Below are 57,671 nucleotides of genomic sequence, written 5' to 3' on the forward strand. Positions count from 1 at the left end.
GCGATCAGGCGGTCGAATGAGGCCGCCTATGGGAGCGCTCCCAAACCGTGCTGCCCGCGCCGCGCTGGAGGAGACATGGAACTCCGCACCGCCGTCCGAGGAGCCGTGGCCGCGCTGGCCGCCGTGCTCGCCGTCACCCTGGCCCTGCTCGGGGCGCCGCCCCCGGCCGCCGCCGGGCAGCCCGGGACCGCCCAGGACGGGAGCGGGCAGGCCGCCGGGCAGGGGGACGCCGAGCGGTACGAGGCGGAGGACGGCGAACTGCACGGCGTCTCCGTGGCCGCCACCGCGCCGGGGCACTCGGGCACCGGGTACGTCGAGGGCTTCGACCAGGCCGACGACCGGGTGACCATCACCGTCCCCGACAGCCCCGGCGGGCTCCACGAGCTGACGGTGCACCACCGCGCGCCCTACGGCCAGAAGAACGCCGTCCTGCGGCTCAACGGCGACGGGCTGGGCGAGGTCACCTTCCCCGAGGGCACCGAGTTCGCCGCCGCACCGGCGGGCAAGGTGCTGCTGGCGCCGGGGACCAACACCATCACGGTGGTCAACGGCTGGGGCTGGTACGAGATCGACGCCATCACGCTCGCCCCCGTCCCGCCGCGCCCGCCGCACCAGGTGACCGGCGAGCCGGTGAACCCGCGGGCCACCCCGGAGGCCCGGTCCCTGCTGCGCTACCTCGCCGACCACTACGGGACGCACATCCTCAGCGGCCAGCAGGACATGGCCGGGATCAGGTGGCTGGAGGAGAACATCGGCCGCGCCCCGGCCGTCGCCGGGCTGGACATGATGGACTACTCGCCCAGCCGCGTGGAACGCGGCACCACCTCCCAGGAGATCGAGAACGCCCTCGCCTGGGACGAGCGCGGCGGCGTCACCACCTTCGTCTGGCACTGGAACGCGCCCACCGGGCTGATCGACGAGCCGGGCGGCCGGGAGTGGTGGCGCGGCTTCTACACCGACGCCACCACCTTCGACCTCGCCGCCGCACTGGCCGACCCGCAGTCCGAGGAGTACGCGCTGCTGCTGCGCGACATCGACGCCATCGCCGGGGAGCTGGCCCGCCTGCGCGACGCCGGTGTGCCGGTGCTGTGGCGGCCGCTGCACGAGGCGGAGGGCGGCTGGTTCTGGTGGGGCGCCAAGGGGCCGGGCCCGGCCAAGGAGCTGTACCGGCTGATGTACGAGCGGATGACCGGCCACCACGGGCTGCACAACCTCGTCTGGGTCTGGAACTCCGTCGACCCCGCCTGGTACCCCGGGGACGACGTCGTGGACATCGTCAGCGCCGACTCCTACGCCCCGGCGGGCGACCACGGCCCGGTCAGCGGCCCCTACGAGAAGCTGGTCGAACTGGGCGAGGACCGCAAGCTGGTGGCCCTCACCGAGGTCGGCCCGATCCCGGACCCGGACCTGCTGGCCGCCTACGAGGCGGACTGGAGCTGGTTCGTCACCTGGTCCGGCGACTTCCTCACCGACGGCCGCACCAACTCCCGCGCGCACCTGGAGCACGTCTACGGCCACCCCCGGGTCGTCACCCTGGACGAGCTGGGCGACTTCAAGCAGCACGGCGGCTGCACGGCCACCCACGAGGTCACCGACCGCTGGGGCACCGGCTACCTGGGGTCCGTCACCGTCACCGGCACCGGCGAAGGGACCGCCGACACCTGGCGGGTGGCCTGGCGGCTCCCGGCGGGGCAGGGCGTGTCCGGCTCCTGGGGCGCCGACGTCACGGCGCGGGCTTCCGGTGACGCCGCCACCACGGCCGTGCGCGCCGTGCCCGCCGCGTGGAACGCCCGCCTGGGGCCGGGCGGGCAAGCCGTCTTCGGGCTCGTCGGGGGCACCGCCCTGCCGGACGACGTCGTGCCCGCGCCGAGCTGCACGACCGGCTGACCGCGGGCGCCCGGTGCTCGGGGCGTGACAAGCGGCGGACGGGGCTTCATCGCCCTGGGCAAGACCGGCCTTCGGCCGGTGCGGGACGGGCGCGGCGGCGGTAGCGTCGCCGCGCCAGCCCACCCGTTCCGCCCATGTCGTCCCCCGGAGGCCGGGCATGCGTCTGCGCGCCACCACCGTCCTCGCCGTCGTCCTCGGCCTGCTTGCCGCCGCCGCGCCGCCCGGTGCCGCCGTGCCACCGCCCTTTGCCGCCGTGCCGCGCGCGGACGCGGCGGCGGAGGTGCGCACGACGCACCGCCGGCCGCGCATCCCCGTGGGCGACGGCGTCTCGCTGGAGTCGTGGATCACCGAACCGGCCGCCCCGGGCCCGCACCCCCTCGTGCTGTTCCCGACCTCCTGGGACACCAACGCCTGGGCGAACGTCTTCCCGGCGGCCCGGATCGCGCAGCGGGGCTACGTCGTGGTGTCGTACACGCCGCGCGGGTTCGGCGCCTCGGACGGACGGTTCGACGCCGGGGGGCCGCTGGACGTGGGGGACGTCTCGGCGGTGCTGGACTGGGCGCTCGCGCACACCGACGCCGACCCGGGACGCGTCGGCATCACCGGGCTGTCGCTCGGCGCCGCCCTCAGCCTGCTCGGGGCGGCGCACGAGCCGCGTCTGAAGGCGGCGGCGGCCCTGAGCGCCTGGGCCGACCTGGAGGCCGGGTTCCGTCCCAACGACACCCGCAAGGCCACCGTCATGGACCTCGTCTACCGTTCGGCCACCCAGGGCACCGGACGGGTGCCGAGTGCCGAGGCGGCCGAGCTGTTCGACACGGCCAGGGACGATCCGGAGCGGTTCGCCGAGCTGGCGGGTGCCCGCTCGCCCGTACGCCGCGTGGCACAGATCAACCGCAATGGCACGGCCGTCTTCCTGGCGCACGACTGGAACGACGTCGCCTACCCCAGCGACCAGATGATCGACTTCTACGGCCGGCTCACCGTGCCCAAGCGGCTGGAGCTGCGGCCGGGTGACCACGCCAGTGCCCTGATCCCCGGCATGTTCGGCGCCGACAGCCCGGTGTGGAACGCCGCGCTGCGCTGGCTGGACGCCCACGTGGCCGGCACGGACACCTCCCTCACCCGCGAGCCGCCGCTCATGGCCGTCATCCGCGGACCGCAGGGCCCGCCCGTCACCGAGCACCACGCGGACTGGGCCAGCTTCACCGGCCGCGCGCGCCGCTGCCCGCTCGGCGGACGCGAGGGGCTGCTCCTGCCCACCGGTGACCTGTGCGGCAGCCCGGACGCCACGTGGTCCGACGGCGTCACCGTGGGGCTGAACCGGGTGGCGACGCCGGGGCTGCCCATGGTGGGCGGCTACTTCCTGGAGCACTTCATCGGGACGCCGCCGAACGCGCCGCTGGCCCTGGTCGACCGGCACCACGCGGGCGTGTGGCACAGCGGACGGCTCGACCGCACCTGGCGGCTGCGCGGCCGCGTCTCGCTCAGCATGGAGATCACACCCGGCGCGCCCGGGGGGTCGGTCTTCGCCTACCTGTACGACATGGAGTCCGGCGGCCGGGCGTCCCTCATCGACGAGGCCCCCTTCTCCTGGCGCGACGCCACCCCCGGGCGGCCGTTCACCCTGGACCTCGACATCGCTCAGGTCGGCTACGACGTGCCCGCCGGGCACCGCCTGGCGCTGGTCGTGACCACGGACGACTACCTCTACGCGTCGCGCAACGAGATGTCCGCCCCGATGTCCTTCGGTTCCACCGGGGCCGCCCCGGCCGCGCTCACGGTCACGGTGCGCTGAGTCCGGCCCAGGGCGCGGAATAGCGCGGTGGCGGGGGCGGTTGGGGGCGGCATGGACGAACGTGACGTTGAGGGGCCCCGGGTCCTGCGGTATGCCGCTTTCTCGGCCGTGCCGGAAGGGGGCAACCCGGCCGGGGTCGTGCTGGACGCGGCCGGGATGGACGACGCCGCGATGCTGGCCGTCGCGGCCCGCGTCGGGTACTCGGAGACGGCGTTCGTGACGCCGCCGCCCGAGGGGCTCGCGGCGCCGGAGGGGCGCGGGTTCACCCTGCGGTTCTTCAGCCCCGTCGCGGAGGTGCCGTTCTGCGGGCACGCCACCGTGGCCACGGCCGCGGCCCTGGCGGCGCGCACGGGGCCGGGCGAGCTGGTGTTCGCCACCCCGGCGGGCACGGTGCCGGTCAGCGTCGCCGGGACGGAGGCCGGGGGGCCGCGGGTCACGCTCGGCAGCGTCGCCCCGCACACCGAGGACATCGCCGGGGCGGACGTCGCGCCGTTCCTCGACGCGCTGGGGTGGCGCCCGCAGGAGCTGGACGCCTCCCTGCCGCCGCGGATCGCCTACGCGGGGGCGCGCCACCTGGTGCTGGCCGCCGCCACACGGGAGCGGCTGGCGCGGCTCTCCTACGACTTCGACCGGCTCCGGGCGCTGATGCTCGCCCGCGATCTGACGACGCTCCAGCTCGTGTGGCGGGACACGCGGGACGCGACCGTCTTCCACGTGCGCGATCCGTTCCCGGTGGGCGGTGTCGTGGAGGACCCGGCCACGGGCGCGGCCGCCGCCGCGCTCGGCGGCTACCTGCGCGAGCTCGGGCTCGTCCCGGACGACGCCCGGCTCACGCTGCACCAGGGCGTCGAGCTGGGGCGGCCCAGCGAGCTGACGGTGGAGCTGCGGCAGGGCGACACCCGCGTCTACGTCTCCGGCGCGGCCGTGCCCATCGGCTGAGCGGCGCCTCCCGGGCGCGGCCGGGGGTCAGGCGCCGTCGTCCGGGTGCCAGGCGGCGGGCCAGGACTCGTCCCGGTCGACCCAGTGGACCTGCTCCGGATCGGCGAGGTCGATGTCGGGGAAGACCTCCCGCACCCGGGGCTCCAGCTCCTCCTCGCTCAGCGGCTCCCAGCCGACGCCGCGCAGCCAGACGAGCCGGTAGCCGTGGGGGTCGTCGCCGAAGGACCCCACGACGACCCGGTACTGCGGATCGGCCGGGCGGTGCGTGTCCATGGTTCCACCCTGGGCCGACCGCCCGGCCTCCGCATGCCGGAGGCCGCCATTCGTCGTAGGGGCCCGCGTCACGGGCGCGGGGGAGCGGAGGCGGCCAGTCGGGTGCCCGCCCGGAGACCGGAGTGACATACCGGGCGAAATGCGGCTCAGCCGCGTCCGATGTACGGCATGGTGGTCGCCACGACCGTGGCGAACTGGACGTTCGCCTCCAGGGGGAGTCCGGCCATGTGGAGCACCGTGCGGGCGACGTCGGCGGCGTCCATCACCGGTTCGGCGGCCGTCGTGCCGTCGGCCTGGAGGACGCCCGCGCGCATACCCGCCGTCATCGGCGTGGCCGCGTTGCCCACATCGATCTGTCCGCAGGCGATCCGGTGCGGACGGCCGTCCAGCGACAGCGACTTCGTCAGGCCCGTCACCGCGTGCTTGGTGGCCGTGTAGGCCAGGGAGTGCGGGCGCGGGACGTGGGCCGAGACCGAGCCGTTGTTGATGATGCGCCCGCCCTGCGGTGACTGCTCCCGCATGGTGCGGAAGGCGGCCTGGGCGCACAGGAAGGCGCCGGTGAGGTTCACGTCCACGACGGACCGCCAGTCGGCGTAGGCGATCTCGTCGGGCGGGACGGCCGGGCCGAACGTCCCGGCGTTGTTGAACAGCAGGTCCAGGCGGCCAAAACGGTCGCGGACGGAGGTGAACAGGCCGGTGACCGACGAGGGATCGGTGACGTCCGCCGGCACCACGGCCACGCGCTCCCCGGCGCCGCCGGCCAGCGCCGCCGTCTCCTCCAGCGCGGCGGCGCGCCGCCCGGCCAGCGTCACCGACCAGCCCGCCGCGGCCAGCGCCAGCGCGACGGCCCGCCCGATGCCGGAGCCGGCCCCGGTCACCACCGCGACCCCGGCCCCGCCCCCGCCGCCCGTGCCCGCGGCGCCGGTGCTCCCGGGCGCCCGCCCCGGGGCCCCGGCCGCACCGGTGGGCCCTCCCGCCCCGTGCGCACCGGCCGTCCCGCCGGGGGCGGACGCGCCACCGCCTCCCGTCAACGATTTGTTGATGTCCGTCATGCCCGCAGCGTACGGGACGCGCCGGACGGGGACGGCCGTCATCCGATGGCCATGCGGCCGTCGCGTCCGTGCCCACCGGGTGCCGCCCGGGCCCGGTGCACTCGCAGCCATGACGACCCCCGGGAGCGCAGCCAGCGAACTCCGCGCCGCCGCCCGCCACCTGGGCCGCCGCCGGTTCCTGACCGTCACCGGCGCTGCCGCGGCGCTCGCCTTCGGCACGAACCTGCCCCAGACCGCGCAGGCATCCCCGACACTGAGCCCCATGAAGCTCACCGAGGAGCCGTTCACTCTCGGCGTCGCGTCCGGCGACCCGCAGCCCGACTCCGTGGTCCTGTGGACCCGGCTCGCGCCCCGGCCGTTCGAACCCGACAGCGGACTGCCCGCGAAGGCGGTGACCGTGCACTGGGAGATCGCCCTCGACGAGCGGTTCCGCCGCGTCGCGCGGCGCGGCACCGCCACCGCCCACCCCGAGTACCACCACGCGGTACACGTCGAGGCGGCGGGCCTGCGCCCCGGCGCCGACTACTTCTACCGGTTCCGCGCCGGCGCCTGGATCAGTCCCGTCGGACGCACCCGCACCGCGCCCGCCGCCGGCGCCGCCCCGGCCGCGCTGCGGTTCGCCCTCGCCGCCTGCCAGCGCTACGACCACGGCTACTACACGGCGTTCGGGCACCTGGCGGCCGAGCAGGACGTGGACGCCGTCCTGCACCTGGGCGACTACCTGTACGAGTACGCCGTGGGCGCGGCGGCGGGCTCGCGCGGCTACACCGGCGACCGGGCGCTGCCCGCGCACTTCGGCAAGGAGACGCTGACGCTGGAGGACTACCGGCTGCGCTACTCCCTCTACAAGAGCGACCCCGACCTCCAGGCCGCGCACGCCGCGCACCCGTGGATCGTCACCTGGGACGACCACGAGACGGAGAACAACTACGCGGACGACGTCCCCGAGAACAGCGTGCCTCCCGAGGAGTTCCTGATCCGCCGGGCCGCCGCCTACCGCGCGTACTGGGAGAACATGCCGCTGCGCAGGCCCCAGCGGCCCGCCGGGGCGGACCTGCGCCTCTACCGGCGGCTGCACTACGGCACGCTCGCCCAGATCGACGTGCTCGACACCCGCCAGTACCGGGACGACCAGGCGAACGGCGACGGCTGGAAGCTGCCCACGCCCGAGTCGCGGGACCCCTCGCGCACGATGCTCGGCGCCGCCCAGGAACGCTGGCTGGCCGACGGCTGGCGCACCTCCCGGGCCACCTGGAACGTCCTGGCGCAGCAGGTCGTCCTCGCCCGGCGCCGGGACCGCGTGGAGGGCCCGTGGCCGCTGTCCATGGACGCCTGGGACGGCTACCCCGCGGCCCGCGAACGGCTGCTCGCCGCGGCCGACACCGCGGGCGTCCGCAACCTGGCCGTCCTCACCGGTGACGTCCACGTGCACTACGGCCTCGACCTCAAGCGCGACGCGGACGACCCGGCCTCCCGGACGGTGGGCGTGGAGCTGGTCACCAGCTCCGTCACCAGCGGGCGCGACGGCGCCGAGCGGCCCGCCAACTGGCAGGCCCTCATGGACGCCAACCCGCACCTGCGGTTCTACGACGGGCGCCGCGGCTACCTGCTCCTCGGCCTCACCGAGGAGCGGCTGCGCGCCGACTACCGCACGGTGCCCGCCGTGACCACCCCGGGCGCCCCCGTCACCACGGCCGCCTCGTTCGTCTCGGAAGCCGGCTCCCCGGGGCTGCGCCGGGTGTGACCGGACCGACCGGTCAAAGCGCTGGGACCGGGGCGGTCGTGCTGGGAGAATGTGTGAGTCGTTAACAAACTCCTGGAGAGGTGCATGTCCGACCCCGGTCCGTCCTCCTCGGCCGCCGCCACCGGTACCGCCGCCGCCCGCGAACCCGCCGCCCACACCACCGGCACCACCACCCCCGTCGTACCCGCCGCGCGATCCGCGGCCGACGGTGCCCGTGCCACCGGGACCCCGGCCTCCGAGACGGTGGTCGCCTCCTCGGCCACCGCCTCCGCCGCCCCGCCCGCCACCGCCCCGGGGCCGCAGCTGACCCGGCGGCAGAAGGCCGGGCTGCTGCTGACCCTCATCCTCGGCAGCCTCACCGCCCTGCCCGCGCTGTCCATGGACATGTACCTCCCGGCGCTGCCCGAGGTCGGCGGCGTCTTCGGCAGCTCCGCCGCGCAGGTACAGCTCACCCTCACCACCTGCCTGCTCGGGCTCGCGCTGGGCCAGGTGGTCGTCGGCCCGATGAGCGACCAGTTCGGCCGCCGCCGCCCGCTGCTGGCCGGGCTCGTCTGCTACGTGGTGGCGAGCGCGGCCTGCGCCTTCGCGCCGAGCGTCGAGGCGCTCACCGTCTTCCGGCTCCTCCAGGGGCTGGCCGGTGCGGCGGGCATCGTCATCGCCCGCGCGGTCGTCCGCGACCTGTTCGACGGGCTGGCCATGGCCCGCTTCTTCTCCACCCTCATGCTCATCTCCGGCGCCGCGCCGGTGCTGGCGCCCGTCCTCGGCGGGCAGGTGCTGCGGTTCACCGACTGGCGGGGCGTCTTCCTCATCCTCGCGGGGATGGGCGTGGTGCTCACCCTCGTCACGGTGCGGTGGCTGCCCGAGACGCTGGCCCCGGCCGAACGGCACAGCGGCGGCCTGCCGCAGGCGCTGCGCTCGATGCGCGGACTCCTCGCCGACCGCGTCTTCACCGGCTACCTGCTGGCCGGTTCGCTGGCGTTCGCCGCGCTGTTCGCGTACATCGCCGCGTCGCCCTTCGTCATGCAGGAGATCTACGGCGCCTCGCCGCAGACGTACAGCCTGCTGTTCATGGTCAACTCCATCGGCCTCGTGGCCACCGGGCAGCTCAACGGCAAGGTGCTCGTCGGGCGGGTCAACCTCGACCGGGTGCTGCTGGCCGGGCTCGGCGTCATCGCGACGGCCGCCCTCGCGCTGCTGCTCATGACGTCGGGGGTCTTCGGCGAGGTGGGCCTGGTGCCCGTCGCCACCGGTCTGTTCGTGCTGATGTCGGGCATGGCGCTGGTGCTGCCGAACTCCAACTCCCAGGGCCTGCTGCGCGCCCCGCACGCCGCCGGCTCCGCGTCCGCGCTGCTGGGCACCTCCCAGTTCCTCATCGGCGCCGTCGCCTCACCGCTGGTGGGCGTCGCCGGTGAGCACACGGCGGTGCCGATGGCCGTGGTGCAGCTCGTCACGGTCCTGCTCGCCGCGCTCTGCTTCCTCACCCTGTGCCGCCCGTGGCGCCGCGAGGGCTGACCCCCGGGCCGCCGCGGCGGGCGGGCCTGGACGCCGCCGAACTGGCCGCCCTCGCCGGGGACGTCGACGCCCTGCCGGGACGCGGCTGGTGCGGCGGCGCCGTGGTCGCCGCCGGGCGCGGTCCGTACCTGGCGCTCGAACACGCGGCGGGCTGGGCGCTGCGCTGGACGGCCGCCGGGACGGAGGCGGAGCACCCCGAGCCGGTGCGCACGGACACGCCCTTCGACCTGGCCTCGCTGACGAAGCTGTGCACGGCGATCGTGGCCGTGCGGCGGGCCGAGCGCGGCGCGGTCGCACTCGACCGCGAAGTGGCCGCCTACGTGCCGGAGTTCGCGGCGGCGGGCAAGGAGCGCGTCACCGTGCGGCAGCTCCTGACGCACACCTCCGGACTCCGCGCCGAACTGCCCTTCCACGACGGGCACGGGCTGGAGCTGCTGTGGCGCGAACCGCTCACCGAGAGCGGGCGCTGCTACTCCGACCTGAACTTCCTCGCGCTCCAGGCGGTGCTGGAACGCGCCACCGGGCAGCGGCTGGACGCGCTCGTGCGCGCCGACATCACCGGGCCGCTCGGCATGACGGCCACCGGCTTCGGACCCGTGCCCGGCGCCGCGGCCACCGAGGACCAGCGCCGCCCGCGGGCCAAGGCCGACCGGGGCATGCTGCGCGGCACCGTCCACGACGAGAACGCCCACGCCCTCGGCGGCGTGACCGGCCACGCCGGGCTGTTCGCCACGGCCCGCGATCTCGCGGTGCTGTGCCGGGCGCTGCTGGCAGGGGGAGAGGTGGACGGCGTCCGGGTGCTCAGCCCGGCCTCCGTCGCCCTGCTGCTGGACGCGCCGGGGCTGGGGTTCGCCGTCGACCAGCCGTGGTTCATGGGGGAGCTGGCCGGACGCGGCGCGGCCGGGCACACCGGCTTCACCGGCACGAGCCTCGTCCTGGACCGGGCCACGGACACCTTCCTCGTCCTGCTGGCCACCACCGTGCACCCGGTGCGCCCGCGCTCCGCCGACAGCCGTCCGCGCGCGGCGGCCGCCACCCGGCTCCACCGGGCCGTGCTCCGGGCGGGCCGCGCGCCGGACGCGTCCGCTTAAGCTGCTGGGGTGCACGACGAGAGACTGCGGGCCGCGCTGGACGGGCTGCTGGACGGGCTGCCGCCGAAGCAGGCCGCGGCGGCCGTCGAGCGGCTGATCGCCAGCTACCGGGGCGCCACCCCGACCCACACACCGGTCCTGCGCGACCGCGCCGACGCCGCCGCGTACGCGGCCTACCGCATGCCGGCGACCCACGGGGCCGTCAGCGCGGCGCTGGCGGCGCTGGCCGCGCGGCTCCCGGGCTGGAGCCCGGCCACCCACACCGACCTCGGCGGCGGCACGGGCGCGGCCACCTGGGCGGTGGCCGGCACGTGGCCCGGGGAGTGCGCCAGCACCGTCGTGGACTGGGCCGGACCGGCGCTCGCCCTCGGCCGCGAACTGGCCGGGGGCGTCCTGCCGGACGTCACCTGGCACCAGGCGCGCCTGGGCGGCCCCGGCGTGCCGGACGCCGACCTGGTCACCGTCTCCTACGTGCTGGGCGAGCTGACGGAGCCCGACCGGGACGCGGTCGTGGACGCCGCTGCCCGGGGCGGGCGGGCGGTGGTGGTCGTCGAGCCGGGCACCCCGGACGGGTACCTGCGCGTCCGGGCCGCCCGGGACCGGCTGCTGGCGGCGGGGCTGCGGGTGCTGGCGCCCTGCCCGCACGGCGCCACCTGCCCGATCACCCCCGGCACCGACTGGTGCCACTTCGCGGCGCGGGTCAGCCGCTCGTCGCTGCACCGGCGGGTCAAGGGCGGCACGCTGCCGTACGAGGACGAGAAGTACAGCTACGTCGCCGCCGTACGCGATCCGGACGCCGCCCCGGGCGGGCCGGCGGCCCGCGTCGTGCGCAGGCCGCAGATCCGCAAGGGGCAGGTGCTGCTCGACCTGTGCACCGCGTCCGGGGAGCTGGCCCGCACGACGGTCACGAAACGCGACCGCGACGCCTACCGGGCGGCCCGGGACACGCAGTGGGGCGACCCGTGGCCGCCCGTTCCGTGACGGCGGGCGCGGCCGGTGACGGCGGCGGGCCGGGCGGCTCACCGCAGCTCGGCCGTGCAGCACTTCACGCTGCCGCCCCCCTTGAGCAGTTCCGTCAGGTCGACCGGTACCGGTTCGTAGCCGCGCTCGCGCAGGGGCCGGAACAGACCGGCCGCCGCCTGTGGCAGCAGCACGTGGTGGCCGTCGCTGACGGCGTTGAGGCCGAGCGCGAGCGCGTCCGCCTCCCCGGCGAGCAGGGCGTGCGGGAACAGCCGGGCCAGGACGGCGCGGCTGCCGGGCGAGAACGCGGCCGGGTAGTACATGACCTCGCCGTCCGTGGCGTCGTCCAGCACGCACAGCGCGGTGTCCAGGTGGTAGTAGCGCGGGTCCACCAGGTCCAGGCCGATGACCGGGCGGCCGAAGAACTCCTGCGCCTCGGGGTGGGAGAGCGGGCTGCTGCGGAAACCGCGTCCGGCGAGCAGCCAGGAGGCGGTGACGGCGAAGTCGCCCTCGCCCTCGTTGACGTGGCCGGGTTCGCGGACGTCGGTGTAGCCCCGCTCCCGGTACCACGCGCGGTGCGCGGCCGCCTCCCCGGTCCGTTCGGGGTGGGCGAAGCGGGCGCCGAGCACCCGCCCGTCCACGACGGTCGCGCCGTTGGCGGCGTAGACCATGTCGGGCAGGGCCGGATCGGGCCGCAGTTCCTCGACGGTGTGGCCGAGCGCCCGGTAGCGGTCGCGCAGGCCCTCCCACTGCGCGACGGCGAGCGGGAGGTCGACGGGTTTGGCCGGGTCCATCCAGGGGTTGATGGAGTACGTGACGCGGAAGTGCGCCGGTGGGCACATCAGGTAGCGCCGGGGTGCGTACAAGGAAGGCTCCTCACGGGATCGCCGTGCATCGTGCGCACATCGTCCTCCGCGAGGAGCCTTCCGCGCAGTGATCCGTACGGGTGGTTCACATCCGTTCAGCCGCGGGACTCCCTTAGCCGGCGCAGGAGTTCGCGCTTCTGCGCCACCGGGTCCGGACCGCCGGCCGGGCGGCCGGTGCCGCCCCGCGCCCCGGACAGCCTCCCGCGGGACAGGTGGCTCCGGGTGCCGCCGACGCCCAGCATGTTCCCGCCGCGTCCCCTGCTCATGAGCGGACCTCCTCCGTGGTCGTGTGCCGTGTGCTGACGGACACCACTATGAGACGAGACGGCCCGTCTCGTCAAGACGGTTCGTCTCGTCTTCGGGTGCTTGCTAGATTCGGCCCATGGCCACCACACCCCGCCCCCGCGCCGCGGCCCCCTCCCGCCCCGAGCCTGGTTCCGGAGCCCGGTCCGACGCCCGCGCCGGGGCCCGCCCCACCCGCACCCCGGACGCGTCCCGCCGCAGCGAACGCTCCCGGCGCGCCATCCTGGACGCGAGCATCGAGGTCGTCGGCGAGGTCGGCTACCACAAGCTCACCATCGAGGCCATCGCCGCCCGCGCGGGCGTGGGCAAGCAGACCATCTACCGGTGGTGGCCCTCCAAGGCCGCCGTCCTCCTGGACGCCTTCACCGCGCGCGGCGAGGACCCGGAGTACGACGGCGGCCTCCCCGACACCGGCGACCTCGCCGCCGACCTCAAGACCGTGCTGCGCGCCACCGTGGACGAGTTCAACGACGCCGCCTTCGAGGCCCCCTACCGCGCGCTGGCCGTGGCCGGAGCCGCCGACGCCGACCTGTCCCGGCAGTTCGCCGAGCGCCTGAGCGAGCCCGGCCTCGCCGTCTACCTGACGCGGCTGCGCAGCGCCCAGGAGGCCGGGCAGATCGCCCCGGACGCGGACCTGCGGCTGGCCACGGACCTGCTCACCGGACCGTTCTTCCAGCGCTGGCTCATGCGCACCGGCGGGCTCACCCACGCCTTCGCCGACGCGCTCGTCGACACCGTGCTCGCCGGCCTGCGCCCCCGCCCCTGAGACCGGGCTCACGCCCGCCGGGAGCACTCCGGATTCCCGGACCGGCCCGTGTGTTCCGTATCCTCGGGAACCTCAGCCGTGGACGGCCGGGTGCCCAGGCAGCGAAGGGGAGCGTATGGAACGCGAGAGCAGGTTCTCCGGATGGCTGCGACGGCGGTCCAGGAACGCCGACAGCCGGGCGGCCCAGGCCGCACGCCTCCGGGAGGACCTGCTGCTGGGGGCCGCTGCGGCGGGATTCCCCCTCGCACCCGCCGCCCACCCCGAGGGCTACGGCTGCTCCTGCGAGCGCATCGGCTGCCCCACGCCCGCCCGGCACCCCCTCTCCTTCGCCTGGCGCACCCAGGCCGCCACCGGCCCCGAGCAGATCGAGCGGTGGGCCCGCGAGCGGCCGCAGGCCAACTTCGTCACCGCCACCGGACTGGCCCACGACGTGCTGGACGTCCCCTTCGAGGCGGGGCGCGCCGCGCTGGAGCGGCTGGAGGACGAGGGCGTCGAGGTCGGCCCTGTCGCCGTGCTCGGGGACGACCGCATGCTCTTCTTCACCACCACCCGCGGCACCCCCGACGACGAGGACGAGTGGTGGCCGTGCGAACTGGACTGCCATCCCGAGACGATGGACGAGCACCCCGGCCTGCGCTGGCACTGCCGGGGCAGCTACGTGCTGGTGCCGCCCTCGCGGCTGCCGGGCCTCCACGGCCCCGAGGTCGGCTGGGAGCGCGCCCCCGAGCGTCCGCTGCCCGACCCGCTCACCCTGCTGGAGGCGCTCACCGACGCGTGTGCCGCCTACGCCGACACCGCCCCGGGACAGGACTACCAGGACTTCCAGGACTCCGCCGCCTGGCCGGTGCGCTGACCGGGCCCCGCCGCTGCGTTCCCGGTGCCCTGGTGCTCCCCGGCGTCCGATGCCCGGTCGTGCGGCTCAGCGGAAGGTCCGCCAGTACTGACGCCGCTTCTCGTCCCTGACCACGACGCCGGGGCGGGCCAGTTCCGCGCGCAGTCCCCGGACGTCGTCCGCGGACGGGATTTTCTTCTCCAGCGACCCTGGCGGGCCTTGAGGAGGGCGTCCGCGCCCTCCGGGAGCCCGGGAGCACCCGGGGACCCAGCGGCGGAACGCGCCCTGCTGCGGATCGGCGTCCGCCCACGCGTAGCCGTGTCCGGTCGCCCCGCGCCGTCGGCCGCCCGGGCGGCTACCCGCCCTCGGCGGAGATCAGGCCGCTGCGCAGGTCGAGGAACTCGACGCGCCCGCCGTCCCCGCCCGCCCCGGCGGCCGGAGCCGCGGGCACGCTGACGAGCTGCTGGGCCAGGTGGTACTGGGTCAGGGACCGCTCGGCCTCGCCCTTCAGCAGCGGCTCCACCAGCGGCTCCACCGTGGGACGGTAGCCGTCGGCCACCGTCTGGCGCGTGTGGTGCTGGGTGGCGAAGAACACCAGCGCGCCGCCGTCCCGCGTGTACAGGCCCACCGGCGGGTACCGCTCCGCGTCCGCCGCCGCGTCCGACCACTCGTTCCGGGCGGCGGGGCGGTTGGCCCGCTCCGCGCGGTGCTCCCGGCGCCCGGTGGTGTGCTCGCCCGCCGCGAACACCTCCCCCTCGCCGTCCCGGAGGAAGGAGGCGTACGCCGCGCCGAGCGCCGCGGGCGCCACCAGCAGGTCGCCGCCCCCGTCCGGGACCTCCTCGGCGTGGCCGTCCGCGTCGGTGGCGAACGCGGGCACGCGCTCGGCCGCGACCACGGCGAGGTAGGCGGCCCGCCACTCCTCGTCGACCGCCTCCCGGGTGAACACCAGCAGGTGGCGGGCGCCTCCGGCGCCCTCGACGGCGGAGTCCGCCAGGAAGAACTTCGGCCATCCCGCCTGCCGCGGTATGTGGAAGTCGGTGTCGGACAGCCGCAGCGGCTCGTGGCCGGGGTCCCCGTCCGGCGCGACCGCCCGGTGCGCGGTCAGCGACGCCCGCTGAGTCTCCCCGAGCACACCGCGCTGGACGCTGCCCGCCAGGCGGGCGTCGTAGGCGGCCCGGGCCCTGTTGGTGACGGTGACGTACCGCTTCAGCGCCCGCTCCGCCTCGCTCTCGGTGGCGGCGACCACCACGGCCGTCTCCCCGTGCACCGTCATGCAGCCCGAAAGGCCCAGCAGCGTGGCGGCCAGTGCCGCCGCGACCGCCGCCGACCGCGCCCGCGCCCTCATCGCCCGTGCCCTCCCCGAGGCCCGCCCCGGCGTTCCGGCCGGTGCCCGCGCACCGCCGCGACCACCGGTATCCCGCATCGCAGGTTCGCACCCTACCGGCCCGCCCCGCCGCCCCGGCGGCCGGAGGCGGCGGAAGGGCCGGGGCCGCGCCGCACCGGGCCGCGCGGACGTTACGGCAGGGTCAGGACGTCCGCGCCCGTCGGCGTCACCACGAGGGTGTGCTCGAACTGCGCGGTGCGCAGGCGGTCCTTGGTGACGACCGTCCAGCCGTCCTCCCACATGTCCCACTCGTGGGTGCCGAGCGTCAGCATCGGCTCGATGGTGAACGTCATGCCCGGCTGCATCACGGTCGTCGCGCGCGGGTCGTCGTAGTGCGGGATGACGAGCCCGGAGTGGAACGAGGTGTTGATGCCGTGCCCGGTGAAGTCCCGCACGACGCCGTACCCGAAGCGCTGCGCGTAGGACTCGATGACGCGTCCGATGATGTTGACCTGCCGCCCCGGGCGCACCGCCTTGATGGCCCGGTTCAGCGCCTCGCGGGTGCGCTCGACCAGCAGCCGGGACGTCTCGTCCACCTCGCCGCACAGGTAGGTGGCGTTGTTGTCGCCGTGCACCCCGTCGAGGTACGCGGTGACGTCGAGGTTCACGATGTCGCCGTCGCGCAGGACGGTGGAGTCGGGGATGCCGTGGCAGATGACCTCGTTGACCGAGGTGCACAGGGACTTGGGGAAGCCGCGGTAGCCGAGGGTGGAGGGGTAGGCGCCGTGGTCGCACAGGTAGGTGTGCGCCACCTCGTCCAGGGTGTCGGTGGTCACCCCGGGGGCGATGTGCCGCGCCGCCTCCGCCATCGCCCGCGCGGCGATCCGCCCGGCGGCGCGCATCTTCTCGACCGTCTCGGCGTCCTGCACCTCGGGCCCGGTATAGGGCGTGGGGCCGTCCTTGCCCACGTACTCGGGGCGCGGGATGGCGGTGGGCACACCGCGCCGGGGGGACACGGTGCCGGGAACGAGAAGTGACTGGCCAGACATGGGTGACGAGTCTAGCCGTGGTAGCCGCCGCCCCGGTGGGGCAGCATGACGGACATGGCTCTCTTCAAGCGCAGGAAGCCGGGCGCGCCCGGCGAGTGGTACTACTGCCTCAAGCACGGCACCGTGGAGGAAGGCCCGCAGTGCCGCGCCCTGGACCGCTTCGGCCCCTACGCCAGCCGCGAGGAGGCCGCGGACGCGATGCGGACCGCCCGGGAGCGGAACCTGGAGTGGCAGCACGACGAGCGCTGGAACGACGACCCGCAGGCCACGGACGACGCCCCCCGCCCGGACGGCGGCGGCCCCGGCGGTCCGTCCGGCCCCGGCGGTCCGTCCGGCCCCGGCGGTCCGTCCGGCCCCGGCGGCCCGTCCGGCCCCGGCGGTCCGTCCGGGAGGTAGGCCCGGGGCAGACCGCGCTGGCCGCGCCCCCGGAGCCGTCACGCCACGGCGCGCTCCTCGCGCACCGCGCGGACGTGCTCGTCCGTACGGGCGTCGTACGCCAGCAGCCGCGGCAGGCACACCGCCAGCAGCCCGACGCCCGCCACGCACAGCACGCCGCCCGCCCACACCGAGGTGCGGGCCGAGGTCCAGGCGGCCATCGTCCCGGCGCGCACCTTCCCGAGCTGCGGTCCGCCCGCGTACGACAGCATCTCGATCCCGGCCAGCCGCCCGCGCAGGGCGTCGGGCACGGACTGGTTCCACAGCGTCTGCCGGAAGATGCCGCTGACCGCGTCGCAGCCGCCCGTCACCGCCAGGAGGGCCAGCACCAGCCAGACGACGCCCTCGGAGGCCGCCCAGCCGGCGGCGGCCACGGCCGCGCCTGTCGCCGCCGCCGCGAGGGCCACCGCCCGGCCGTGCCGGTGCACCCGGGCCGTCCAGCCGCTGGTGAGGCTGACGAGCGCGGCGCCCGCCGGGAGCGCCGCGTACATCAGCCCGAGCGCCCACGTCGCCCCCAGGTCGCGGGCCAGGAACGGAAACAGGGCGAGGGGGAAGGCGAGGAAGGTCGCCGTGAGGTCCACCGCGTAGGTGCCCAGCAGTTCCTTGCGCCGCCAGGCGTAGCGGGCCCCCTCGGCGATGCCGCGCAGCGACACCGGAACGGCTTCGCGCCGGGCCGGGGACGGGGGGAGCCGCCGGACCAGCAGGACGAACAGGACGCAGCTCAGCGCGTCCAGTCCGTAGGCGGCGCCGAGCCCGGCGTGCACCACGACGAGCCCGGCGACGGCTGGTCCCGCGATGGCGCCGGTCTGCCACTTGACCGCGTTGAGCGCCGCCGCGGCGGCCAGGTGCCCATGCGGCACGACGCGCGGGATCATGGCGTTCATCGCGGGCCGCTGGAGCCCGGCGAGCGCGCTGGTGAGGGCGGCTGCGGCGTACAGCGGCCACACCAGCGGCTCCGGCAGGAGCGCGTTGACGCACAGCAGGGCACCCACGGCGGCGAGACCGGCCTCGCACCACAGGATCAGCCGGCGCTGGTCGACGGCGTCGGCCAGCGCCCCGCCGTACAGTCCGAAGACGGCGAGTGGGACCAGCTCCACGAGTCCGATCAGCCCCACGGCCGCCGGTGAACCGGTGAGCCGCGCGAGGTGCAGTGGCAGCGCGACGAAGGTGAGGCCGCTGCCGAAGACGGTGACGAGCCCCGCCCACCACAGCAGCCGGAACTCACGGGAAGCGTGCCAGGGGGCGAGGTCGGGGAGGACCGCGCGGGTGAAGGAGCTCACGTGGCGCCATGCTGGACGGCCGCCCGTGCGCGGACAACCGCTTTTGCGGTGCGTGGCGTGAACCGGGTGGACACGCGACTACTGGCGGGTAACCGTTACCGGCGGAAGGCTGGCAGGATCAGCACCATGACTTCCGCAACCACACCCGAACCGAAGCCCGGGCAGCAGTCCCCGCAGCAGTCCGGCGCCAGGCCCGCGGCCCGGAAGGACCCCTGGGACCTCCCCGACGTCTCCTCCCTCGTCGTCGGCGTGCTCGGCGGCACCGGCGACCAGGGCCGCGGGCTCGCCTACCGGCTGGCCAAGGCGGGCCAGAAGGTGATCCTCGGTTCGCGCACCGCCGAACGGGCCCGGACGGCGGCCGGGGAGCTGGGCCACGGGGTCGAGGGCGCCGGCAACGCCGAATGCGCCGCCCGCAGCGACGTGGTCATCGTCGCCGTCCCCTGGGACGGGCACGCCGCCACGCTGGAGAGCCTGCGCGCGGAGCTGGCGGGCAAGCTCGTCGTCGACTGCGTCAACCCGCTCGGTTTCGACAAGAAGGGCGCCTACGCCCTCGACGTCGAGGAGGGCAGCGCCGCCGAGCAGGCCGCCGCCCTCCTGCCGGACTCCCGGGTGACGGCCGCCTTCCACCACCTGTCGGCCGTGCTCCTGAAGGACCCGGCGGTCGAGCGCATCGAGACGGACGTCATGGTGCTGGGCGAGGACCGCGCGGACTGCGAGACGGTGCAGGCGCTGGCCGGACGCGTCCCCGGCATGCGCGGCGTCTTCGCCGGGCGGCTGCGCAACGCCCGCCAGGTCGAGTCCCTGGTGGCCAACCTGATCTCCGTCAACCGCCGCTACAAGGCGCACGCGGGCATCCGCCTCACCGACATCTGAGCCCGCGCGGGGCATGGGGGACAATGGGCGGTAGCCAGTCGCCGCCGCATGTGAACCCGGAGCCCTCCCCATGCCCCGCATCGCCCTGTACGCCACCCTCGTCTGCGTGCTCGCCACGGCCGCCGCGGTGGTGTCCTTCGTCCACGGCAGCCTGCTGGGGGTGGTGTGGGTGCTGATGCTGGGCGTCGCGTCGAACATCGCCTGGTTCCACTGGCGCAAGGCCCGTGTGGAGAAGGCCGGGTCGGAGGCGTCCGCTCCCGCCTCCGCCTCGGACGCCTCCGCCCTCACGGAGCGCTGACGGCGGGGAGCACCGGCTCGCCCTCCCAGAAGCGGAACAGCGCGAGCCCCCGCGAGACGTCCGCCTCGGGGACGCCGAGCGCGCCGGTCAGCGTGTGGACGCCGTCCCAGAAGAACCCGTTCAGCTCCGGGACCCACAGGCAGCCGAACACGGCGAGCAGTCCGAACGGCGCGAACGGCGCCACCTGCCGCCGCACGCCCTCGGACAGCCACGGCTCCAGCACGCCGTAGCCGTCCAGCCCCGGCACGGGCAGCAGGTTCAGGACGGCCGCCGTCACCTGGAGCAGCACCAGGAAGGCCAGCGCGCACCGGAACGCCACCGGGACGCCGTCCACGGCGCCCAGCCAGAACGGTGCGCCGAGCGCCACCGCGAGTCCCGCGTTGACCAGCGGTCCGGCCACCGAGACGAGGCTGTGCCGCAGCCGTCCCCGGATGCGGTGCCGCTCGACGAACACCGCGCCGCCGGGCAGTCCGATGCCGCCCGCGATGACGAAGAGCACCGGCAGCACGACGCTCAGCAGCGCGTGCGAGTACCGCAGCGGGTTCAGCGTCAGGTAGCCCTTCTCCACCACCGACGCGTCTCCGCCGTGCAGGGCGCCGCGGGCGTGGGCGTACTCGTGCAGGCACAGCGAGACGACCCAGCAGGCGACGACGCACAGGAACACCCACAGCCCGGCCGCCGGGGGCGCGTCCGCCCACAGCGCCCAGCCGGCCGCCGCCGCGCACCCGGCGATGGCGAGGAAGACGGGGCTGATCCTCTGCGGGGCGCGGGTCGCGGTCGTCATGCGCCGACGGTACCGGCGCCGCCCGCACGGCAGGCCCGCCCGCCCGGAGCCGGGCGGGCGGGCCGGAAGGCCAAAGGGCCGGGCAGGGCGTCAGCCGCTCAGGCCGGGGCCCGTCCACTGCTGGCTGGTGTGGCTCGGCGTGCAGTCCCACAGGACGAGCCGGGTGCCGTTGCCCGTGCCGTGGCCCTGCGCGGCCAGGCACTTGCCGGAGAACGTGCTGCGCAGCAGGCCGTTGGACAGCTTCTCCCAGAGCTGGTTGCCCGCCCCGTGGCACCGGTTCAGGCCGATCCGCGTCCCGTTGGCCGTGTGCGCGAACTGCACGTCCATGCACATGCCCAGCGCCCGCACCGTGCCGTCGGAGTAGAGGCGCCAGCTCTGGGCGTTGGTCCCGTTGCAGTCGTACAGCTGGATCGGGGTGCCCTCCTTGGTGCCCGCTCCCTGCACGTCCACGCACTTGCCCGACTGGACGCCGACGATCCGGCCCGAGCCCGGTGCCGGGGGCGGGGTGCAGTAGATCTCCAGCAGCACCTGGTAGTAGCCGTTGCCGATCTCCATGGGGGCCGGCCCCGCGGACGGGCGGCAGTTGCCGGCCGGGTAGCCCTCCCGGGCGGCGGCCTGGTAGGCGGTGGCGTACGCGGCCTCCATGGCGATGCTGTAGGGCCCGTAGCCGGTGCCGAGGAAGTACTTCGGAGCGGCCGGGGCGACCGCGACGGCGTCGGACCGCTCCGTGACCCCGGCGGCTGTTCCGGACCGCCGCACCAGGGGTCTGGACCCCTGGCAGGGAGCCCGAAGACTTGCCGTGCTCATGCCACTTCGGCCCATACTGGCTCGTCCGCCGCCACCCCACGCGTCACACCGGCGGCGACGTCCCCTTTCCGCGCAGGCGTTCCGGAGGCCCGCATGCCCTTCCCCACCCCCCACAGACCCCGCGCGCGCACCGCGCTCCTCGGCGCCCTCACCGGGGCACTCGTGCTCGCCTCCGGGGCGTTCCCCGGCCCCGCCGCCGCCCGCCCGGCCCCCGCCCCGCCCCCGTCCGCCGAACGTTCCGCGCCCGGCGTGGCCGCCGCGTTCGACCGGGCCGCGCGGGCGCACGGGGTGCCCAGGGACCTGCTCGTCGCGGTCGCCTACGGGGAGACCCGGCTGGACGGGCACGCGGGCCGGCCCAGCCACGCCAACGGCTACGGCGTCATGCACCTCGTCAGCAACCCCCGGCACCGCACGCTGGCCGAGGCGGCGGCGCTCACCGGCGAGGACGAGGCCCGCCTGCGCCGCGACACCGCCGCCAACATCCGCGGCGGGGCCGCCGTACTGCGCTCCTACGCCGACGACCTCGGCCTCGACGCGGCCGGGCGCCGTGACGTGGACGCCTGGTACCCGGCCGTCGCCCGTTACGGCGGCGCCCGCAGCGACGCGGGCGCCCGGCTCTACGCCGACGCCGTCTACGGTTTCCTGACCGACGGCCTCAGCGCCCGCACCCCCGGCGGCGAACGCGTCACCGTGCCGCCCCGGCCCGTCACCCCCGAGCGGGACGGCCTGACGGCCGCGGGCGCGCAGAGCGCCGACTACCCGTCCGCCCGCTGGGTCCCGGCCCACCCCGGCAACTACAGCGCGGGCCGCGCCGCGGCGATCAGGCAGATCGTCGTGCACGTCACCCAGGGCTCGTACGCGGGGGCCATCAGCTGGTTCCAGGACCCGGCGTCGAACGTCAGCGCCCACTACGTGATCCGCTCCCACGACGGCGAGGTGACGCAGACGGTCCGCGACCGCGACACCGCCTACCACGCCCGCTCGGCCAACTCCTCCACGCTCGGCATCGAGCACGAGGGGTACGTGAGCAACCCGTCCTGGTTCACCGACGCCATGTACCGCTCGTCGGCGGCGCTGACCCGCCACCTGTGCGACCGGTACGGCATCCCCAAGGACCGGGCCCACATCGTCGGGCACCACGAGGTGCCCGGGAACGACCACACCGACCCGGGTCCGCACTGGGACTGGACGTACTACCTGCGGCTCGTCCGCGACGGGAGCGGTGACGGCGGCACGGTCCGGCTCAGCTTCCCCTCCTACTCCACCCTCCGCAGCGGCTCGGCCGGACCCCAGGTGTCGGCGGCCCAGTTCCTGCTCAACCAGCAGGGCTTCGGTGCCGGGACCGTGGACGGCCTCTTCGGCTCCGGCACCCGCACCGCCGTCACCGCCTTCCAGCGCTCCCGGGGCCTGGGTGCCGACGGCGTGGTGGGCGCCCGCACCTGGACGGCCCTGCTCGCGGCGGGCACCCGGCCGCTGCTGCGCGAGGGCGGCTCGGGCGCCGACGTCGCGCGGCTGCAACGCGCGCTGACGGCGGCCCTGGGCCGGACCGTGAACACCGACGGGCTGTTCGGCCCCGCCACCGCCGACGCCGTCCGCGACTACCAGCGCACCCGCGGTCTGACCGCCGACGGCGTCGTGGGCCCGGCCACGTGGAGCGCGCTCCAGTCCGGCCGCTGAGCCGTGCGGCCCGCCGGTACGGTCCCCGGGAGGGGCCGTACCGGCGGGCCGGGGCGGGGGAGTGCGGCCGCGGGGCGGGCGCGTCAGTGGAAGGTGTGCTCCTCCTGCGGGAAGGAGCCGCCCGCCACGTCCTCCGCGAACGCCTTGGCGGCGCCGCCGAGGGCCTCGCGGAGCTGGGCGTACTGCCGTACGAAGCGCGGCGTCCGGCCCGGCGTCATACCGGCCATGTCCGTCCAGACCAGGACCTGGGCGTCGCACTCGGGGCCCGCGCCGATGCCGACGGTCGGGATGTCCAGGGAGCGCGTCACCTCGGCGGACAGCTCGGCCGGGACCAGCTCCAGGACGACGGCGAAGGCGCCCGCGTCCTGCGCGGCCTTCGCGTCGCGCAGGAGGCGGTGCGCGTCCTCGTCGCCGCGGCCCTGCACCCGGTAGCCCATGGTGTTGACGGACTGCGGGGTCAGCCCCAGGTGCGACATGACCGGGATGCCCGCCGAGACCAGCAGCTCCGTCTGGGCCAGCGAGCGCTCGCCGCCCTCCAGCTTGACGGCGCCGACGCCGGCCTCCTTGACGAGCCGGGTGGCGCTGCGCAGCGCCTGCGTGGCGCCTTCCTGGTAGGTGCCGAAGGGCAGGTCGCCGACGACCAGGGCGCGCCGGGTGCCCCGCACCACGGCGGCGGAGAGCATCACCATCTGGTCCAGGGTGACCGGCACGGTGGTGTCGTAGCCGAGGTGGCAGTTCCCCGCCGAGTCCCCGACGAGCAGGACGGGGATGCCCGCCTCGTCGAAGACACCCGCGGTGACCGCGTCGTAGGCGGTCAGCATGGGCCACTTCTCGCCGCGCTCCCTGGCGGCGGTGATGTCGCGGACCGTGATGCGTCGGTTCTGGGCTCCGCCGTACAGCGCCTTGCTGCTGTCGGCAGCCCTGAGGGCATGCGTCATGGCACGGGCTCCTGAAGGTGTCGTCTCGAAGCGCCCTGACGGCGTCTCCGGATCACGTCCATGGTGGCACTCCGACACCCCGCGGGGAAAGGGGCGTACCGCGGTACGGCACGCTACGCGGCGTGCGGGGTGCGTCACACCGGCGACGCCGGGCGGCCCCCGTGGAACTGGACGGGCGGGCGCGCTCGTCCTCCCCGTGAGGGCGGAGCCGTTCGCGGCAGAGCGGCCCACGAACCCCGTACATCTGTTCATACCTTTTTCCACCACCCCCCGGGCGGGGCGGAGTCCGTGATTCCATGGCCGCCGGGGGCGCGAGCACGACGGGCAGTGAGGAACGGCGCATGGCACGGGCGTACACGACGGAGGCCGAGGCGAGCGCGGTCGGTGCGGAGCCGCCCGTGCGGCCCGGCCCTTCCGGAGGCCGACGCCCACCGCGCCGCTGGTGCGAGACGGGCGCCTGGCGCCGCGGCTGGGTCCTCGCCGTGCTCGCCGCCGCGCTCGCCGGCGTCATGGTGGTGCACAGCCGGGTGCCGAACGCCGTGGGGAACCTGGGCAGCCTGCTGGAGACGTTCCTGCCCTGGTGCGGGCTCGGCGTCCCGCTGCTGCTCCTGGCGGCGCTGCTGCGCCGCTCCCTGACGGGGCTCGTGGCGCTGCTGCTCCCGGCGCTGGTCTGGGCGAGCCTGTTCGGCGGCCTGCTCACGGACAAGACGGCGCAGGCGTCCGAGGGCGACCTGACCGTCCTGTCGCACAACGTGGACGCGGCCAACCCCGACCCGGCGGGCACCGCCGCGGCGCTGGCGGACGCGGAGGCGGACGTGCTGGCCCTCGCGGAGCTGCCGGCCCGCGCGCTGGACGTCTACGAGGAGGCGCTGGCGCAGGAGTACCCGCACCACACCGTGCAGGGCACCGTCGGAGTGTGGAGCCGGTACCCGCTGACGGACAGCGAACCGGTGGACATCAAGATCGGCTGGAACCGGGCGCTGCGCACGACGGTGCGCACGCCGCAGGGCGAGGTGGCCGTCTACGCGGCGCACCTGCCGTCGGTGCGCGTGAAGGTCAACGCGGGCTTCACCGCGGGCCAGCGGGACGACGCGGCCGAGCAGCTGGGCCAGGCCATCGCCCGGGAGCCGCTGGGGCGCGTCGTCCTCCTGGGCGACCTCAACGGCACGATGAACGACCGGGCGCTGGCGCCGGTGACCGCGCAGATGCGCTCCACGCAGGGCGCGGCCGGGGCCGGGTTCGGCTTCACCTGGCCCGCGTCGTTCCCGCTGACGCGGATCGACCAGATCATGGTCAAGGGCATCGAGCCGGTGTCCTCGTGGACGCTCCCGGCCACCGGCAGCGACCACCTGCCCGTGGCGGCGTCGGTGACGCTGTAGCCGGACGGGCGGCCCGGAGGACGTGACCGGGGGCGGGGGAGCGGCCGGACGGACGGAGGCCACCTCGCGGAAACCCGGCGGTGGCGTGCCGGAACAAAAAGCGTGCGAGACTTTGTTCCGGCAGAGAACATAAGACGCCCCTCCCTTCCCTCCCCTGCGAAAGGTTCCTTCCGCATGCCCCTCGCTGTGCTCGCCCTGGCGATCGGCGCCTTCGGCATCGGCATGACCGAGTTCGTGATGATGGGCCTGCTGCCCAACGTCGCGGACGACCTCGGCACCTCCGTTCCCACCGCGGGCCACCTCGTCTCCGCCTACGCGATCGGCGTCGTCGTCGGCGCCCCGCTGCTCACGGCCGTGGGTGCGCGCGTGCCGCGCCGCCGGATGCTCGTCTGGCTCATGGCCCTGTTCACCGCGGGCAACCTGGCCTCCGTGCTGGCGCCCGGCTTCGGCACGCTCATGGCCGGGCGGTTCCTCGCCGGGCTGCCGCACGGCGCGTTCTTCGGCGTCGGCGCGGTGGTCGCCGCCCGCCTGGTCGCCCCCGAGCGCCGCGCCCGCGCCGTCGCCGCGATGTTCCTCGGACTGACGGTCGCCAACGTGGTCGGCGTACCCGCCGGGACGGCGCTGGGGCAGCAGCTCGGCTGGCGGGCCACCTTCCTCGTGGTCACCGCGATCGGCGTGCTCGCCATGGGCGCCCTGTGGGCGCTCGTGCCCCGCGTCCCGCTGGAACCCGGCGCGGGCCTCGGCGGCGAACTGCGCGCCCTGGCCGACCGGCAGGTGCTGCTCGGGCTGCTCACCGCCGTCTTCGGGTTCGCCGGGGTCTTCGCGGTCTACAGCTACCTGGCCTCGATGACGACGGAGGTCACCGGCCTGGCCGAGTCCTCGGTGACGCTCGTGCTCGCGCTGTTCGGCGTCGGGATGACGCTGGGCGCGCTGCTCGCGGGGCCGCTCACGGACCGGGCGCTGCGGCCGACCCTGTACGGGTCGCTCGCCGCCCTCGCCCTGGTGCTGGTGCTGTTCCGCTTCACCGTCCACACCCCCTGGGCGGCGCTGACGACGGTCGTCCTCATCGGAGCGGTCGGCTTCATGACGACGACGCCGCTCCAGATGCTGGTCATGAACAAGGCGCAGGCCGCGCCCACGCTGGCCTCCGCGTCGAACCACTCGGCGTTCAACCTGGCCAACGCGGGCGGCGCGTGGCTGGGCGGCACGGCGATCTCGGCCGGGTGGGGCTGGACGTCCCCGACCCTCGTCGGCGCGGTGCTGGCCGTCGCGGGCCTGGGCATCGCCGTCACCGCGGGGGTGCTGGACCGGGCGCCCGCGCGGGCGTCCCGCGTCGTGGCCCGCCACGCGCAGCCGCGCACGCACACCCACGTCTGACGCCGCCCGCCGGACGGGCCGCGCACCGGGCCGTCCGGCGCACGTCCGGGCCGTCCGGCGCGCGGGTCAGTCCAGCGCGCGGTACGCCGCCACCGTCACGACGCCGTACGCGAGGTGCGGGACGACGTCCGACACCCAGCTGTCCGCGCCCCAGGTGCGCGGATCGGTCACGCCGAGCCCGGCCGAGGGGACGTCGCTGCCCGCCATGGCCAGCGCCCCGAGCAGCGGGGCCTCCAGCCACCCGGGCAGCCCGCGGCCCCGGCCCGCGCCGCGCAGCAGCCCGTAGGCCGCGCCGACCCCGAGCCCGGTGACGTAACCGAGCAGCGCCCCGGCGGCCTGCTCCCGGCTGGACGTCTCCTCCCCGCCGCCGAGGCCGACGCCCGCGCGGTCCGCGAGCCCGGCCGCGACCTCGGCCGGCACCGGGCTCGCGGGGCGGGCACGCAGCAGCATGTCGCCGTAGGTGACGAGGTTCAGAGCGGTCGTGCCGGCGGCTCCGGCCAGCAGTCCCCTGGTGAGTGCACGCATGACACGACGCGGTACCCCGGCGCCGTCGCTCCGAACCCCCGCCGGGGCGCCGGCGTCACCGCGCGTCCGGCGCCTCCCGCCAGTGGTTCGTGATCGGCAGGCGGCGGTCCTTGCCGAAGCCCTTCGGGGAGATCTTCGTCCCCGGCGGGTACTGGCGCCGCTTGTACTCGGCGGCGTCCGTCATCCGCAGCACCCGCGCCACCAGCTCCGCGTCGTAGCCGCGCGCGACGATCTCCGCCGCGCCCAGGTCCCGGTCCACGTACAGCTCCAGGACGGCGTCGAGCACGTCGTAGTCCGGCAGCGAGTCGGCGTCCACCTGCCCCGGGCGCAGTTCGGCGCTGGGCGGCTTGCTGATGGAGTTCTCCGGGATCGGCGGCGTCTCGCCGCGCTCGGCCGCCGCCCGGTTGCGCCAGCGGGCGAGCGCGAAGACGGTCGTCTTGTACACGTCCTTGATCGGCCCGTAGGCGCCGACGGAGTCCCCGTACAGCGTCGAGTAGCCGCAGGCCAGCTCGGACTTGTTGCCCGGTGCCAGCACGATGTGGCCCTCCTGGTTGGACAGGCCCATGAGCAGCGTGCCGCGCAGCCGGGCCTGGAGGTTCTCCTCGGCGAGCCCGGTGAGGTCCAGGGACTCCATGTAGGCGTCGAACATCGGCTCGATGGACACCGTGCGGAACTCCAGCCCCGTGCGGCGCGCCAGCTCGGCGGCGTCGTCCCGGGAGTGCTGGGAGGAGTAGCGCGAGGGCATGGAGACGCCGTGGACGTTGCGCGGTCCGAGCGCGTCGCAGGCGATGGCGGCGGTCAGCGCCGAGTCGATGCCGCCGGAGAGCCCGACGAGCACCGAGCGGAAGCCGTTCTTCGCCACGTAGGCGCGCAGGCCCACGACCAGCGCCGTGTAGATCTCCTCCTCGGCGCCGAGCCGCTCGGCCTCGGCGCCGGCCACCTCCGCCGTGTAGGGGGGCAGCGGCTCGGCGGACAGCGTGCGGTGGTCGACGCGCAGACCGCCGTCCACCGTGCCGGACGGCGGTTCGGGCGCGGCGGCGGGCAGGTCCAGGTCCAGCACGACGCAGCCCTCGGCGAACTGCGGGGCACGGGCCAGGACCTCGCCCCCCGCGTCGACGACGATCGAGTCGCCGTCGAAGACCAGCTCGTCCTGGCCGCCGGTCATCGCCAGGTACGCCGTGGTGCAGCCCGCCTCCCGCGCACGCCTGCGCACGAGCGCGAGCCGGGTGTCGTCCTTGTCCCGCTCGTACGGCGAGGCGTTGACCGACAGCAGCAGTCCCGCGCCCGCGCTGCGCGCGGCGGGCACCCGGCCGCCGTCCTGCCACAGGTCCTCGCAGATGGCCAGCGCCACGTCCACGCCGCGCACCCGCACGACGGGCAGGGTGTCACCCGGCACGAAGTAGCGGAACTCGTCGAAGACGCCGTAGTTGGGCAGGTGGTGCTTGGCGAAGGTGAGCGCCACCGCCCCCTCGTGCAGCACGGCGGCGGCGTTCTGCGGGGCACCGGCGGGCTGTCCGTAGCGCGGGCTGCCGTGCTCGGCGCGGTCCAGGTAGCCGACGACGACGGGGACGCCGCCCAGGCCCTCGTCCGCCAGCCGTCCGGCCAGCGCGGTGAGCGCGGCGCGGCTGGCCTCGACGAAGGACGAGCGCAGCGCCAGGTCCTCGACGGGATAGCCGGTCAGCATCATCTCGGGGAACGCGACCAGATGCGCTCCCTGCCCGACGGCGTGCCGCGTCCAGTGCACGACGGCGTCGGCGTTGCGGTCCAGGTCACCGACGGTGGCGTCGATCTGGTTCAGGGCGAGTCGAAGTTGAGGCACCTCCCCACAGTAACCGTCACTCTGACGCGATGTACCGGCGGTGCCGCGCCGCCCCGCGCCCGTCCCCGGACCACCTCCCGCGCCCGTCCCCGCCTCCGCCCCCGGGCCGCCCCCGCAAACGTCCCCGTGCGACGCCGACGGGGGTGGTCGACCATGATCCGGGCGTGGCGCACAATGAGGTCACGCCCCGGTGGTGGACGCGGCGCCCGTCAGGCCCGGCGGCACCACGCGTACCGCCGCAGGCCGCGGGTACGCAACGTGCCCGAAACCGTGTGGTGGGATGCTCGGCAGCCGTTCACGTCCTCCTCCGCGTGGCAGCGTGGTGGCGGGGTGCCTGACCAGCGAGGATGGGTGGATATGGATAAGCAGCAGGAATTCGTGCTCCGGACGTTGGAGGAGCGGGACATCCGGTTCGTGCGGCTGTGGTTCACCGACGTGCTGGGCTTCCTCAAGTCCGTCGCCGTCGCCCCCGCGGAGCTGGAGCAGGCGTTCGACGAGGGCATCGGGTTCGACGGCTCCGCGATCGAGGGCTTCGCCCGCGTCTACGAGTCCGACATGATCGCCAAGCCCGCGCCGAGCACGTTCCAGATCCTGCCCTGGCGCGCCGAGGCGCCCGGCACCGCGCGCATGTTCTGCGACATCCTCATGCCCGACGGCTCGCCCTCCTACGCCGACCCGCGCTACGTGCTCAAGCGCATCCTGTCGCGCACCTCCGACCTCGGGTTCACCTTCTACACCCACCCCGAGATCGAGTTCTTCCTGCTCAAGAACAAGCCGGTGGACGGCACCCGGCCCGTCCCGGCCGACTCCTCCGGCTACTTCGACCACACCCCGCAGAACGTCGGCATGGACTTCCGCCGCCAGGCCATCACGATGCTGGAGTCCATGGGCATCTCCGTGGAGTTCTCCCACCACGAGGGTGCCCCGGGGCAGCAGGAGATCGACCTGCGCTACGCCGACGCCCTCACCACGGCCGACAACATCATGACGTTCCGCCTCGTGATGAAGCAGGTCGCCCTGGAGCAGGGCGTGCAGGCCACGTTCATGCCCAAGCCGTTCTCGGAGTACCCCGGCTCCGGCATGCACACCCACCTGTCCCTCTTCGAGGGCGACCGCAACGCCTTCCACGAGTCCGGCGCGGAGTACCAGCTCTCCAAGGTGGGACGTTCCTTCATCGCCGGGCTGCTGCGCCACGCGGACGAGATCTCCGCCGTCACCAACCAGTGGGTCAACTCCTACAAGCGCATCTGGGGCGGCGCCCAGCGCACCGCCGGCGCCGGGGGAGAGGCGCCGTCCTACATCTGCTGGGGCCACAACAACCGCTCCGCGCTCATCCGGGTGCCGATGTACAAGCCGGGCAAGACGGGCTCCACCCGCATCGAGGTCCGCTCCCTGGACTCCGGCGCCAACCCCTACCTCTCCTACGCCGTCCTCCTCGCCGCCGGGCTCAAGGGCATCGAGGAGGGCTACGAACTGCCCGCGGGCGCCGAGGACGACGTGTGGGCGCTCTCGGACGCCGAGCGCCGCGCGCTCGGCATCAAGCCGCTCCCGCAGAACCTCGGCGAGGCCATCGACCTGATGGAGCGCAGCGAACTCGTCGCCGAGACGCTCGGCGAGCACGTCTTCGACTTCTTCCTCCGCAACAAGAAGCAGGAATGGGAGGAGTACCGCTCCGAGGTCACCGCGTTCGAGCTGCGCAAGTCCCTGCCCGTCCTGTAGAACATGGGGCTCATGACGGACGCGCCCCAGCCCCCGGCCGGAGGCCGCCGCAGCAGCACGCACTCGCGGCTGCTGCGGTACGGCTTCACCGACCCCGCCGACGCCGCCCGGCTCCTCGCCGAACCGGGACTGGTCCCCGTGCGGGACAGCCCCCTGCTGCTCGACGCGCTCAGCACCACCGCCGACCCGGACCTGGCCCTGCACGGCCTGCTCCGGCTCGTCGAGGCCCAGCCCGAGGGGCAGGGGCGCGTCCTGCTGGACACCCTGCTGTCCGCGAAACCGCTGCGCGACCGGCTGCTGGGTGTCCTCGGCGCCTCCGAGGCGCTCGGCGACCACCTGGCCACCCACGCCGGCGACTGGCAGACGCTCCTCACCTACGAGCACGGCGACCTGCACCCGGGCCTCGCCGAGTTCGAGGACGCCCTCAGCGGCGCCGACGACCCCGACGCGCTGCGCGTCGCCTACCGCAGGGCGCTGCTGACCGTCGTCGCCCGCGACGTGTGCGGCACCACCGACGTCGCCCGCACCGCCGCCGAACTGGCCGACCTGGCCACCGCCACCCTGCGCCGGGCCCTGGCCATCGCCGGTGCGGCGGCCCCCGAGGACGCCGCCGCCTGCCGGCTCGCCGTCATCGGCATGGGCAAGTGCGGCGGCCGGGAACTGAACTACGTCTCCGACGTGGACGTCATCTTCGTCGCCGAGCCCCCCGAGGGCGGCGCCGAGGAGGCCGGGGCGCTCCAGGCCGCGACCCGGCTCGCCGCCCGCCTGGTGCGGATCTGCTCCGACACCACCGTCGAGGGCACGATCTGGCCCGTGGACGCCAACCTGCGCCCCGAGGGCCGCAACGGACCGCTGGTGCGGACGCTCGCCAGCCACCTGGCCTACTACCAGCGCTGGGCCAAGACGTGGGAGTTCCAGGCACTGCTGAAGGCCCGCCCGGTCGCCGGGGACGCGGACCTGGGCGCCGACTACTGCGCGGCCGTCACACCGATGGTGTGGCAGGCCGCCGAGCGGGAGAACTTCGTCCCCGACGTGCAGCAGATGCGCCGCCGCGTCATCGAGGGCATCCCGGCGGCCCACGTCGAGCGGGAACTCAAACTCGGTCCCGGCGGACTGCGCGACGTGGAGTTCGCCGTCCAGCTCCTCCAGCTCGTGCACGGCCGCAGCGACACCGCGCTGCGCAGCTCCACCACCCTGGAGGCCCTCGCCGCGCTCGCCGCGGGCGGCTACGTCGGCCGGCAGGACGCCGCCGACCTGGACGCCGCCTACCGCTTCCTGCGCACCGCCGAGCACCGCATCCAGCTCCACCGGATGCGCCGCACTCACCTCATGCCCGAGGACGAGCCGGAGCTGCGCCGCCTCGGCCGCGGCCTCGGCTTCCGCGCCGATCCCGTCACGGAGCTGAACCAGGCGTGGCGGCGGCACGCGGCGGCCGTCCGGCGGCTGCACGAGAAACTCTTCTACCGGCCGCTGCTGGACGCCGCCGCCCAGCTCGCCCCCGCCGAGACCCGGCTCTCGGCCACCGCGGCCCGCCAGCGCCTGGAGGCGCTCGGCTACGCCGACCCGGCCGCCGCCCTGCGCCACCTGGAGGCGCTGGCCTCCGGGGTGAGCCGCAAGTCCGCGATCCAGCGCACTCTGCTGCCGGTGCTGCTCGGCTGGTTCGCCGACTCCGCCGATCCCGACGCCGGACTGCTCGGCTTCCGCCAGGTCTCCGACGCGCTCGGCACGTCACCCTGGTACCTGCGGCTCCTGCGCGACGAGGGCGCGGCGGCGGAGAACCTGGCCCGGGTGCTGTCCGCCGGACGCCTCGCGCCCGACCTGCTCATGCGCGCCCCCGAGGCCGTCGCCCTGCTCGGCAACGCCGACCACCTCGCCCCGCGCGGCCGCGACGCCCTCACCCAGGAGGTGCTGGCCGCCGTCGGACGCGCCGACAGCGCGGAGCAGGCCGTGGCCGCCGCCCGGGGCGTGCGCCGCCGGGAACTGTTCCGCACGGCGGCGGCCGACATCGTCGGCGCGTACGGCACCGAGGCGTCCCCGGCCGCCGAGGACCCGGCCCCGGCCGTCGACCGGACGGGGTGCGCCGTCTCCGACATCAACGCCGCCACCCTCGCCGGAGCCCTGCGCGCCGCCACCCGGAGCCGCTGGGGCGACACGCTCCCCACCCGGTTCGCCGTCATCGGCATGGGCCGCTTCGGCGGCATGGAACAGGGCTACGGATCCGACGCGGACGTCCTGTTCGTGCACGAGCCGCGCGACGGCGTCAGCGAGCGGGAGGCCGCCGAGGCCGCGTACGCCGTCGCCAACGAGATCCGCCGCCTGCTCCAGCTCCCCAGCACCGACCCGCCGCTGCCCGTCGACGCCGACCTGCGCCCCGAGGGCAAGGCGGGACCGCTGGTGCGCAGCCTCGCCTCCTACGCCGCCTACTACCGGCGCTGGTCGGTGGCGTGGGAGAGCCAGGCGCTGCTGCGCGCCCAGCCGGTGGCGGGCGACGCGGACCTGGGCCGCCGCTTCACGGAGCTGATCGACCCGCTGCGCTACCCCGACGGCGGGCCGGACGCCGAGGCCGTGCGGGAGATCCGGCGGCTGAAGGCCCGGATGGAGAGCGAGCGGCTGCCGCGCGGCGCCGACCCGACCACCCACGCCAAGCTGGGCCGCGGCGGCCTCTCGGACGTGGAGTGGACGGTGCAGCTGATCCAGCTCCGGCACGCCCACGCCGTCCCCGGCCTGCGCACCACCCGCACCCGCGAGGCGCTGGCCGCCGCCCGCGCGGCGGGCCTGCTGGACGCGGACGACGCCGAGGTGCTGGACGAGGCGTGGCTGCTGGCCACCCGGGTCCGGAACGCGGTGATGCTCGTGCGCGGCCGCCCCGGTGACACGTTCCCCTCCGAGCCCCGGGAGCTGGCCGCCGTCGGACGCTACCTCGGCTACGAACCGGGCCACGTCGGCGAACTCCTGGAGGACTACCGCCGCACCACCCGCCGCGCCCGCGCCACCGTCGACCGCCTCTTCTACGAGGACTGACCCCGCCCGTCGAGGACTGACCCCGCTGCCGTCCTTCTCCTGGCCTTCGCCGGGCTGATCGCTACCGTCTGCCTCGGTTGTTGCGGCGTCGTCCGCGTCGTCCGTACGGTGCGTGGCAGGCACCGGGGGCTGGCGGCGGGTTTGCGGACAGCCGGCGTGGTGGCCTTCAGCGGTGCGATCGGCATGTACACCTGGGGGGTGCTGCACCTGGCCGTGCTCGATGAGAGTGCTCAGGCGGACGCCTGCAACGAGGCGTCGAGCGGATCCGGGCTCGTGGCCTATGAACCGACCTATCTGCCACTCGCCTTCGGGTGCGTGGCCGAAGACGGCCGGACCCACGACGTCGCGGTACCGGGCTACGTCACCCCGGCGGCAGGGCTGCTGGGTCTCTCCGCCTTCTTCCTGACCGCCTTCGGCTTCGCCGAAGCACACACGAAGGGAAGAAAGAGGAGCACACGTGACGGTACGGACGTCCCGCCGCACCTGACCACCGGCGTGGCAGGCCCCCCGGCTCAGGGGATGGTGGCCAGGGAGCGGTGGGGGGTGGTGTCCCCCGCGCGGGGGCGGGGGAGGGCCTGGCGGGGGAGGCGGTGCGGGGCGGCGCCGTACCACCAGTGGGCCACGGCCATGCCGAAGGCCAGGCACAGCAGGCCGCCGACGGCGTCGAGCCAGAAGTGGTTGGCCGTGGCGACGATCACCACGAGCGTGAGCACCGGGTACAGCACCCCCAGGAGCCGCACCCACAGTGGACGGGCCAGCAGCACCAGCAGCACGCCGCACCACGCGGACCAGCCGATGTGCATCGACGGCATGGCGGCGTACTGGTTGGAGACGTTCGCCATGTTGCCGGACGCCATCGAGCCCCAGGTGCCGTGCACGATCACCGTGTCGATGAAGTCACCGCCCGTCATCAGCCGGGGCGGGGCGAGCGGGTAGAAGTAGTAGCCGAGCAGGGCCACGCCGGTGGTGGCGAACAGGGCCGTGCGGGCGGCGGCGTAGCGCCCCGGCTGGAACCGGTAGAGCCAGACCAGGACGCCGATCGTCACCACGAAGTGCAGCGTCGCGTAGTAGTAGTTCATGGAGACGACGAGCCACGTGACGCTGTTCACGGCGTGGTTCACCGCGTGCTCGAAGGCGAGCCCCATGCTCTTCTCAAGGTCCCAGATCCAGTGGGCGTGCCGCATGGCGGTGCTCTCGTGCTCGGGCACCGCGTTCCGCACGAGGGAGTACAGCATGTAGCTGACGGCGATCAGCCCGAGTTCGAAGACGATCCGGGGCCGGCGGGGTGCCCGCCGCTCAAGGGTGCCGCCGTGCCGGCTCCGGCCCGCCCCGCGTTCGTCCAGCGGAATCGCCGTTGCCACCCGGTCGTCACCCTCATGTCGTGTCGTCGGTACCCCCATGACGGGCAAGTCTGCCAGACGCCCTCTGCGACCCGATCATCCTCCCGGTGGGTTCCGCGGCCCGCCGGTCATCCGTGCGGGCTAGGGAGTCCCCCGGGGGACGGGGCAGGGAGGGACGTGGGCGCCGGGCGGGCGGGACGCCGGCCGGCGGTGCGGGCGGGCGGCAGGCTCGGGCGGGTGCCGGGCGGCGGAGTGCGTCAGCCGCCGGCGGGCTGGACCGGCGCCGCGGCCGTCGAGCCGCGCACGACCAGCTCGGGCAGGAACACGAACTCGCTGTGCGGCGCCGGGGTGCCGCCGATCTCCTCCAGCAGTGCCCGCACCGCGGCCTGGCCCATGGCGTGGACCGGCTGCCGGATCGTGGTCAGCGGCGGATCGGTGAAGGCGATCAGCGGGGAGTCGTCGAAGCCGATGACGGACACCTCCGCCGGTACCTTCCGGCCGCGCTCCCGGGCGGCCCGGATCGCGCCGAGCGCCATCATGTCGCTCGCGCACACCACCGCCGTGCAGCCGCGTTCCAGGAGGGCGGTGGCCGCGGCCTGCCCGCCCTCCAGGGTGTAGAGGGAGTGCTGTATCAGCACGTCGGCGTCCGCGCCGGTGAGCCCGAGGTGCTCCTCCAGCGAGTGCAGGAACCCCTCGATCTTGCGCTGCACGGGCACGAAGCGGGCCGGGCCGAGGGCCAGCCCGACGCGCTGGTGGCCCAGTGAGACGAGGTGCGTGACGGCCAGCCGCATCGCGGCCCGGTCGTCGGGGGAGATGAAGGGCGCCCGCACCCTGGGGGAGAACCCGTTGATGAGGACGAACGGGACGCCCTGGCCGCGCAGCTTCTCGTAACGCTGCGTGTCGGCGGTGGTGTCGGCGTGCAGCCCGGAGACGAAGATGATGCCGGAGACGCCGCGTTCGACCAGCATCTCGGTCAGCTCGTCCTCCGTCGAGCCGCCCGGGGTCTGGGTGGCCAGCACCGGGGTGTAGCCCTGGCGGGTCAGCGCCTGGGCGATGACCTGGGCGAAGGCGGGGAATATCGGGTTCTCCAGCTCCGGCGTGATCAGCCCGACCAGCCCCGCGCTGCGCTGCCGCAGCCGCGCGGGCCGCTCGTAGCCGAGCAGGTCGAGCGCGGTCAGGACGGATTCGCGGGTGGCAGCGGCGACGCCCGGCTTGCCGTTCAGGACACGGCTGACCGTCGCTTCGCTGACCCCCGCCTGGGCTGCGATGTCAGCTAGCCGTGCGGTCACGGAAATGGACTGTACCGGGCGCGTGCCGTACTGCCTACATCGCCGCTCCCGGCGCGGGGATCAGCCGGATCGGGCAACCGGGCGCCCGGCCGCCGCCCCGCCGCGTCAGGGGGTGAGGCCGTAGGTGGGCAGGAGGGTCGCGCGCCACTCCTCGGCCGTCGCCGTCAGCGCCTCGCGGGGCTCCGCCTCGCCCCGCAGCAGCGCTCCCCAGTGCGGCTCGTAGGAGGCGAACAGTTCCGCGCTCTCCGCCACCGCCAGCCGGGGCACGGACTTGGTGTGGGCGAAGTAGAAGGAGTTGCGCACCGGGTCCGACAGCACCTCGCGGGTGTAGGCGGTCTTGCGGGTGGGGAGCAGGCCCAGTTCCAGGGCGACGCGCTCCTGCTGCGCGGCGGCGGTCATGTGGCCGACGAACAGCGCGGCCGCCTCGGGGTGCTCCGTGTCCGCCGAGACGACGAGGTTGTGGCCGCCGGTGGGGGAGCCGGCGGTGCCGGCCGACCCGGCCGGTACCGGGGCGATGCCCAGGTTCGCGCGGTCCTCGAAGGCGCCGCCCGAGAAGAGGTCCGCCGTCGCCCAGGGCCCGTCGAGGACCATCGCCACCTCGCCCCGCGCGAACGCGGACCGCATCGCGTCGTAGGCGCCCTCGGCCGGCGGCTTGCGCGCGGCGCCGGAGGCGACGAGCCCGGCCGCCGTCCGGGCGCCCCGCACCGCCGCGTCGTCGGCGACGGTGATCCGCGAGGCGGCCGGGTCGAGCAGGTCGCCGCCCTCGCCGTACAGGAAGGGCAGCGAGTAGTAGGCGTCGGTGTTGAAGGCGAACCCGTCCGCGCCGGTCTCCTCCTTGACGGTGAGCGCCGCCGCTTCGAGGTCCTTCCAGCTCGCCGGGGGCCGGGTGATCCCGGCCTCCTCGAACAGCCGCCGGTTGTAGAGCAGGGCGAGCGTGTCGGTGACCTGGGGGACGCCGTAGGTGCCGCCGTCGTAGGTGACGCTCGCCCGCGTCGTCTCCAGGAAGTCGTCCTCGTCCGCCAGCGCCGGGGTGCCGGTGAGGTCGGCGAGCAGGCCGTCCGCGGCGAAGCCCGCCGTCCAGCCCACGTCGGCGCGCAGCACGTCGGGCACGCCGGTGCCGGACTCCGCCGCCGCGCGGTACTTCTGCTGCGCCTCGAAGAAGTCGACGCTGACGTAGGTGACGTCGATCTTCGGGTGCTGCTTCTCGAAGTCCGCCACGAGCCGGTTGAAGAAGGGCGCCTCCGTCGGTCCCGAGGTGTCCCACCACACGACGCTCCCGGACACCGAGGACGGGTCCCCGTCGTCCCCGCCGGTGCCGCAGGCCGTCAGCCCGCACGTCAGGACCAGGGTGAGCGCGGTGGCGACGCCGCCCGTCCGTCCCGCGCCGCCGGTTCGTCTCCGTATGTGCCGTTCCGCCCGTCGCACCGCTGCCTCCGTCGCCGTTCGCCTGGGGATTCGGAGGAACGTAGCAGCGTTGCAAGCTCTTGCGGAAGCCGCCGCAAGTGACGTTGCAGAAATTTGCCGCAAGGTCTTTCGGAAAGATTGCTCCCCTGTTACGTTCCTGGTCAGCCCGGCGCCGCGACACCGCGGCCCGTCACGGGCCCCCGGAGGGGAAGGTCAGGGTCCCCTGCTCCGGGCATACCACTTGTTGGAGGACTTCATCATGCGGCGTGGCATAGGAACCACCGCACTGGTTGCGGCGCTCGCCCTTGCGGCAACGGCTTGCGGAGGCGGCGGCGACGAGGAGCCGCAGCAGAACGGCTCGGGCGAGCTGTCCGGCACCGTCACCTTCTGGGACACCTCGAACGACGCCGAGAAGGGCGTCTACCAGAAGATCGCCGAGGACTTCGAGAAGGAGCACCCCGGGGTCGACGTCCGCTACGTCAACATCGGCTTCGACGACGCGCAGAACAAGTTCAAGAACGCGGCCAACGCGGGCGAGGCCCCCGAGGTCATGCGTACCGAGGTCGCCTGGGTCGCCGACTTCGCCAGCCTCCAGCTCATCGAGCCGCTCGGCGACGTCGTCGAGGACCAGGACGACTACCTGCCGCAGGCGTGGGGCAGCACCCAGTACGAAGGCGAGACCTACGCGCTCCCGCAGGTCACCGACACCCTCGCCCTCTTCTACAACAAGGAACTGCTCGCCGAGGCCGGCGTGGAGGTCCCCTCCTCCGTCGAGGAGCTGAAGGCTTCGGCCGACGCCATCAAGGACAAGGGCGGCGCCACCCCGCTCTACCTGCGCGGTGACGACTCCTACTGGTTCCTCCCCTACATCTACGGCGAGGGCGGCGACCTGCTGGACGCCGAGGCCGAGAAGGTCACCGTCGACGAGCCGGCCGGCGTCGCCGCCTTCGAGACGATCAAGGACCTGCTGGACTCCGGCGTTGCCGAGACCGACCTCACCGACGGCTACGCCAACCAGGAGCGGGCCTTCAACAACGGCGACGTGGCCATGATGGTCAACGGCCCGTGGGCGATCGAGGGCACCCTCGCCGGTGCGCAGTTCAAGGACAACCCGGACAACCTGGGCGTCGCCCCGGTGCTGGCGGGCAGCCAGGGCCAGGGCGCCCCGCAGGGCGGCTGGAACCTGTCGGTCTACGCGGGCGCCGAGCCGGAGAACATGGCCGCCGCCAAGGCGTTCGCCGCCTACATGTCCTCGGCCGAGGTGCAGCAGCGCACCACCGAGGAGCTGAGCCTGCTGCCGACCCGCTCCTCCGTCTACGAGGAGCCGTCGGTCAAGGACGACCAGATGGTCCAGTTCTTCAAGCCCGCCGTCGACAAGGCCGTCCAGCGCGCCTGGATTCCGCAGGCCGCCTCCCTCTTCGACCCGCTCAACCAGGAGCTGGCCAAGGTGATCAAGGACGCGGCCACGCCCGAGAAGGCCGCGGAGACCACCGCCGAGCAGTACCGCGACCTGCTCGAAGGCTGGAAGTGACGGAAGCAGGGGAAGCAGGGCGGGCGCCCCGCGCTTCCGGAACGTGACGAGGAAAGGCTGACCGAACGACCATGGCTGTCGAGACCAGTCAGCCGGTGACGGCGGCCGCGGGCGGTGGGAACACCGCCCGCGGCCGCCGCCGCGGGCCTGACGAGAAGACCCCCGGCCCCTTCCGGCGGGCCCTGAGCAAGCACTGGTACGCCTGGACGATGATCGCCCCGGTCGTGCTCGTGCTCGGCGTGATCATCGGCTTCCCGCTGGTGCGCGGCATCTACCTGTCGCTCACCGACGCCGACGAGCGCAACGTCGAACGCACCATCGGCGCGCGCACCATCGAGGCCAGCTACGAGTTCGTCGGCCTCGACAACTACGTCGAAGTGCTCACCGGCGACGTCTTCTGGGGCCGGCTGGGCTGGACGGTGCTGTGGACGGTCGCCTGCGTCAGCCTCACCTTCGTGACCGGCCTCGCCCTGGCCAACATGCTCAACCGCAAGGTGCGGGGCCGCACCGCCTACCGGATCGCGCTGATCCTGCCCTGGGGCGTGCCCGCCTTCGTCTCCATCTTCGCCTGGCGGCTGCTGTTCAACGGCGACGGCGTGTTCAACAACGTGCTCTCCGGCGGCGGCATCGAGGGGATCAACTGGCTGGAGGACCCCACCTGGGCCAAGCTCGCCGTCATCGCGGTGAACGTCTGGCTCGGCGTGCCCTTCATGCTCGTCGCCACCCTCGGCGCCCTCCAGTCGATCCCCGGCGAGCTGTACGAGGCCGCCGAGATGGACGGCGCCGGGCCCTGGCAGCGCTTCACCAACGTGACGCTGCCCAGCATCCGCGCGGTCAGCTCCACGGTCATCCTGCTGAGCACCATCTGGACGTTCAACATGTTCCCGGTGATCTTCCTGCTCACCCAGGGCGGCCCGTACGGCTCCTCCGAGATCCTGGTCACCGAGGCGTTCAACCTCGCCTTCGTCCGCAGCCCGCGCGACTTCGCGGGTTCGGCCACCTGGGGCGTGCTCATCCTGCTGCTCCTGGTGATCTTCGCGGTGTTCTACCGCCGTTCGCTCCGCAAGCAGGGAGAGGTGTGGTGACGGACATGTCGAACCACGCAGCCGCACAGCCGTCCGCAGGGCCGGGAGGCGCGGCCGGGGCCACCGGCGCGGGCGGCGCCGCGGGCAGCGGCGCGCACACCGCCCGTACCGACGGCGGGGCGCCCGTCCCGGCCACCCCGGCCCGGGCCGTCCCCGTCACCCCGCCCGCCCGGCCGCCCGCGAGCGGGACCCGCACGCGCGGGCGCGGGGAGCGCGGCCCGCTCGCCTCGGCGGGCCTGCACGCCGGTCTGCTGCTGGCCGCCCTCATCGCCGTCTTCCCGCCCTTCTGGCTCCTGGTCACCTCCTTCAAGCCGAAGCACGAGGCGTTCACCTTCGACCTGGTGCGGAACTTCACGCTCGACAACTACAGCCACGTGCTCGGCGGGACGGCGTTCCTCACCTGGTTCGGCAACTCGGTGCTCGTGGTGCTGCTGACCGTCGTCCTCGGCGTGTTCGTCTCCTCCACCACCGGGTACGCCCTCAGCCGCTTCCGGTTCCCCGGCATGCGGCCGCTGCTGTGGACGCTGCTGGTCACGCAGATGTTCCCGGTCGCGGTGCTGATCGTGCCGCTGTACAATCTGATGGCCCAGTTCGGGCTGCTCAACCAGCCCGTCGGCCTGGTCGTCACCTACCTCACCATCGCCGTGCCGTTCTGCGCCTGGATGATGAAGGGCTTCTTCGACACCATCCCCATCTCCATCGACGAGTCCGGCCGGGTGGACGGACTCAGTCCCTTCGGCACGTTCTGGCGCCTGATCATGCCGCTGGCCAAGCCGGGCATCGCGGTGACCGGCTTCTACAGCTTCGTCACCGCCTGGGCCGAGGTCGCCTACGCCTCCGCCTTCATGACGGGTGAGGACAAGCTGACGCTGGCCCGCGGCCTCCAGACGTTCGTCAACCAGTACACCCAGGACTGGGGTTCCATGACGGCCGCCGCCGTGCTCATCGCGGTGCCCGCCGCCCTCGTCTTCGGGTTCGCGCAGCGCTACCTGATCTCCGGAATGACCGCCGGAGCCGTCAAGTCCTGAGCGGGACCGCCATGGCCGCTCACGCTCGTTACGACACCTACAGGGATGACATGACCCAGCACCTCGCCGCATCTGCGACCGGCACGGCCGCCGCCACGAGCGACCGCCCCGGCTGGTGGCGCGACGCCGTCATCTACCAGGTCTACCCGCGCTCCTTCGCCGACGGCAACGGGGACGGCATGGGCGATCTGCCCGGCATCCGCCGACGGCTGCCCTACCTCGCGGAACTGGGGGTGGACGCCGTCTGGCTCAGCCCCTTCTACGCCTCCCCGCAGGCCGACGCGGGCTACGACGTCGCCGACTACCGGGCCATCGACCCGATGTTCGGCGACCTGCACGACGCCGACGCCCTCATCCGCGACGCGCACGGCCTGGGCCTGCGCGTCATCGTCGACCTGGTGCCCAACCACTCCTCCGACCAGCACGAGTGGTTCCAGCGCGCCCTGAGCGAGGGCCCCGGCTCGCCGGTGCGGGACCGCTACCACTTCCGCCCCGGCAAGGGCGCGGACGGCGCCGAGCCGCCCAACGACTGGGAGTCCATCTTCGGCGGCCCCGCCTGGACGCGCACCAAGAACCCCGACGGCACCCCGGGCGAGTGGTACCTGCACCTGTTCGCCCCCGAACAGCCCGACTTCAACTGGGACCACCCCGCCGTCAGGGACGAGTTCCGCACCGTGCTGCGCTTCTGGCTCGACATGGGCGTGGACGGCTTCCGCATCGACGTCGCGCACGGCATGGTCAAGGCGCCGGGACTGCCCGACATGGGCCACGGCGAGCAGCTCAAGCTGCTCGGCAGCCAGGTCCTGCCCTTCTTCGACCAGGACGGCGTCCACGAGATCTACCGCTCCTGGCGGCAGATCCTGGAGGAGTACGGCGGCGACCGCATCGGCGTCGCCGAGGCGTGGACGCCGAGCGCCGACCGCACCGCGCTCTACCTGCGCCCCGACGAACTGCACCAGGCGTTCAACTTCCACTACCTGAACGCCCCCTGGGAGTCGGCGGAGCTGCGCCGCGTCATCGACGAGTCGCTGGACTCCATGCGCCCCGTCGGCGCCGCGACGACGTGGGTGCTCTCCAACCACGACGTCGTCCGGCACACCACCCGCCTCGGCGGCGGCCTCACCCGCGCCCGCGCCGCGACGCTGCTCATGCTGGCGCTGCCCGGCTCGGCCTACGTCTACCAGGGTGAGGAACTGGGCCTCCCCGAGGTCACCGACCTGCCCGACGACGTGCGCCAGGACCCGTCGTTCTTCAAGTCCAACGGCCAGGACGGGCTGCGCGACGGCTGCCGCGTGCCGATCCCGTGGACGACGTCCGGCACCTCCTTCGGCTTCGGCGAGGGCGGAAGCTGGCTCCCGCAGCCCGAGGGCTGGGGCGCACTCAGCGTGCAGGCCCAGACCGGCGACCCCGGCTCCACGCTGGAGCTGTACCGCACGGCGCTGCGGCTGCGCCGCGAGCACGCCGACCTCGGCGCGGGCGACGCCGTGGAGTGGCTGGACGCCCCCGAAGGGGTGCTCGCGTTCCGGCGCGGCGCGTTCACCTGCACCGTCAACACCACCGGCGTTCCCGTCGCGCTGCCGGCGTCCCCCGGCCGGGTGCTGCTGGCCTCCGGCCCGTACGAGGGCGACGGGACCGACGGCATCCCCGCCGGCACGACGGTGTGGTGGTCGGTGTGAGTGTGGCCGAGCCGGGCGCGGCGCCCCTGCCCGCCCGGCTCGCTGACATCGCAGCCCAGGCGGAGGTCAGCGAGGCGACGGTCAGCCGCGTGCTCAACGGCAAGGCGGGCGTGGCCTCCGCCACCCGGCAGAAGGTGCTCGCCGCGCTCGACGTGCTCGGCTACGAACGGCCCGTGCGGCTGCGGCAGCGCAGCGCGGGCCTGGTGGGCCTGGTCATCCCGGAGCTGACGAACCCGATCTTCCCGGCGTTCGCGCAGGTCATCGAGCAGGCCCTGGCCGGTTACGGCTACACCCCGGTGCTGGGCACCCAGATGCCCGGCGGCGTCACCGAGGACGAACTCGTCGACCAGCTCGTCGAACGCGGTGTCACCGGGATCATCTTCCTGTCGGGCCTGCACGCCGATCTGTCCGCCGACCCCGGACGGTACGTGCGACTGGCCGGGCGCGGCGTGCCGTTCGTCCTCATCAACGGCTACAACCACCGGGTCGGCGCCCCGTTCGTCTCACCCGACGACCGGGCGGCGGCACGGATGGCCGTGCGGCACCTGACCGACCTGGGGCACGAGCGGATCGGGCTGGCCGTCGGGCCGACCCGGTTCGTCCCGTCCCTGCGCAAGACGGAGGGCTTCACCGCCGCCGTCGCCGAGGGGAACGTGCAGGGGCACGTCCAGCACACGCTGTTCACCGTCGAGGGCGGGCACGCCGCCGCGGGCGCCCTGCTGGACGCCGGGTGCACCGGCATCGTCTGCGGCAGCGACCTGATGGCGCTCGGCGTGGTCCGCGCCGCACGCCAGCGCGGCCTGGACGTGCCGGGGGACGTCTCGGTGGTCGGCTACGACGACTCGGAGCTGATCGCCTTCACCGATCCGCCGCTCACCACCGTCCGCCAGCCGGTGCGGGCGATGGCCCAGGCGGCGGTGCAGTCCCTGCTGGAGGAGATCGGCGGCACCCCGGTCCAGCACACGGAGTTCGTCTTCCAGCCCGAACTCGTCGTTCGCGCCTCCACCTCCCTGGCCCCCCACCGCTGACCGGCCCGCCCCCGCCCAGCGGGGGCGGCGCCACTGCCCCGGTCTCCGCCCTCCGCGGGCCCTGCCTGCCGAGCAGGACGGGACGCGGGGAGCGGGTGCAGCTGGGCGGAAGCCGGAGACTCACCCGGCGTCGGGGGTGGTGGTGTCGATGTGGAGAGTGTCGAAGGGGTGGCCGGAGGCGTCGTAGGCGGTGACGGTGTAGGACGTGAAGCGGGGCAGGGCGCGGGCGTCGAGGAAGTAGGTGCCCCAGCCCGGGTCGCCGGGGAGGGTGTGGAGGGCGGCCGGGTGGTCGCGGCCCGCGGCCGTCACCACGACGCGGGCGGGCGGTTCGGGCAGCCGCCAGACGCCGGAGAGCCACAGGACGGCGCCGCTGTCCGCGGCGTAGCCGCCGCTGATGCTGCGCGGGCGGATGCTGTCGCCCATGTGTGCGGAGCGGGAGGCGTCGAGCGAGGCGGCAAAGGCGTCGGCGGAGACCAGGACGTAGTTCTGGCGGCCTTCGGGGAGCAGCCCGAGGCGCAGGTCCGGCGCGACGGCGACCGGTTCGTAGGGGGCCACCGTGTGCAGCCGGGCGCCGGAGGCGGACGGGGTGGGGGAGGGGGCGGCCGGGACGGCCCGCACCTGTTCCCCGGGCGTCGGCCAGGCGGAGACGAGCAGGGGCGCCGCGAGGACGGCCACCGCGGTGACACCGGCCGCCGCCCGGTTCCGGCGGCGCCGCGCGCGGCCCGCGCGGACGACCTCCTCCACCGGCGCCGGTCCGGTGCGCGCGTCCTGCGCCTCGCGGCGCAGCGCGGCGGCCAGCGCGGCGGCCTGGGCCGCGGACGCCGCGGGCTCGTCGTGCGGGGGGCGGTTCGTCATACGTGTTCGCTCGCTGTGAGTCGGGGCAGTTCGGCGCGCAGCCTGGTCAGCGCGCGGGCCGTCTGGCTGCGGACGGTGCCCACGCCGGTGCCGAGGAGTTCGGCGACCTCGCTTTCGCTGCGGTCCTCCAGGTAGCGCAGGACGACGGTGGCGCGCTGCCGCACGGGCAGCGTGCGCAGGGCGTCCAGCAGGACGCTGCGCTCGACGACCTGGTCCGCGCGGTCGGAGGTGGCGCGCTCGGGCAGCCAGTGGGTCAGCCACTCGCTGATCCGGTTGCGGCGGAGCCGGTCGGTGTTGGTGTTGATCAGGATGCGCCACACGTAGGCGTCCGGGTCACGGGCGCGGCGTACCTTCTCCCAGCGGGTGTAGGCGCGGGCGAGGGCGGCCTGGACCAGGTCCTCCGCGTCCTGGTGGTGGCCGGTGAGCAGGTAGGCGGTGCGCAGCAGGCGCGACCAGCGGCTGTGGACGAACGAACGGAAATCGTCCTCCGCGCTTTTCTTCACACGTGTCCCATGGATCGTCGGGACCGGCCGGGCGCCCCCGAACGCCCGGCCGGTGCGGCGAGGTGGTCAGCCCTGCGGCCAGGGCTGGTGCTCCAGGGTGTCGAAGACCTCGCCGTCCTCGTCCACGCCCTCGACGGTGAAGGACGTCTCGGTCAGGTCCCAGCGCTCGACGTCGAAGTAGTACGTGCCCCAGCCGGGGCTGCCGGGGAGCTGCACGATCTGGGCGAGGTAGGACCAGTCGTCGTCCCCGAACGTGACGCGGATCTCGCGCGGGGCCTCGGCCAGGCGCCAGGCGCCGGTGATCAGCCGGACCTCCCCGTTCTCGGAGGAGACGCCGAGGCTCATGCTGTCCGGCCGGATGTCGTCCCCGACGAGGCCCTTGGCGTACTCCACCCCGGCGGCGAAGCGGTCGGGGTGGCTGACGACGTAGTTCTGCTTGCCCTGGGGGAGCAGGCCCATCTGCAGCGTCTCGGAGATGTCCACCGGCTCGTACGGCTGGACGACCTTCACCTCGAGGCCGCCGAACACGGAGACATCACCGCTTGCGGCGCTCGCGGCGGTGGCGGCCACCGTGCCGGACGCGGTGGCGGTCGCCGTGGCGGTGCCGGCTCCGGCGAGCAGCAGGGCGGAGGCCGCCGCGGTGGCGGCGGCGCGGGCGGTGCGGCGTCGGATGCGGGTCACGGGTGACTCCTCGGGGGTGGGCGCGGGCCGTGGCGGCCCGACGCGCGTCGACTCGGTCACCCCTTCAGACGTCACCGCACCCCCCTGTCTATGTCACGCGCGCCCCGGCGGGCCCGGTGCGGCAGGGCTTCCGGCCCGGCGGGCCGGGCGCGTGGGGCCCTTTCCGGGTCCCCCGGTCCGCCGGGCCGGAGCGGGCAAGAACGTAGCACTCTGCAAGCTCTTGCAACACCGGTTGCGAGCGGGTAACGCCAGTATTTCCGGGGTGTGTCCAAACTCTTGACCGGGGAGTAGGGGTCTTCTACCGTCTCGGAGCGGAAGAGTTTCCACTCTCTTTCAGTCAGTTGCAACGGTTCCTTCCGGAGCCGTACCCCCCATCAGTTGCCTCAAGGGCGCGGCGCGTTGCCCTGCGCAGGCAGACCCGCACCGGTCTTCTCCCCTCAGGCAGGAGGATTCGTGGCTCCCAGAACCACGGCCGCACGGTCCGCAGCCGCCGCGCTCGCCCTCGTGGCGGGCACGGCGGGCACGCTCGTCTCCGCACCCCAGGCGCAGGCGGCACCCCCAGGAGGCAAGGACGTCACCGCGGTGATGTTCTCCTGGACCTTCGACTCGGTCGCCCGCGCGTGCACCGACACCCTCGGCCCGGCCGGATACGGCTACGTCCAGGTGTCGCCCCCGCAGGAACACATCCAGGGCGGACAGTGGTGGACGGCGTACCAGCCCGTCAGCTACAAGATCGCCTCCCGGCTCGGCAACCGCGCCCAGTTCCGGTCCATGGTGAACACCTGCCGCGCCGCGGGGGTGAACGTCGTCGTGGACGCCGTCATCAACCACATGTCGGCGGGCTCCGGCACCGGCACCGGCGGATCCCGCTACACCAAGTACGACTACCCGGCCGCGCCCTACGGCAGCGGCGACTTCAACGACTGCCGCAGCAGCTCCATCGACTACCGCAACCGCTACCAGGTCCAGAACTGCGAACTCGTCGGCCTCTCGGACCTCCGCACCAGCAAGGAGTACGTCCGCCAGCGCATCGCGGACTACCTGAACGACCTGCTGTCGATGGGCGTCGCGGGCTTCCGGGTGGACGCCGTCAAGCACATGCCCGCCGACGACCTGCGGGCCATCAAGGCCAAGCTCAGCAACCCCGGCGTCTACTGGAAGCAGGAGGCGATCTTCGGGGCGGGCGAGGCCGTCTCGCCCGACGAGTACCGCGGCACCGGAGACGTCCAGGAGTTCCGCTACGCACGCGACCTCAAGCGGACCTTCCAGAACGAGCGCCTGGCCAACCTCCGGGCCTTCGGCGAGAGCTGGGGCTACATGCCCGGCGGCGAGTCAGCGGTGTTCGTCACCAACCACGACACCGAGCGCGTCGGGGACACCCTGACCTACAAGAACGGCGCGGACTACACCCTCGCGCACGTCTTCATGCTCGCCTGGCCCTACGGCTCCCCGGACGTCCACTCCGGCTACGAGTTCACCGACCACGACGCCGGGCCGCCCAACGGCGGCACGGTGAACGCCTGCTACAGCGGCGGCTGGTCGTGCCAGCACGCCTGGCGCGAGATCTCCTCGATGGTCGGCTTCCGCAACAGCGCGCGCGGCCAGGGCGTCACCAACTGGTGGGACAACGGCAACGACGCCATCGCCTTCGGGCGCGGCTCGCGGGCGTACGTCGCCCTCAACCACGAGGGTTCCGCGCTCACCCGCACCTTCCAGACGTCGCTGCCCGCCGGCCAGTACTGCGACGTGCAGAGCGGCCGGGGCGTGACGGTGGACGGCTCCGGCCGGTTCACCGCGACGCTCGGCGCGGGCACCGCCCTCGCCCTGCATGCGGGGGCCCGCGACTGCGGGGGCGGCGGCACCCCCGGCCCGGGCGAACCCGGTGACCCGGCCGGCGGCGCCTCGTTCGCCGTCAACGCCACCACCGTCCCGGGCCAGAACATCCACGTCGCCGGGGACTGCGCCGCGCTCGGCGGCTGGAACACCGGCAGGGCGCCCCGGCTCGACCCGGCCGCCTACCCGGTGTGGAAGCTGGACGTGGAGCTGCCCGCGGGCACGACCTGCGCGTACAAGTACGTCCGCAAGGACGCGAACGGCGGCGTCACCTGGGAGAGCGGAGGCAACCGCACCCTCACCGTCCCCGCCGGCGGCCGCGTCACGCTGAACGACACCTGGCGCGCCTGACCCACCGCGGGGCCCCGTGCGTCAGACGACGCACGGGGCCCCGCGGCACCGAACCGGCCGTCCGGCCCGTCCCGTCCCCGCTGGCGGGCCGGACGGCCCGGCACCTCCCATCCGCCCTGCAAGGAGAGCGATCCGTGACCGGTTCCTCCGCGCGCAGGGGAACGGCCGCCGCACTGGCGGCCGGGCTCCTGGCGACGCTCATCTCCACGGCCGTGCCCGCCTCGGCAGCCCGGCCCGCGCCCCCGCCGCCGTCCGACGCGCAGCTCGCCGCCGCCGAGCCGCGGCACGAGCTGACCCGCGAGCAGTTCTACTTCGTCCTGCCCGACCGGTTCGCGAACGGGGACACCGGCAACGACGAGGGCGGTCTGGACGGCGACCGGCTCACCACCGGGTTCGACCCGACGGACAAGGGCTTCTACCAGGGCGGCGACCTGGCGGGCCTCACCCGCGAACTGGACTACGTCAAAGGTCTGGGCACCACGGCCCTGTGGCTGGCGCCGGTCTTCAAGAACAAGCCCGTCCAGGGCGAGGGCGACGACGCCTCGGCCGGTTACCACGGTTACTGGATCACCGACTTCACGCAGATCGATCCGCACTTCGGCACCAACGAGGACCTGCGCACGCTCATCAAGGCCGCCAAGGCCAGGGGCATGAAGGTCTTCTTCGACGTCATCACCAACCACACCGCCGACGTCATCGGGTACGAGGAGGACTCGCACTCCTACCTCTCCAAGGGCGCCTTCCCGTACGTGACCAAGGACGGGAAGCCCTTCGACGACGCGGACTACGCGGGTGCGACGGCCGGGGCCCGGGGCGACGGCAAGGACAACGGCAAGGGCAAGAGCGGCGGCAACGGCAAGGACAACGCCAAGGACGCGCGGTTCCCCGCCGTGGACCGCGACTCCTTCCCGCGCACTCCCGTCGTGGACGACGCCGAGCAGGACGTCAAGGTCCCCGCCTGGCTCAACGACCCGACGATGTACCACAACCGGGGCGACTCCACCTTCGCGGGCGAGTCCAGCACCCACGGCGACTTCTCCGGCCTCGACGACCTGTGGACCGAGCGCCCCGAGGTCGTCACCGGCATGGAGCGGATCTACCAGCGCTGGGTGCGCGACTTCGGCATCGACGGCTTCCGCATCGACACCGTCAAGCACGTCAACATGGAGTTCTGGACCCAGTGGGCCACCGCGCTGGACGCGTACGCGGCCCGGCGCGGCAACGACGACTTCTTCATGTTCGGTGAGGTCTACTCCGCCGACCCGGCCCAGACGTCCCCGTACGTGACGCGGGGCAGGCTCGACTCCACCCTGGACTTCCCGTTCCAGGACGCCGCCCGCGGCTTCGCCTCGCGCGGCACGTCCGCCGACCGGCTGACCGGCCTGTTCGCCCAGGACTACCGCTACACCACGGGCCGCTCCAACGCCTACGGACAGGTCACCTTCCTCGGCAACCACGACATGGGCCGCATCGGCCACTTCGTCACCCAGGACAACCCGGACGCCGGTGACGCCGAGCTGCTGCGCCGCGCGACGCTGGCCAACGAGCTGATGTTCCTCACCCGCGGCAACCCCGTCGTCTACTACGGCGACGAGCAGGGGTTCACCGGCGCGGGCGGTGACAAGGACGCCCGGCAGACCCTGTTCGCCTCCCGCACCCCCGACTACCTGGACGAGTCGGCGAACGACCAGATCGGCACCGCCCGAACCCACGCGAAGGACGCCTACGACACGCGGCACCCCCTCTACCGTTCCATCGCCGCCCTCTCCAAGCTGACCCGGCGCCACCCGGCGCTGCGCGACGGCACCCAGGTCGAGCGGTACGCCGACGACGGCCCCGGCGTCTACGCCTTCTCCCGGTTCAGCGCGGGCGAGCGGCCCACCGAGTACGTCGTCGCCCTCAACAACGCCGGCCAGCCGCGCACGGTGACCGTCCCCACCGGCACCGCCCGCGCCGCGTTCCGCCAGCTCCACGGCGGCGACGCGACGGTGCGCTCCACCGCCCGGGGCGCCGTGGAGATCACGGTGCCCGCGCTGTCGGCCGCCGTCTACCGCGCAGCCGAGCCGCTCGGGCGTCCCGCGGCCCGTCCCCGGATCACGCTCACCGCGCCCGCCGAGGGCGCCACCGGCACCGTCGAGCTGTCCGCCGAGGTGGACGGCGGCGGGCTGAACCGGGTCGTCTTCGCCGCCCAGACGGGCGACGGCCGCTGGCAGACGCTCGGTTCCGCCGACCACGCCCCGTACAAGGTCACCCAGTACCTCGGCGACGACGTCCCGGCGGGCACCCCGCTGCGGTACAAGGCCGTCGTCGTGGACCACGCGGGCCGTACCGCCTCCGCGCTGGCGCAGAGCCGCAGCGGAACCCCGCCCGCCCCCGAGGTGCCCTCGGCCCTCGAACGGGACTGGGCCGTCGTCCACTACCACCGCCCCGACGGCGACTACGACGCCGCCCGGCTCGTATCCGGCGACCGCACCGCCCCCTTCACCGGCCGCGACGCCTACGGCGCCTTCGCCTGGCTGGCGCCGGGGGAGAACACCGGTGAGCTGCGCTTCACCATCGAGCACGACGGCGCCGCCGACGGCGGCGCACGCACCCTGGACCTGGCCCGCAGCGGCGAGGTCTGGGTGGAGCAGGGCGACGACGGCACCGCGCACGAACGCCCCCAAGGGGTCTACCCGCCGCAGGACCCGGACACGGCCGTCATCCACTACCACCGCCCCGACGGCGACTACGACGGCTGGGGCCTGCACACCTGGACCGGCGCCGCCGAGCCGACCGACTGGGCCAGTCCCGTCCGGCCCGTCTCCACCGACGCGTTCGGCGCCGTCTACGAGGTGCCGCTCGCCGAGGGCGCCACGTCACTGAGCTACATCGTCCACCGCGGCGACGAGAAGGACGAGGCCGCCGACCAGTCGCTGGTCTTCGCCTCGCACGGCCGCGAGGCGTGGAAGCTCAGCGGCACCCCCGGCTACCTGCTGCCCACCACCGGCAGCGCGCCCCGCCTGGACCTGGCCACCGCCGAGGCCCAGTGGATCGACCGGAACACCGTCGCCTGGGACGTACCCGTGACGGAGGCCACCAGCGCCCAGCTCCTCCACGACCGCGAGGGCCGCATCGCCCTCGCCGGGGACGGCACGCTGACCAGCGAGGGCCGCTGGCTGCGGCTCACCCCGGTGGCGGGCGGCCTCACCGACGAGCAGCGCACGCGGTACCCGCACCTGAAGGACCACGCCGCCTTCACCGTGGACCCGCGCGACCGCGACCGGGTGCGCGAGGCCCTGCGCGGCCAGGTCGTCGCCACCCAGCGCGCCGCGAACGGCGCCCTGCTGGCGGCGACGGGCGTGCAGCTCCCCGGTGTCCTGGACGACGTGTACGGGCGGAAGGCGGCACACGCCGACCTCGGCCCCGTCTTCGACCGCAAGGGGCGGCCCACCCTGTCGGTGTGGGCGCCGACGGCCCGCTCCGTCGCCCTGGAGCTGGACGGACGCACCGTGCGCATGCGCCGCGACGACGCCACCGGCGTGTGGAGCGCCCGCGGCAACCGGAGCTGGACGGGCAAGCCCTACCGCTTCCGGGTGACGGTGTGGGCGCCGTCGGTCCGGAAGGTCGTCACCAACCGGGTCACCGACCCCTACTCGACGGCCCTGACGACCGACTCCGAGCACAGCCTCGTCGTCGACCTGGACGATCCCCGGCTCGCCCCGCGCGGCTGGGAGAGCCTCCGCAAACCCGCAGCCGTGCCGATGCGGGACGCCCGGATCCAGGAACTGCACGTGCGCGACTTCTCCGTCGCGGACCGGACGGCCGGCCACCGGGGCACCTACCTGGCCTTCACCGACCGCGGCAGCGACGGGTCGAAGCACCTGCGCGCACTCGCGGACGCGGGCACCACCCACGTCCACCTGCTGCCCACCTACGACCTCGCCAGCGTCCCCGAGCGGCGCGGCGACCAGGCCCGGCCCGACTGCGACCTGGCATCGCTGCCCGCCGCCTCCGACGCCCAGCAGACCTGCGTCGGCGCGGTGCGCGCCACGGACGCGTACAACTGGGGCTACGACCCGCTGCACTACACCGTCCCCGAGGGCTCCTACGCCACCGACCCGGACGGACCGGGCCGCACCCGCGAGTACCGGCGGATGGTGCAGAGCCTCAACGGGGCCGGGCTCGGCGTCGTCCTGGACGTCGTCTACAACCACACGTACGCGTCCGGGCAGGACGAGAAGTCGGTCCTCGACCGCATCGTGCCCGGCTACTACCACCGGCTGCTGGACGACGGCACCGTCGCCACCTCCACCTGCTGCCCGAACACCGCGCCCGAGCACACGATGATGGGCAAGCTCACGGTGGACTCGATCGTCACCTGGGCCCGGCAGTACAAGGTGGACGGCTTCCGCTTCGACCTCATGGGCCACCACCCGAAGGAGAACATCCTCGCCGTCCGCAAGGCCCTGGACGCCCTGACGCTGGAGGAGGACGGCGTGGACGGCAGCCGGATCATCCTCTACGGGGAGGGCTGGAACTTCGGCGAGGTCGCCGACGACTCCCGCTTCACCCAGGCCACCCAGGCCAACATGGCCGGAACCGGCATCGCCACCTTCTCCGACCGGGCCCGCGACGCGGTGCGCGGCGGCGGCCCGTTCGACGAGGACCCGGGCGTGCAGGGCTTCGCCTCCGGCCTCCACACCGACGCCAACGGCTCGGCGGACAACGGCACCGGGGCCGAGCAGCGGGCCCGGCTCCTGCACTACCAGGACCTGATCAAGGTGGGCCTGACCGGCAACCTCGCGGACTACGCGTTCACCGACAGCGCGGGCCGCGCGGTCACCGGCGCCGAGGTCGACTACAACGGCGCCCCGGCCGGGTACGCCGCCGACCCCGGCGACGCCCTGGCCTACGCCGACGCCCACGACAACGAGACCCTCTACGACGCGCTGACGTACAAGCTCCCCGCCGGCACCGCGCCCGCCGACCGGGCCCGCATGCAGGTCCTGGCCATGGCCACGGCCGTCCTCTCCCAGGGGCCGTCCCTCAGCCAGGCCGGGACGGACCTGCTGCGGTCGAAGTCGCTGGACCGCAACAGCTACGACTCCGGCGACTGGTACAACGCGATCCACTGGGACTGCGGCGACGGCAACGGCTTCGGCCGCGGCCTGCCCCCGGCCTGGGACAACGAGGACAAGTGGCCCTACGCCGCCCCGCTGCTGACCGAACCGTCCGCGACGCCCGGCTGCGCCGAGATCACCGGTGCGTCCGCCGCCTACCGCGACCTCCTGCGCATCCGCTCGACGGAGGACGCCTTCTCCCTGGCGAGCACCGAGGAGGTGCAGCGCGAACTGTCCTTCCCCCTGTCCGGCCCGGACGAGACGCCCGGCGTCATCACGATGCGGCTCGGCGGCCTCGTCGTGGTCTTCAACGCAACCCCCCAGGAGCAGGGCCAGCGGCTCACCGCGACCACCGGTGACCGCTACCGCCTGCACGACGCCCAGGCGAAGGGCTCCGACGAGGCGGTGAAGGCCGCCGCGCACGACGGGAGGACCGGGACCTTCACCGTCCCGGCCCGCACGGTCGCCGTCTTCACGCAGGCGTAGCACCACCCGCCCCACGCGGCCCGCGTCCCCGGCACCCGGGGGCGCGGGCCGCGCCCCCGGGTGCCGCGGACGGGCGCGAGCGCCGTTGACAGGCCGCCGCCCGCGCGGGACAAGGGGCGCATGTGGCGTGCCAGGGTGACGGCTGCGGTGGCGGGGCTCGTACTGGGGACGGGGCTGCTCCCGCCCGTCGCGGCGGCGCCGCCCGTGCCGCCGCGCGCGCCGCTGGAGACGGAGCGGGGCTGCGACCCGCTGGACCCGGCGGCCTGCCTGCTGCCGTTCCCCAACGACTGGCACACCGTCGCCGACCCGGCCACGGACACCGGACGGCGGATCGCCTTCGGGGCGCGCACGCTGCCCGCGGACACCTCGGGCACGCCCATCGACCCGGCCCAGTGGAACCGCAGCGACGGCTTCTCCCCCGGCTCGACGGTACTGGCACAGGTCCCCGGGCTGGACCTCGCCCGGAGCGGCGCCGCGCCGGTCACCGACATCGGGGCGTCGCTGCACAGGGACGCCCCCATCGTGCTGCTCGACCTGGACACCGGTGAGCGGCACCCCTACTGGGCGGAGCTGGACGCGAGGGCCGCCGACCCCCGGCGCCGGGCCCTCATCGTCCGGCCGGCGCGGAACCTGGCGGAGGGCCACCGGTACGCCGTCGCCCTGCGCGGCCTGCGGGACGGCGACGGGCGGCGCATCGCGCCGGGCCCGGCGTTCCGCGCGGTCGCGGGGGAGCGGCTGCCCGAGGGCCACGCCCTGCACGAGCGGCAGCGGCGGCTGCGCCCGGTGCTGCGCGCCCTGGCGCGGCACGGCGTCTCCCCGCGCGGCCTCCACCTCGCGTGGGACTTCACCGTCGCCAGCGAACGCTCCCTGAGCGAGCGGATGCTGCGGATGCGCGACGACTCCTTCCGCGCCCTCGGCGACGGCGTGCCGCAGTTCACCGTCACCGGCGTCACCGAGCACGCGGCCGGCGACCCGGTCGCCCGCACGGTGCGCGGCACCCTCCACGTCCCCTCCTACCTGGACCAGCCGGGCGGCCCGCCGGGTTCGGGGCTGCGCTACGGCGCCGACGGCCTGCCCGAACGGGCCCCGGGCAACCACCAGGCGGCCGTCTTCCAGTGCGCGATCCCGCGCCCGGCGCTGAGCCGTCCGGGCACACCGGGCCTGTACGGGCACGGGCTGCTCGGCCGGGAGAGCGAGGTCGGCTCGTCCTCCGTCACCGGTTTCGCGGGCCGGTACAACATCGTGCTCTGCGCGACGCGGTGGCAGGGCATGGCGGAGGAGGACGTCCCCCACGTCGTCCGCACGTTCGGCGACCTGAGCGGCTTCCACACCATCCCCGACCGCCTCCAGCAGGGCGTGCTGAACGGGCTGTGGCTCGGACGGCTCATGACGCACCCGGACGGGCTGTCCGCCGACCCCGCGTTCCGGGGCGCGCGGGGCCGCTCCGTCATCGACCGGCGCGACGGGCTCGTCTACTACGGCAACAGCCAGGGCGGCATCATGGGCGGGATGCTCACCGCCGTCTCCACCGAGGTGCGGCGCGCGGTCCTCGGCGTCCCCGCCATGAACTACAGCACGCTGCTCCAGCGCAGCAGCGCCTTCGCCCCGTTCCAGCCGCTGCTGGACGCCGCCTACCCGGACGCGCTGGACCAGCAGCTCGGGCTGGCGCTCATGCAGATGCTGTGGGACCGGGGCGAGGCGAACGGCTACGCCCACCACATGACGGACGACCCGCTGCCCGGCACGCCGCGCCACCAGGTGCTCATGCACGTCGCGTTCGGGGACCACCAGGTCTCGCCCACGGCCGCCGAGGTGCAGGCCCGCACGATCGGTGCCCGCGTGCACGTCCCGGCCACCGCGCCCGGCCGCAACCCGGACGAGGAACCGTACTGGGGCATCCGGCCGCTGCGGCCGCTGGACCGGGGCCCGGGCCTGGTCGTGTGGGACAGCGGCAGCCCGTACCAGCCGCTCACCAACACCCCGCCGACCGAGGGCCGCGACCCGCACGGCGACCCCCGGCGCGACCCGGCCGCCCGCCGCCAGATGGCCTGGTTCCTCACCACGGGCTGGATCGTGGACGTCTGCCGCGGTCGCCCCTGCACGGCGGAGCCCGCGGGGTAGGGGGCGCGCCGGGCGGACGGGCCGTGGCCGAAAGTCTCCGGTGGCGTTTGCCTTACGACAGAGCGTGTGATGACGGTGAACGCGCATCGCACACCCGTGCAACCGGGAGGTTTCCCATGACCAATCGCATAGACCAGCCCCGCGAGTTCGACCTGGTGGGCGACCCGGTCCTGGTGGCGGGCGTCGGCCACGGCTTCGAGGCCACACTGAACTACCGGATCGGAGACGGCCACGACGAGGTGACCGGCAGCTTCACGGCCGGCGGCGGCGCGGGCGAGCACGGACCCTTCCAGCTCCAGATCGACGTCGCCGGTGCCGCTTTCAGCCGGGACCGGCTGTACGTGCAGGTCTTCGGCACCAGTGCCAGGGACGGCAGCGAGATCGACCTCGTCACCGTCTCCGTCATCTACGGCCCGCGCATCGTCCCCGGATACGTCGGCTACCGCGAGCACACCGTCGCCGCCGGCGAGACGCTCTCGGCCATCTCCACGCTCCACTACGGCGATCCGAACCTCCACCAGCGGATCGTGCGGGCCAACCCGCAGATCGACGACCCCGACGTCATCCACGCCGGACAGCTGCTGCGCGTGCCGATGGGCTCCTAGGGGTACCGGGGAGCCTCAGCGGTACTGGCCGTCCCGTGGCAGCAGGGTGTCGAGGGAGGCTGCCAGCTGGGCGAACGGGCCGTCGGGGGGCTCCTGGTCGAGGACGGCCCGCACGACGCCGGCCGTCTCCGCGTCCGTCGCCGCCGTCACGGCGGCCAGCGCCAGGAACGCGTGCACGAGCTGGAGTTCCAGCTCCTCGCGCGGCAGGGTGCGGCCGTCCAGCCAGGTCAGCGCCGTCGTCTCGGCCAGGCCCACCCAGGAGCGGATGACCAGCGCCAGGCGCGGCCCCGGCGTCTCGACGTCCAGGTGGACGAGCAGTTCCGCGTAGGCCCGCTGGCGCACGTGGTCGATCATGGCGTCCGCCTGCGGGGAGCCCACCGCCGAACCGCCGCGCAGCAGCGCGGCGAAGCCGGGGCCGTGCTCGGAGACGAAGTCGAAGTACCGCCGCATGACGCGCAGCAGCCGCGCCCCGAGCGGCCCCCCGCGGGGCTCCGCGAACCGTCCGGCCAGCTCCTCGGCGGCGATCCGCACCGCGGCCTCGTACAGGCTGTTCTTGCCGGGGAAGTAGTGGTAGACGAGCGGCCGGGAGATCCCGGCCGCCGAGGCGATGTCGTCTATGGACACCTCGTCGGGGGAGCGCTGGCTGAACAGTTCCAGTGCGACGGCGATCAGTTGCCGCCGTCGCTCCTCCACACCCATCCTGCGGCGCACCCCGGTCGTCATGGGGCCACCCTAACGAGCGCCCGTGCCCCGGCGGCCGGACGAGACCTACAGGTCCAGGGCCAGCCGCTCGCCGCGCGCCCGGGAGACGCAGATCAGCAGGGAGTCGTCACGCTCGGAGTCGGTCAGCAGTTCGTCGCGGTGGTCGATCTCCCCGGCCAGCACCCGCTGCTGGCAGGTGCCGCAGTAGCCCTGTTCGCAGGAGTACGGCAGGGCGGGCAGCGCCTGCTCGCGGATCGCGGCCAGGACGGACACCCCGGGACCGACCCGCACGACGTGACCGCTGCGCCGCAGCTCCACCTCGAAGGCGTGGTCACCGCTCCCGTCCGCCGCCCGGGGCGCGGACGGCGTGAAACGCTCCAGGTGCAGCCCGCCGCCCGGCGGGCGCTCCTCGCACAGCGCGGTGACGGCGTCCATGAGGCCGTCGGGGCCGCAGCAGTAGACGGCCGCCTTGGGCCCGGTGGCGGCCAGCGCCCCGGCGAGGTCGGGCAGCCCGGACTCGTCCTCGGGCACGACGGTGACCCGGTCCGGGCCGCCGAGCGCGGCGATCTCCGCGAGGAACGGCATGGACGCCCGGCTCCGGCCGCCGTAGACCAGCCGCCACGGCACGCCGGCCGAGCGTGCGGCGCGGAGCATGGGCAGCAGTGGCGTGACGCCGATGCCGCCCGCGACGAACAGGTACTCCGGCGCCTCGACCAGCGGAAACCG

46 protein-coding genes and 1 pseudogene (1 of these 47 running past the window's edge) are annotated in these 57,671 nt (G+C 74.4%); 26 read left to right on the plus strand and 21 right to left on the minus strand.

All coding sequences use genetic code 11. The features are described 5' to 3' along the window. The first annotated feature begins 75 nt into the window (after positions 1–75). The 3 genes from V1J52_RS10290 to V1J52_RS10300 all read left to right on the plus strand — a co-directional run bounded on the left by V1J52_RS10290 (position 76) and on the right by V1J52_RS10300 (position 4,621). Complete coding sequence (locus V1J52_RS10290) at positions 76–1,887, plus strand: glycosyl hydrolase (RefSeq protein ID WP_330139342.1); 1,812 nt, start codon at positions 76–78, stop codon at positions 1,885–1,887. A 157-nt stretch (positions 1,888–2,044) separates the two neighbouring features. Further along, the gene (locus tag V1J52_RS10295) at positions 2,045–3,682 is read left to right on the plus strand and encodes a S15 peptidase family protein (protein ID WP_330139343.1); all 1,638 of its coding nucleotides are present in this window, start codon (positions 2,045–2,047) and stop codon (positions 3,680–3,682) included. Positions 3,683–3,733: 51 nt separating this feature from the next. Then, positions 3,734–4,621 carry a PhzF family phenazine biosynthesis protein gene (locus V1J52_RS10300; protein ID WP_330139344.1) on the plus strand — a complete coding sequence of 296 codons (888 nt, stop codon included), beginning with the start codon at positions 3,734–3,736 and terminating at the stop codon, positions 4,619–4,621. A 27-nt stretch (positions 4,622–4,648) separates the two neighbouring features. On the opposite strand, the gene V1J52_RS10305 is transcribed toward V1J52_RS10300, so the two are convergent. Beyond that, a complete protein-coding gene (locus tag V1J52_RS10305) occupies positions 4,649–4,894 on the minus strand; it encodes a hypothetical protein (RefSeq protein WP_330139345.1) in 246 nt (81 codons plus the stop codon). A 146-nt stretch (positions 4,895–5,040) separates the two neighbouring features. Then, positions 5,041–5,946, minus strand: a complete 906-nt coding sequence (locus V1J52_RS10310; RefSeq protein ID WP_330139346.1) for an SDR family oxidoreductase — start codon at positions 5,944–5,946, stop codon at positions 5,041–5,043. Positions 5,947–6,055: 109 nt separating this feature from the next. Between V1J52_RS10310 and V1J52_RS10315 the strand changes: the two genes are divergently transcribed. From V1J52_RS10315 to V1J52_RS10330, 4 genes are all read left to right on the plus strand, one after another. Then, positions 6,056–7,690 carry an alkaline phosphatase D family protein gene (locus tag V1J52_RS10315; RefSeq protein WP_330139347.1) on the plus strand — a complete coding sequence of 545 codons (1,635 nt, stop codon included), beginning with the start codon at positions 6,056–6,058 and terminating at the stop codon, positions 7,688–7,690. Between the two features lie 84 nt (positions 7,691–7,774). Beyond that, positions 7,775–9,202, plus strand: coding sequence for a multidrug effflux MFS transporter (locus V1J52_RS10320; protein WP_330139348.1), 1,428 nt, complete (start codon positions 7,775–7,777; stop codon positions 9,200–9,202). Then, positions 9,175–10,293 (plus strand): serine hydrolase domain-containing protein, encoded by a 1,119-nt coding sequence (locus V1J52_RS10325; RefSeq protein WP_443075786.1) that lies wholly within the window; start codon positions 9,175–9,177, stop codon positions 10,291–10,293. Before V1J52_RS10320 ends, V1J52_RS10325 begins: the two co-directional genes overlap by 28 nt. A 9-nt stretch (positions 10,294–10,302) precedes the next feature. Then, on the plus strand, positions 10,303–11,274 hold the full coding sequence (locus tag V1J52_RS10330) for a small ribosomal subunit Rsm22 family protein (protein ID WP_330139349.1): 972 nt from the start codon (positions 10,303–10,305) through the stop codon (positions 11,272–11,274). Between the two features lie 38 nt (positions 11,275–11,312). Here the strand turns inward: V1J52_RS10330 and ddaH are convergent, their stop codons facing one another. Together ddaH and V1J52_RS10340 are read right to left on the minus strand one after the other, a co-directional pair. Next, a complete protein-coding gene (ddaH, locus tag V1J52_RS10335) occupies positions 11,313–12,119 on the minus strand; it encodes a dimethylargininase (protein ID WP_443075787.1) in 807 nt (268 codons plus the stop codon). Between the two features lie 95 nt (positions 12,120–12,214). Next, positions 12,215–12,385 (minus strand): DUF6243 family protein, encoded by a 171-nt coding sequence (locus tag V1J52_RS10340; protein WP_330139350.1) that lies wholly within the window; start codon positions 12,383–12,385, stop codon positions 12,215–12,217. Positions 12,386–12,501: 116 nt separating this feature from the next. Here V1J52_RS10340 and V1J52_RS10345 point away from each other — a divergent pair, with 116 nt between their 5' ends. Together V1J52_RS10345 and V1J52_RS10350 are read left to right on the plus strand one after the other, a co-directional pair. Next, positions 12,502–13,188, plus strand: coding sequence for a TetR/AcrR family transcriptional regulator (locus V1J52_RS10345; protein WP_330139351.1), 687 nt, complete (start codon positions 12,502–12,504; stop codon positions 13,186–13,188). A 115-nt stretch (positions 13,189–13,303) separates the two neighbouring features. Next, the gene (locus V1J52_RS10350; RefSeq protein ID WP_330139352.1) at positions 13,304–14,041 is read left to right on the plus strand and encodes a bifunctional DNA primase/polymerase; all 738 of its coding nucleotides are present in this window, start codon (positions 13,304–13,306) and stop codon (positions 14,039–14,041) included. A gap of 66 nt (positions 14,042–14,107) precedes the next feature. Here V1J52_RS10350 and V1J52_RS26110 read toward each other — a convergent pair whose 3' ends face one another. The 3 genes from V1J52_RS26110 to map form a co-directional block, all read right to left on the minus strand. Then, complete coding sequence (locus V1J52_RS26110; RefSeq protein WP_443075796.1) at positions 14,108–14,224, minus strand: CysS/YqeB C-terminal domain-containing protein; 117 nt, start codon at positions 14,222–14,224, stop codon at positions 14,108–14,110. A 151-nt stretch (positions 14,225–14,375) separates the two neighbouring features. Continuing rightward, positions 14,376–15,365 carry an SCO2278 family lipoprotein gene (locus V1J52_RS10355; RefSeq protein WP_330139353.1) on the minus strand — a complete coding sequence of 330 codons (990 nt, stop codon included), beginning with the start codon at positions 15,363–15,365 and terminating at the stop codon, positions 14,376–14,378. A gap of 170 nt (positions 15,366–15,535) precedes the next feature. Then, a complete protein-coding gene (map, locus tag V1J52_RS10360) occupies positions 15,536–16,393 on the minus strand; it encodes a type I methionyl aminopeptidase (protein ID WP_330139354.1) in 858 nt (285 codons plus the stop codon). Positions 16,394–16,447: 54 nt separating this feature from the next. On the opposite strand from map, the pseudogene V1J52_RS10365 reads away from it, so the two are divergent. Continuing rightward, a pseudogene (locus tag V1J52_RS10365) lies at positions 16,448–16,669 on the plus strand (hypothetical protein); the annotation flags it as partial. A gap of 158 nt (positions 16,670–16,827) precedes the next feature. On the opposite strand, the gene V1J52_RS10370 reads toward V1J52_RS10365, so the two are convergent. Continuing rightward, positions 16,828–18,108 (minus strand): MFS transporter, encoded by a 1,281-nt coding sequence (locus V1J52_RS10370; RefSeq protein ID WP_330139355.1) that lies wholly within the window; start codon positions 18,106–18,108, stop codon positions 16,828–16,830. Positions 18,109–18,234: 126 nt separating this feature from the next. Here V1J52_RS10370 and npdG point away from each other — a divergent pair, with 126 nt between their 5' ends. Further along, complete coding sequence (npdG, locus tag V1J52_RS10375; protein ID WP_330139356.1) at positions 18,235–18,981, plus strand: NADPH-dependent F420 reductase; 747 nt, start codon at positions 18,235–18,237, stop codon at positions 18,979–18,981. A 70-nt stretch (positions 18,982–19,051) separates the two neighbouring features. Next, positions 19,052–19,279, plus strand: coding sequence for a hypothetical protein (locus tag V1J52_RS10380; protein ID WP_330139357.1), 228 nt, complete (start codon positions 19,052–19,054; stop codon positions 19,277–19,279). On the opposite strand, the gene V1J52_RS10385 is transcribed toward V1J52_RS10380, so the two are convergent. Both V1J52_RS10385 and V1J52_RS10390 read right to left on the minus strand, forming a co-directional pair. Further along, on the minus strand, positions 19,266–20,063 hold the full coding sequence (locus V1J52_RS10385; protein ID WP_330139358.1) for a site-2 protease family protein: 798 nt from the start codon (positions 20,061–20,063) through the stop codon (positions 19,266–19,268). The two genes, V1J52_RS10380 and V1J52_RS10385, sit on opposite strands and share 14 nt — an antisense overlap. Before the next feature lie 90 nt (positions 20,064–20,153). Then, positions 20,154–20,822, minus strand: a complete 669-nt coding sequence (locus V1J52_RS10390; protein WP_330139359.1) for a ricin-type beta-trefoil lectin domain protein — start codon at positions 20,820–20,822, stop codon at positions 20,154–20,156. Between the two features lie 141 nt (positions 20,823–20,963). Here V1J52_RS10390 and V1J52_RS10395 point away from each other — a divergent pair, with 141 nt between their 5' ends. Beyond that, positions 20,964–22,547, plus strand: coding sequence for a peptidoglycan-binding protein (locus tag V1J52_RS10395; RefSeq protein ID WP_330139360.1), 1,584 nt, complete (start codon positions 20,964–20,966; stop codon positions 22,545–22,547). Positions 22,548–22,630: 83 nt separating this feature from the next. Here V1J52_RS10395 and panB read toward each other — a convergent pair whose 3' ends face one another. Then, positions 22,631–23,485, minus strand: a complete 855-nt coding sequence (gene panB, locus V1J52_RS10400; protein WP_330139361.1) for a 3-methyl-2-oxobutanoate hydroxymethyltransferase — start codon at positions 23,483–23,485, stop codon at positions 22,631–22,633. A 341-nt stretch (positions 23,486–23,826) separates the two neighbouring features. Between panB and V1J52_RS10405 the strand changes: the two genes are divergently transcribed. Together V1J52_RS10405 and V1J52_RS10410 are read left to right on the plus strand one after the other, a co-directional pair. Beyond that, positions 23,827–24,864, plus strand: coding sequence for an endonuclease/exonuclease/phosphatase family protein (locus V1J52_RS10405; RefSeq protein WP_330139362.1), 1,038 nt, complete (start codon positions 23,827–23,829; stop codon positions 24,862–24,864). Between the two features lie 174 nt (positions 24,865–25,038). After that, positions 25,039–26,241, plus strand: coding sequence for an MFS transporter (locus tag V1J52_RS10410; RefSeq protein WP_330139363.1), 1,203 nt, complete (start codon positions 25,039–25,041; stop codon positions 26,239–26,241). Between the two features lie 66 nt (positions 26,242–26,307). Here the strand turns inward: V1J52_RS10410 and V1J52_RS10415 are convergent, their stop codons facing one another. Both V1J52_RS10415 and V1J52_RS10420 read right to left on the minus strand, forming a co-directional pair. Next, the gene (locus V1J52_RS10415; protein ID WP_330139364.1) at positions 26,308–26,766 is read right to left on the minus strand and encodes a hypothetical protein; all 459 of its coding nucleotides are present in this window, start codon (positions 26,764–26,766) and stop codon (positions 26,308–26,310) included. 55 nt (positions 26,767–26,821) lie between these two features. Further along, a complete protein-coding gene (locus tag V1J52_RS10420) occupies positions 26,822–28,585 on the minus strand; it encodes an NAD+ synthase (protein ID WP_330139365.1) in 1,764 nt (587 codons plus the stop codon). Between the two features lie 357 nt (positions 28,586–28,942). On the opposite strand from V1J52_RS10420, the gene glnA2 reads away from it, so the two are divergent. Next, positions 28,943–30,304 (plus strand): gamma-glutamylpolyamine synthetase GlnA2, encoded by a 1,362-nt coding sequence (gene glnA2, locus V1J52_RS10425; protein WP_330139366.1) that lies wholly within the window; start codon positions 28,943–28,945, stop codon positions 30,302–30,304. Between the two features lie 12 nt (positions 30,305–30,316). Further along, a complete protein-coding gene (locus tag V1J52_RS10430; RefSeq protein ID WP_330139367.1) occupies positions 30,317–33,325 on the plus strand; it encodes a bifunctional [glutamine synthetase] adenylyltransferase/[glutamine synthetase]-adenylyl-L-tyrosine phosphorylase in 3,009 nt (1,002 codons plus the stop codon). Positions 33,326–33,837: 512 nt separating this feature from the next. On the opposite strand, the gene V1J52_RS10435 is transcribed toward V1J52_RS10430, so the two are convergent. The 3 genes from V1J52_RS10435 to V1J52_RS10445 all read right to left on the minus strand — a co-directional run bounded on the left by V1J52_RS10435 (position 33,838) and on the right by V1J52_RS10445 (position 37,379). Next, positions 33,838–34,725: a phosphatase PAP2 family protein gene (locus V1J52_RS10435; RefSeq protein WP_443075790.1), complete on the minus strand. Its 888-nt coding sequence runs from the start codon at positions 34,723–34,725 to the stop codon at positions 33,838–33,840. Between the two features lie 197 nt (positions 34,726–34,922). Then, entirely contained in the window at positions 34,923–35,954 is a 1,032-nt protein-coding gene (locus V1J52_RS10440; protein ID WP_330139368.1) for a LacI family DNA-binding transcriptional regulator, read from the minus strand. Between the two features lie 105 nt (positions 35,955–36,059). Then, positions 36,060–37,379 carry an extracellular solute-binding protein gene (locus V1J52_RS10445; protein ID WP_330139369.1) on the minus strand — a complete coding sequence of 440 codons (1,320 nt, stop codon included), beginning with the start codon at positions 37,377–37,379 and terminating at the stop codon, positions 36,060–36,062. Between the two features lie 238 nt (positions 37,380–37,617). Between V1J52_RS10445 and V1J52_RS10450 the strand changes: the two genes are divergently transcribed. From V1J52_RS10450 to V1J52_RS10470, 5 genes are all read left to right on the plus strand, one after another. Further along, on the plus strand, positions 37,618–38,889 hold the full coding sequence (locus tag V1J52_RS10450; RefSeq protein ID WP_330139370.1) for an extracellular solute-binding protein: 1,272 nt from the start codon (positions 37,618–37,620) through the stop codon (positions 38,887–38,889). Positions 38,890–38,960: 71 nt separating this feature from the next. After that, complete coding sequence (locus tag V1J52_RS10455; RefSeq protein WP_330139371.1) at positions 38,961–39,974, plus strand: carbohydrate ABC transporter permease; 1,014 nt, start codon at positions 38,961–38,963, stop codon at positions 39,972–39,974. Positions 39,975–39,979: 5 nt separating this feature from the next. Further along, positions 39,980–41,002 carry a sugar ABC transporter permease gene (locus V1J52_RS10460; RefSeq protein WP_330139372.1) on the plus strand — a complete coding sequence of 341 codons (1,023 nt, stop codon included), beginning with the start codon at positions 39,980–39,982 and terminating at the stop codon, positions 41,000–41,002. A gap of 50 nt (positions 41,003–41,052) precedes the next feature. Continuing rightward, on the plus strand, positions 41,053–42,678 hold the full coding sequence (locus tag V1J52_RS10465) for a glycoside hydrolase family 13 protein (RefSeq protein ID WP_330139373.1): 1,626 nt from the start codon (positions 41,053–41,055) through the stop codon (positions 42,676–42,678). Next, the gene (locus V1J52_RS10470) at positions 42,675–43,706 is read left to right on the plus strand and encodes a LacI family DNA-binding transcriptional regulator (RefSeq protein ID WP_330139374.1); all 1,032 of its coding nucleotides are present in this window, start codon (positions 42,675–42,677) and stop codon (positions 43,704–43,706) included. The genes V1J52_RS10465 and V1J52_RS10470 overlap by 4 nt, the downstream gene beginning before the upstream one ends. Positions 43,707–43,826: 120 nt before the next feature. On the opposite strand, the gene V1J52_RS10475 is transcribed toward V1J52_RS10470, so the two are convergent. From V1J52_RS10475 to V1J52_RS10485, 3 genes are all read right to left on the minus strand, one after another. Continuing rightward, entirely contained in the window at positions 43,827–44,561 is a 735-nt protein-coding gene (locus V1J52_RS10475; protein WP_330139375.1) for a hypothetical protein, read from the minus strand. Continuing rightward, positions 44,558–45,064, minus strand: coding sequence for a SigE family RNA polymerase sigma factor (locus V1J52_RS10480; RefSeq protein WP_330139376.1), 507 nt, complete (start codon positions 45,062–45,064; stop codon positions 44,558–44,560). The genes V1J52_RS10475 and V1J52_RS10480 overlap by 4 nt, the downstream gene beginning before the upstream one ends. Positions 45,065–45,130: 66 nt before the next feature. Next, entirely contained in the window at positions 45,131–45,745 is a 615-nt protein-coding gene (locus V1J52_RS10485; RefSeq protein ID WP_330139377.1) for a hypothetical protein, read from the minus strand. Between the two features lie 453 nt (positions 45,746–46,198). Here V1J52_RS10485 and V1J52_RS10490 point away from each other — a divergent pair, with 453 nt between their 5' ends. The 4 genes from V1J52_RS10490 to V1J52_RS10505 all read left to right on the plus strand — a co-directional run bounded on the left by V1J52_RS10490 (position 46,199) and on the right by V1J52_RS10505 (position 56,243). After that, positions 46,199–47,929, plus strand: coding sequence for a carbohydrate-binding module family 20 domain-containing protein (locus V1J52_RS10490; RefSeq protein WP_330139378.1), 1,731 nt, complete (start codon positions 46,199–46,201; stop codon positions 47,927–47,929). Between the two features lie 134 nt (positions 47,930–48,063). Further along, the gene (gene pulA, locus V1J52_RS10495; protein WP_330139379.1) at positions 48,064–53,517 is read left to right on the plus strand and encodes a pullulanase-type alpha-1,6-glucosidase; all 5,454 of its coding nucleotides are present in this window, start codon (positions 48,064–48,066) and stop codon (positions 53,515–53,517) included. Between the two features lie 120 nt (positions 53,518–53,637). Next, positions 53,638–55,638 (plus strand): hypothetical protein, encoded by a 2,001-nt coding sequence (locus tag V1J52_RS10500; protein ID WP_443075792.1) that lies wholly within the window; start codon positions 53,638–53,640, stop codon positions 55,636–55,638. Between the two features lie 116 nt (positions 55,639–55,754). Continuing rightward, the gene (locus V1J52_RS10505) at positions 55,755–56,243 is read left to right on the plus strand and encodes a Gmad2 immunoglobulin-like domain-containing protein (RefSeq protein WP_330139381.1); all 489 of its coding nucleotides are present in this window, start codon (positions 55,755–55,757) and stop codon (positions 56,241–56,243) included. A 15-nt stretch (positions 56,244–56,258) separates the two neighbouring features. Here V1J52_RS10505 and V1J52_RS10510 read toward each other — a convergent pair whose 3' ends face one another. After that, on the minus strand, positions 56,259–56,966 hold the full coding sequence (locus tag V1J52_RS10510; protein WP_330139382.1) for a TetR/AcrR family transcriptional regulator: 708 nt from the start codon (positions 56,964–56,966) through the stop codon (positions 56,259–56,261). 45 nt (positions 56,967–57,011) lie between these two features. After that, a protein-coding gene (locus tag V1J52_RS10515) for a PDR/VanB family oxidoreductase (protein ID WP_330139383.1) crosses the window boundary here: on the minus strand, positions 57,012–57,671 show its 3' portion. 477 nt of this gene lie beyond the right edge of the window; only the last 660 of its 1,137 coding nucleotides appear in the window; its start codon lies beyond the right edge, outside the window; the stop codon is at positions 57,012–57,014.

The sequence above is a fragment of the Streptomyces solitudinis genome, assembly GCF_036323765.1.
In the GTDB taxonomy this organism is placed as follows: domain Bacteria; phylum Actinomycetota; class Actinomycetes; order Streptomycetales; family Streptomycetaceae; genus Streptomyces.

What these genes read in the sequence shown, in the direction of transcription:
- V1J52_RS10345 (WP_330139351.1), top strand. Translation starts at nt 12,502, where the DNA reads ATGGCCACCACACCCCGCCCCCGCGCCGCGGCCCCCTCCCGCCCCGAG.
- V1J52_RS10450 (WP_330139370.1), top strand. Translation starts at nt 37,618, where the DNA reads ATGCGGCGTGGCATAGGAACCACCGCACTGGTTGCGGCGCTCGCCCTT.
- V1J52_RS10465 (WP_330139373.1), top strand. Translation starts at nt 41,053, where the DNA reads ATGACCCAGCACCTCGCCGCATCTGCGACCGGCACGGCCGCCGCCACG.
- V1J52_RS10500 (WP_443075792.1), top strand. Translation starts at nt 53,638, where the DNA reads ATGTGGCGTGCCAGGGTGACGGCTGCGGTGGCGGGGCTCGTACTGGGG.
- V1J52_RS10430 (WP_330139367.1), top strand. Translation starts at nt 30,317, where the DNA reads ATGACGGACGCGCCCCAGCCCCCGGCCGGAGGCCGCCGCAGCAGCACG.
- V1J52_RS10350 (WP_330139352.1), top strand. Translation starts at nt 13,304, where the DNA reads ATGGAACGCGAGAGCAGGTTCTCCGGATGGCTGCGACGGCGGTCCAGG.
- V1J52_RS10405 (WP_330139362.1), top strand. Translation starts at nt 23,827, where the DNA reads ATGGCACGGGCGTACACGACGGAGGCCGAGGCGAGCGCGGTCGGTGCG.
- V1J52_RS10475 (WP_330139375.1), bottom strand. Translation starts at nt 44,561, where the DNA reads ATGACGAACCGCCCCCCGCACGACGAGCCCGCGGCGTCCGCGGCCCAG.
- V1J52_RS10385 (WP_330139358.1), bottom strand. Translation starts at nt 20,063, where the DNA reads ATGACGACCGCGACCCGCGCCCCGCAGAGGATCAGCCCCGTCTTCCTC.
- V1J52_RS10305 (WP_330139345.1), bottom strand. Translation starts at nt 4,894, where the DNA reads ATGGACACGCACCGCCCGGCCGATCCGCAGTACCGGGTCGTCGTGGGG.
- V1J52_RS10290 (WP_330139342.1), top strand. Translation starts at nt 76, where the DNA reads ATGGAACTCCGCACCGCCGTCCGAGGAGCCGTGGCCGCGCTGGCCGCC.
- V1J52_RS10395 (WP_330139360.1), top strand. Translation starts at nt 20,964, where the DNA reads ATGCCCTTCCCCACCCCCCACAGACCCCGCGCGCGCACCGCGCTCCTC.
- V1J52_RS10315 (WP_330139347.1), top strand. Translation starts at nt 6,056, where the DNA reads ATGACGACCCCCGGGAGCGCAGCCAGCGAACTCCGCGCCGCCGCCCGC.
- V1J52_RS10340 (WP_330139350.1), bottom strand. Translation starts at nt 12,385, where the DNA reads ATGAGCAGGGGACGCGGCGGGAACATGCTGGGCGTCGGCGGCACCCGG.
- V1J52_RS10505 (WP_330139381.1), top strand. Translation starts at nt 55,755, where the DNA reads ATGACCAATCGCATAGACCAGCCCCGCGAGTTCGACCTGGTGGGCGAC.
- V1J52_RS10295 (WP_330139343.1), top strand. Translation starts at nt 2,045, where the DNA reads ATGCGTCTGCGCGCCACCACCGTCCTCGCCGTCGTCCTCGGCCTGCTT.
- V1J52_RS10355 (WP_330139353.1), bottom strand. Translation starts at nt 15,365, where the DNA reads ATGAGGGCGCGGGCGCGGTCGGCGGCGGTCGCGGCGGCACTGGCCGCC.
- V1J52_RS10410 (WP_330139363.1), top strand. Translation starts at nt 25,039, where the DNA reads ATGCCCCTCGCTGTGCTCGCCCTGGCGATCGGCGCCTTCGGCATCGGC.
- V1J52_RS10310 (WP_330139346.1), bottom strand. Translation starts at nt 5,946, where the DNA reads ATGACGGACATCAACAAATCGTTGACGGGAGGCGGTGGCGCGTCCGCC.
- V1J52_RS10300 (WP_330139344.1), top strand. Translation starts at nt 3,734, where the DNA reads ATGGACGAACGTGACGTTGAGGGGCCCCGGGTCCTGCGGTATGCCGCT.
- V1J52_RS10510 (WP_330139382.1), bottom strand. Translation starts at nt 56,966, where the DNA reads ATGACGACCGGGGTGCGCCGCAGGATGGGTGTGGAGGAGCGACGGCGG.
- map (WP_330139354.1), bottom strand. Translation starts at nt 16,393, where the DNA reads ATGTCTGGCCAGTCACTTCTCGTTCCCGGCACCGTGTCCCCCCGGCGC.
- V1J52_RS10435 (WP_443075790.1), bottom strand. Translation starts at nt 34,725, where the DNA reads ATGGGGGTACCGACGACACGACATGAGGGTGACGACCGGGTGGCAACG.
- V1J52_RS10460 (WP_330139372.1), top strand. Translation starts at nt 39,980, where the DNA reads ATGTCGAACCACGCAGCCGCACAGCCGTCCGCAGGGCCGGGAGGCGCG.
- V1J52_RS10455 (WP_330139371.1), top strand. Translation starts at nt 38,961, where the DNA reads ATGGCTGTCGAGACCAGTCAGCCGGTGACGGCGGCCGCGGGCGGTGGG.
- glnA2 (WP_330139366.1), top strand. Translation starts at nt 28,943, where the DNA reads ATGGATAAGCAGCAGGAATTCGTGCTCCGGACGTTGGAGGAGCGGGAC.
- V1J52_RS10320 (WP_330139348.1), top strand. Translation starts at nt 7,775, where the DNA reads ATGTCCGACCCCGGTCCGTCCTCCTCGGCCGCCGCCACCGGTACCGCC.
- V1J52_RS10415 (WP_330139364.1), bottom strand. Translation starts at nt 26,766, where the DNA reads ATGCGTGCACTCACCAGGGGACTGCTGGCCGGAGCCGCCGGCACGACC.
- panB (WP_330139361.1), bottom strand. Translation starts at nt 23,485, where the DNA reads ATGACGCATGCCCTCAGGGCTGCCGACAGCAGCAAGGCGCTGTACGGC.
- V1J52_RS10380 (WP_330139357.1), top strand. Translation starts at nt 19,052, where the DNA reads ATGCCCCGCATCGCCCTGTACGCCACCCTCGTCTGCGTGCTCGCCACG.
- npdG (WP_330139356.1), top strand. Translation starts at nt 18,235, where the DNA reads ATGACTTCCGCAACCACACCCGAACCGAAGCCCGGGCAGCAGTCCCCG.